The following is a 57,137-nucleotide window of genomic DNA, read 5'->3' on the forward strand; positions in this document are numbered from 1 at the left end:
AAAAGTTCGATTTATTCAACAAAGCCACGCAGTGGTTGAATCAATAAGCGCATTTTGCCGATATTGATGTGTCGACGCTAAAGCATCACGGAAAAAAGTCTGGCATACTTTACAGACAGGCACAGGGAGATCTCATTGAATTTTTTTGGCGAAAATCAGTAGATCATAAAACTCGATGCCTGTCTCCTTTTCTGGGGATTCGTCAGTCCTTAAGGCCGAGGCTCAGAGATGAGCCGAGTATTGCCAACGCACAAGCAGCTTGAAGTATGACGGGTATATCCGTATAGCGTCAGGATTGTTAACGAGCCATCCTTCATTGTCGTCAAAGCCTTCCTTCGTCCACATGACACGCGCTTACTACCATTTACTCAAAAAAATAGGTTTTCGTAACAGTCATTATCCCTCCTATAAAATAATTAGGCTAAATATAAATTTACCCTCCCATAAAAGACAGAATATATTCATTGAAAACCATAAACATTCAATATGATATTTTTCAATTTATCAAATTTGACATTTTATAAATTTATACTTTAATTTAATCATTGAATTAATTGCAAGAAATAGCAAGGTAAAAACTTACTTATAAAAGTAAATTAATATAAACTTAAAAATTAAGGCATAGAGAAGATATGGCATATAGAAAATTATTTCTCAGCGCGACTGTTTTTCTATTCAATTTTTATCTACCTAATGTAGATGCTCAAGAAGCAAAAAATGAGTCGCAAGTAAATACATTCATGAACCCTCCCATACTGACTGAATCGTCAATGATGCCGTCTGGAACACTTTATCTAAGGAAAACTGATAATCCAGTTCAGCCTCATGCAGGTCGAGAGCAAACTTTAGATCTTAAAGTGAAATATATAGAGGGATTAATTCGCAATCCCGCACAAGGACACCCCGATAAAGTACGCTTACGTAGTTATAGCGGCACAGGTGTCGATCCCTACCATCCTTTTATAGCCCCAACGATTGAAGCCATGCCGGGAGATACCGTCAGAATAAGACTCGATAACCAGTTACCTCCCGAACCTGATTGCAGCAAAAAAAGTGATAACATTAACGTCCCACATTGTTACAACTACACCAATCTACACGGCCACGGGCTTTGGGTTAGCCCAACTGGGAATAGCGATAATGTCCTGTTGTCAATTAACCCAGGTGTGAAGTTTGAATATGAATATAACATTCCCTCAGATCATCCTTCTGGAACATTTTGGTATCACCCGCATAAGCATGGTTCAACCGCAGTTCAGGTTGGCAGTGGTATGGCTGGTGCGCTTGTTATTCGTGGGGATCGCATGCCAACCGAAACGTCAAACGGCGATATCGATACACTGCTGAAGACCACGGATGGCAAACCATTCCCTGAACATTTGCTGGTTTTTGAGCAAATTCCCTATGCCTGCCTCAAGGATGGCGAGCTGAAGAAAAAACCGGATGGATCTATTGACTGGTCATGTAGCCCTGGCGAAGTTGGCGAAGTAGCCTCTTATAAGCAATTCGAGCCAGGATCATGGGATGATTCGGGTCGTTTTACTACAGTCAACGGCCGAGTAAGGCCTGTTTTTGCCAATACTAAAGCCGGTCAGGTTGAACGCTGGCGTCTGGTTCATGCTGGAGTGCGTGAGACTATTAAAGTAGAGTTTCGTAAACTCAATACCAATGATTTTCTCTCACGAGAAAAGGACCTTAGCGCAGCAGATGAGGATCGTTTTGTACGCGATCTCTGCACTGGCTCACCGATCCCTTATGCTGTCGTCGCAGCTGACGGACTGACTATGCCCCAGGGACTGGTACAAACTAATACTACCCTGCAACCCGGCTATCGTAATGATCTACTTGTTAATTTCCCTGAAGATGGCCTCTATTGTATTGTCAATCCACCGGTAAAAGCAGCGGATAACGCCTCGCGTGAAGACAAAGCACGATCGGTGCTGGGTTTCGTCAGAGTCAAAGGCGGGAACCCTACAAGCGACCCCATCGCGTCAACAACTCAGCAACTGATCGAGCGTGCGCAGAAGGCTTATCAACCCGAGCTGGCTAAAGAAATTGTCAGTAGTTTGAAAGAGGGCCTTAAGCTGACCAAATTTGTTCCCCATCCGCCTATTACTGACGAAGAGGTGAGCCATGTCCCAGCGCAGGAACTGGTGTTTTACATTGATACAACCAAGACGCCCCCGACGTTTGAAGTGGGTAACTCGTTTTCTGTAGTAAAAAATAGCGATGGAACCTATAGCCCTGCTGGCTCTCATTCCTATTCCCCTACCCAGATAGAGCGCCCATTGGTACTTGGAACCGCGCAGGAATGGCAATTACAATCCTATTTCGCTAGTCATCCTTTCCATATTCATGTAAACCCTTTCGAAATTATTCAGATTCTCGATCCAAATGGCAATGACGTGAGTATGCAGGGCGCGAAGGAAGCGGATGGTAGTATCTCACAGTACGCTGGTCTGAAAGGCGTCTGGAAGGATACATTATGGATAAAAAGTAACATAACCAAACCATTAAGCTCCATTAACGCTCCAACGGGTACATACAAAATTTCTATTCGTACACGTTATGAACGCTATATCGGTGAGTTTGTATTGCATTGCCATATTCTGGATCATGAGGATCAGGGAATGATGCAAAATGTAGTGATTGGGCTTCCTGACGGGGCGGGAGGGCTTGCGCAAGGTCATCATTGATATGTTTTTTTAGAATTTCAAATACGGTGTTAAAAGTAAAGGGTTCTCTGTCATCTTCTCTACTCATAACAGAGAACCCTGCTGCCTTCAGGCAGCAAAAAAATTACACACGAATCAGATCGTCGCCATAACCAATCCACTTATAGGTGGTCAGCGCTTCCAGCCCCATTGGGCCACGCGCATGCAGTTTCTGGGTACTGACGGCCACTTCCGCCCCCAGACCGAACTGACCGCCGTCGGTGAAACGCGTACTGGCGTTGACATACACCGCAGAGGAATCCACTTCACGCACGAAGCGTTCCGCATTACTCAAGGAGCGCGTCAGAATAGCATCAGAGTGCTGTGTACCATGTTCGCGAATATGGGCAACCGCCGCATCCAGATCGTCCACCAGCGTGACGTTCAGGTCGTTAGAGAGCCATTCATCGTTATAGTTGGCCTCTTCCACCACAACAACGCTTGCTGGGCCACTGATCAGATAAGGCATCGCTGAAGGGCTGGCGTGGAGCGTAACACCCACCGCCACCATTTTCTTGCTCAGTGCTGGCAGGAAACGGTCGGCAATATGTTGATTGACCAGCAGCGTTTCCAGACTGTTGCAGGCGCTAGGGCGCTGCACTTTGGCGCTTTCAATGACCGTCAACGCTTTGTCGAAATCAATACTGTCGTCAGCATAGATGTGACAAACGCCGATACCACCGGTGATAACCGGAATCGTCGATTGTTCGCGACACAGCTTATGCAGACCAGCACCACCGCGCGGAATCAGCATATCCACGTAGCGATCGAGCTTCAGCAGTTGATTGACCAGTTCACGGTCTGGGCTTTCAATCGCCTGCACCGCAGCAGCAGGCAGACCGCACTGCGACAGCGCCTGCTGAATCACTTTTACCGTCGCCGCGTTGGTGCGATACGTTTCTTTGCCACCGCGCAGAATCACCGCGTTACCGGTTTTCAGGCACAGGGACGCCACATCAATGGTGACGTTCGGGCGCGCTTCATAAATCACCCCGACCACGCCGAGCGGCACACGACGACGCTCCAGCTTAAGCCCGTTATCCAACATGCTGCCGTCAATCACCTGCCCTACCGGATCGGTCAGGCGACAGACCTGACGCACATCGCTGGCGATCGCACTCAGTCTTTCCTGCGTTAAGAGCAGGCGATCCTGTAACGCCTCACTCATGCCATTTTGGCGCGCATTGGCTACATCCAGCGCGTTAGCCGCGAGAATCGTCGCGCTCTCGGCTTCCAGCAAATCCGCAATCGTCAGCAACGCGCGATCTTTCTGAGCCGTGCTCAAAACCGCTAGCTGATAAGAGGCCGCTTTTGCCGCTTTACCCATTTGTTCAAGCATCGCGAACTCCTTAATTGATAATCATATCGTCGCGGTGGATAGCCACCGGACCATATTCGTAGCCAAGAATATCGGCAATCTGTTGAGAATGGTGTCCGGCAATCATACGCAGCGCATCACTGTTATAGCGCGTCACGGCATGCGCCACATCGCGGCCCGCCAGACTACGCACGCGGATCACTTCACCACGAGAGAAATTGCCTTCTACGGTGCGGATACCTTTAGGCAGCAGCGAACTGCCGCGTTCGAGGATCGCCGAGAGCGCGCCGTCATCAACGGTGATTTCCCCCGCCGGCGGTGCGCCAAAAATCCAGTGTTTACGGCTTTCCAGCGGCGCGTCAAGTGCATGAAAACGCGTTCCAACAGAAATATCGGCAATCACATCACCAATCACACCCAGTTTGTTGCCTGCGGCAATCACCACGTCGATACCGGCGCGGCAGGCCACATCGGCAGCCTGCAATTTGGTCGACATACCACCCGTTCCGAGACCAGACACGCTGTCGCCCGCAATGCTGCGCAGCGCATCGTTGATACCGGTGACTTCACGGATCAATTCAGCATCAGGATTATTGCGCGGATCGGCGGTAAACAGCCCAGCCTGATCGGTCAGCAGCAGCAGCTTATCCGCATCGGCCAGAATCGCCACCAGCGCAGACAGGTTGTCGTTGTCACCGACCTTGATTTCGGCGGTCGCAACGGCGTCGTTTTCATTAATGACAGGGACGATATTGTTATCCAGTAGCGCTCGCATGGTGTCGCGCGCGTTGAGGAAACGCTCACGATCTTCCATATCCGCACGCGTCAGCAGCATCTGCCCAACGTGGATACCGTAGATGGAAAACAGCTGTTCCCACAGTTGAATCAGGCGACTTTGACCCACGGCGGCCAGCAGTTGTTTGGTCGCAATCGTAGCCGGGAGTTCAGGGTAACCCAAATGTTCACGCCCAGCGGCAATCGCCCCAGACGTAACAATAACAATCCGATGCCCTGCCGCATGTTGCTGCGCACACTGGCGCACCAGTTCAACAATGTGGGCGCGGTTAAGACGGCGCGAACCGCCGGTTAGCACGCTGGTGCCCAGTTTCACAACCAAAGTTTGGCTGCCGCTCATAATTTTTCTGCCGTTGAATGTCAAAAAATAAGAATAAGGAAAACGTTGTAGCAGGACAGACGCGTTATGCCAACAGGCACAACGCGAAAACCTGCGAATAAATCGGGGATCGTCGGGGAAGTATCACGGTCGAGCGACGAGGGTACAGGCGGGTTCCAGCGCGTTAACTTGCTTCTCCAATCGAACATGGAAAGCCTTTCTGGCATTTTCCACCTGTTCCATCACGGCTTTGTCCTTGATTTTTTCCTCACGCCAGTGGCCTTGTTTATCAAACAGACCGTAATGATACTCATAGGCAAAACCTTTGCCTGTATCTTCCAAATTCAGCCACCAGCCCCAGAACTCCCGCTGTTCTGGCACGGGCTTGATGTTGACACAGACCGCCAGGCAATCAAAGAAGAACGCAGTATCCTCGCACTGCGCTTCACGGATATAAGGCCCCAACGACGTAAAATTTTTCATGAGTCGGCTTTTGGGGTGTCCACTCGGTAACATCATCTACGATCTCCTCTGGTTGAACATTCTTTTTAGCAGAGAATGGCAATTTATCAACCACCTGCATAACAACTTACGTATCCACTTTGTCCGCGCAGGCTTTCCTGAAAAAGCATTGCCGATCGACACAGGGTATTTAATACTCTGGTCTCTTCGTTTTCGTTAATTGAGAAGTGACGCTCATGCCCCATTGTATCGCCGAACATTCGTCAGACATTGATGTAAATGCCCTACTCCCTGCGATCTATCGCGGTGCGCTCGAATCTGGTTTGTTTGCCAGTGACGGCAGTGACATCAAAGCCAGATCCCTCGCTTACGATAACTACACGACAGGTGGCGAACGAGCCAGCTTTATTCATGTGGCAATCAAGGTGCTTTCTGGGCGGACGGAGGAACAGAAAAGCAGTCTCTCCAATCGGGTACTTCAGAAGATTGAAGCGCTGGGATTGAAGAATCTGTCAGTTACGGTTGAAGTGATTGATATGGACAGGCTTTGCTATGCCAAAAAGATCCTGTGATCGACGGTTATCGTCTAGCAGGAACAACGGTCCGTGTAGCGAGGATTCGCCTGCACAGACCGTGCGTTACGCCCGCTCTTCTACACTTTATCCTGCAACCATCTGCTGATTTGCTGTAGTGCGCGGTGGAAATTCTGGTACACCGGCGAGAAATTAACCGGCAGCAGTTTCCCTTGTGCAGATGAATTCACAATCAGGCTGGCCTCTTCTTTCGGGCAGAGCGGATCGTTATCCCAGTAGCCTGCCAGCATCGGCGTCGGGCAGCGGCGCCCTAACAGCCCCTGCGTTTTCAGCGAATAGCGCCCCAGCTCGGTTTTCAGTGACGCATCCGTCGAGAACGGCATGCCCAGCCGACTCGCCAGCACATCCATAAACATATCCGGCACCTGCTGCTGGCGATTCGGATCGCTTAACAGATGGTGTACTACTGGCCCGAGACAGGCCACGCCGCATAAGCGTTGCGATTCCAGATACGCCAGCCGAACGGCAATATTGGCGCCAAAGCGGAAGCCAAACGCCACAACGCGGGTGTGATCGACCCACGGGACATCCGGCAGCGCACGCAAGACCTGCTGATGCAGGAAACTGGAATCCTGAGTCAGCTTCCAGCGGGAAGAAAATCCAACGGAGGGGACATCAATCGTCAGCATTGCCATGCCCGCTGGCGCAAAATAGTCCTGAAATAGGCGGTGATAATCGCTCTGCAACATTTCCAGGCTACCGCACATGAGAACAGTAGGGAAAGGCGCTTTCGCCTGCGCTGGCATATGCAGAAAACCGGTCAGCGTACCGCCGCCAGCAATCGGGAAGGTCAGTTCTTTGAGTTCATAAGGCAGGTACTTGGCGGCCTCTTCATAGGCGCGGTTTGCCAGCGTTTGCGCCTGTTCCGCCAGCTCATCGCCTTTAATATGCGGATAAGCAGCAATGCTGTAGAGGTTGGCAGCATTCAACCAGAGTTGCCCAGTTTGCGCGTCATCTTCACTTTCCGCGGCCCGCTGCTGCCAGTCTGCGCCCTGCTTCGCCCATTCATAAATCCAGTTACCGCCTCGGTAGCCGATCACCGTATCGAGCAGTTGCTCGTTGCTTCTGTCGGCCTTACTGGCAGCAATGCGCGACAGCACGTCTTCGATTTCCCACGGATCGACACCACGCCAAATCCACATCAGTCGGTTAATCATCCGATACCAACTGCGGGTCTTCTCCCCTTCCAGCGTAGAATGCAGCCCCTGCACGTCCTGACTATTCCGCGCACGTCTGACCAACGTCGAGGTTTCTGGATGTTTAAAGGATGGTTTGAATAGCGTTTCAGACAGGTTAGCTTGCGCCACAGCAGCCTCCGTTAATGTAAACCGCTGTTAGCGGACATCAGACGACTTCTTCGTCACCCACTAAAGTGTAACGAACTCAGGCCAGAGAAGACAAATATCAACGGTAGAAACACACGATCGGATCAAATCCTGTGGCAAAAATGATGACAATTCAGAAACAACCGTCGCCATAAACAACAATGCCCGGCTAAACCGGGCATTGGGGGAAATCGCTGAGGCAATTAACGACCAGACAACGGCGGAACAAACACCACGCCCATATCCCACGGCTGTTCAATCCAGGTGTCCTGCGGGATATCAATCACATAGTCATCAACCAGCGGTTGACCAGCAGGTTTGGCGAAAATGGTCACAAAGTGCGCTTTCGGGTACATATCACGAATCGCCTTCGCCGTACCGCCAGTATCAACCAAATCGTCAACTACGATGAACCCTTCGCCATCTCCCTCGGCACGCTTGATTACTTTCATTTCGCGTTGGTTATCATGGTCATAGCTGGAGATGCAAACGGTATCAACGTGACGAATGCCCAGCTCACGCGCCAGCAGCGCGCCAGGAACCAGACCACCGCGACTGACGGCAATGATGCCTTTCCATTGATCGGCAGGCAGTAAACGCTGTGCCAGTTTGCGGGCATGAATTTGCAACATATCCCAAGTTACGACGTACTTTTCGCTCATAAAATATATCCCAGCCGAATAAAAAACGGCTTAAGTTGAGTCTGAGGGGGGGAAAAAGGTTGCGCGAGATTATAGATAGCCAACAACATAAAAACCAGTTTTTCTCAACGTGCGAATCGAGTTTTTCCTGACAACCTGCGCCCTGCCGAGCCCGTTGGTTCATATTGCAGCAGGAAAAGTAAGACGGGGCCGACGGCAATTCCCCTGCTTTGATGGAAAATGATATTCTGCGTTGACGCGCCATGTTCCGTGGCTAACTGCGATTAATTTTTAACCTGTAGCGCCTGCACGCCAGAGTGCGAAGATAGGCGGCTAAAAAGGAGACTCAAATAGTGTCTGAATTATCTCAACTTTCCCCCCAGCCTCTGTGGGATATTTTCGCCAAGATTTGTTCCATCCCGCACCCTTCTTATCATGAAGAAGCGCTGGCCGCGCACATTCTGGAATGGGCTAAAGAGAAAGGCATCTATACCGAGCGCGATCAGGTCGGCAATATTCTGCTGCGCAAAGCGGCAACCACAGGCATGGAAAATCGCAAACCTGTCGTGTTGCAGGCGCATCTGGACATGGTGCCGCAGAAAAACAACGACACCGTACACGATTTCACCACCGATCCGATCCAACCTTACGTTGACGGTGAGTGGCTGAAAGCACGCGGTACCACGCTGGGCGCGGATAACGGTATCGGTATGGCCTCTGCACTGGCGGTGCTGGCCGACCCAAGCGTCGAGCACGGTCCTCTGGAAGTGCTGCTGACCATGACAGAAGAAGCCGGTATGGATGGTGCGTTTGGCCTGCAACCTAACTGGCTTCAGGGCGAAATCCTGATCAATACTGATTCGGAAGAAGAAGGCGAGATCTACATGGGTTGCGCCGGCGGTATTGACTTCATCACCCGCCTGCCGCTGGTGCGCGAACTGCCACCTGCCGGTTATCACACGCTGAAGCTGACGATCAAAGGGCTGAAAGGCGGCCACTCAGGCGGTGACATCCATCTGGGGCTGGGCAACGCCAACAAACTGCTGGCACGTTTCCTGTTCGAGCAGGCGCAAGCGCTGGATATCCGCATTCTCGATCTGAACGGTGGGACGCTGCGTAACGCGATTCCGCGTGAAGCCTTCGCCACGCTGTCACTGCCTGCCGCTAACGTCGAACAGTTGAAAGCGCTGAGCCAAGACTATCTGGCCGTGCTGAAAAATGAACTGTCCGCCGTTGAGAAGAACGTGACCGTACTGGTGGAAGCCAGCGACAGCAACGAGCACCCGCTGACGCAGGACAGCCGCGATCGCCTGCTGGCACTGCTCAACGCCACGCCGAACGGCGTGATCCGCATGAGTGATGAAGTCAAAGGCGTGGTAGAAACGTCACTGAACCTCGGCGTTGTCACGATGGAAGACGATCACGCGGAAATTATCTGCCTGATTCGTTCACTGATCGACAGCGGTAAAGACGCCGTCGTCGGTACGCTGACGGCGCTGGGCCAGTTGGCTGGCGCGAAAACGTCACCGAAAGGCGGCTACCCTGGCTGGCAGCCGGATGCCCATTCGCCTGTCATGGCGCTGGTGCGTGAAACGTATCAGAAGCTGTTCAACAAAACGCCGAACATCATGGTGATTCATGCTGGTCTGGAATGTGGTCTGTTCAAGAAACCTTACCCAGACATGGATATGGTTTCCATCGGGCCGACCATCACTGGGCCACACTCGCCGGATGAGCAAGTGCATATCGGCAGCGTCGATCTGTACTGGAAATTGCTGACAGCGCTGCTGAAAGCGATTCCGCCACGCGCTTAATCGCGTAGTCGTAAAAATCAGGGCGGCGCATAGACGTCGCCCTTTTTTATCCTCAACTGAACAGCGTTATCCCCAATCAAACACCAGCTGTCGCTCAATTTGCGGGTCGAGCAGCGTCACATGTAGCCCAACCAGCCGGACGCCTCTGGATTTACGACGCTCCCGCCAGGTTTGCTGCGCAATCTTCAACAGATCCTGTTTATTCAATACTGGCCACACATGTTCCTGCGTGGTTTGCTGAAAATCATCAAACTTAAGTTTGACGCCCTGACGCGCAATATGCAGATCGGGCTTCACCCGTTTCAGGCGGACTTCCAGCTCCTCATAGAGCTGTTCGATCAGGTTTTCACATTGTTCCCAGTCGTGAATATCCTGCGCCAGCGTCTTCTCTACTCCGACCGACTTCCTCAGCCGATCGGGTGAAATCCGTCGCTCATCGATCCCCTGACAGCGTTCCCACAGCACACGGCCAAATTTACCGAATTCTTTAAGCAGATCCGCCAACGCATACACCCGTACATCGGCACAGGTATGCAGGCCACGTTCTTCCAGCCGCTTCGCCGTCACCTTCCCGACGCCGGGTATCTTCTCCAGCGGTAGCGTCAGCAGGAAATCATCCACCTGCTCCGGTGTAATCACATATTGTCCATTCGGCTTATTTAATTCAGACGCGATCTTCGCCAGAAACTTGATGGGTGCAATCCCCGCCGAGGCGGTCAGATTCAGTTCATCGGCGATGGTTCGACGGATTTCTTCGGCGATGCGCGTCGCCGAACCGTTGCAGTGCGGGCTATCGGTGACATCCAGATAGGCTTCATCCAGAGAAAGGGGTTCAATCAGCGACGTGTAGCGGGAGAAGATCTCACGGATTTGGCGCGAGGTGGACTTATACACCTCCATGCGACCCGGCAACAACGTGAGGTGTGGACATAGGCGCAAGGCGGTTGCCGTTGCCATCGCGCTGCGGACGCCGTAGCGTCGGGCAGGATAGTTCGCGGTGCTAATGACGCCACGGCGATCGGCGCTTCCACCAATCGCCAAAGGAATATCGCGCAGGCGCGGGTTATCACGCATCTCAATTGCTGCGTAGAAGCAGTCCATATCAACATGAATGATTTTGCGCATACTTGCCCTCCGACAATACTGTATAAATATACAGATCAAAGTCAGTATAGACAAGCTGCGCGATGCCTGCGGCGTTTACTGCGCGATCAGCATAACCAGCTTAAATTCGCTCTGCACGGCTGGATGGAAAGTCTGTTGATGATAGGCGATATCGCCAAGCAAAGGGTGGTGGAAACGTCGCTCGCCGCCTTCACGGGCGGTTACCGCCTGCTGCGACCACCAGAGATTGAACTCACGGCTTTCTTCACACAGCGACATCACGATGTGCCGAACGGCGTCAGTAGGCGCGTAATGACTTGATTCCGCGCGAAACTCCGCCACTACCCGCTTCGCTCGTTCCGGCCAATTGACCACCAGCAATTGAGCTAGCGGATTCAGAAACATGAAACGCAGCAGGTTTGGCTCGGGATCGTTCCCCAGCCATCCGGCAAACAGCTGTTCCGACGGCGCATTCCACGCCAGCATATTCCAACTGCCATCCAGAAGATACGCAGGACAAGTGATGTGATGCAGGCTGGCGGCAATCTGCGCATCCGGCGACGTTGCCCTATTCTGCTTCTGAGGATCCTCCACGCCAGCAAGACTAAAAAGATAGTCGTGCTCTGCGGGTTCCAGTTTTAACGCCTGCGACACACGGAGCAAAGCCGATGCCGAAGCGGACACATCACGCCCCTGCTCAAGCCAGGTATACCAGGTGGTGCTGATTCGGGCGATTTGCGCCAGCTCTTCGCGGCGTAACCCACTGGTGCGCCGCCGTCCAGACGCTGGCAACCCCACCATTTCCGGCGTAGTCCGCTCACGCAGCGCCCGTAAGAAAGCCCCCAGCGCTTTTGGGCCGCTCAGAGAATTGGCAGACATAAACGAATGTGCAGACATAGTCAGGTGTCCTTTTCATCCCGCTCGTCAAGGCGAGTTCGTGATGACAACAGCATGAGTGAAAGAGGTGTTAATCAAACAGGGAGTATTTTATACCCGTATAAATGCTCATATTGTACCCGTATTTTTCCCTCATTATAGTGTGTTCAGACCGACGTCTTCTTTAGTGGCTGGCGCGCCGCCGTTTACCCCATGATGAAACGAAAGCAATTCAGATAAAGCGAGAGCAATGATGGAAGAAAAACAGAACCATAATCATCGCGTCGAACATCAGTTCGGCTCACAGGCGCAGAACTACCTGACAAGTGCGGTGCATGCACAGGGCAAAGATTTAACCCGGCTGGCTGCTTTATTAGCACCCTTCCCGCAGGCGCGCGTGATCGACCTCGGCTGCGGTGCCGGCCATGCCAGCTTTGTCGCGGCACAGGCCGTCGCGGAGGTTGTCGCCTACGATTTATCTTCCCAAATGTTGGACGTGGTGAGTCAGGCTGCCGCAGAAAAAGGACTGCATAATATTCGCGTTCAGCAAGGTGTAGCCGAGTCTTTGCCGTTCGACGATAACAGCGCAGATATCATCATTAGCCGTTACTCTGCGCATCACTGGCATGATGTCGGACAGGCGTTACGGGAAATGCGGCGCGTTCTGAAACCGGGTGGGCGCGTTATCATGATGGATGTCGTTTCGCCCGGTCATCCGCTGCTGGACAGCTATTTGCAGACGGTAGAGAAGCTGCGCGATACCTCACACGTGCGCAATTACGCACCGGGCGAATGGCTGAGCCTGTTTACTGACGCTGGGTTTATCGTGCGTAACGTCACCAGCGACAGGCTGACGCTGGAGTTCAGCAGTTGGATCGCACGTATGCGCACGCCAGAACATTTCGCTGTTGCGATTCGTGAACTGCAAAAAACGTTGCCGGATGAGGTGGTACAGCATTTTGACGTACAGGCAGACGGTTCCTTTGTCACCGACATTATGATGATAGAAGCCAGCCGCGCCTGACGCACTTTCCCGCAATTAACGACCTCAAATTTGAGCGGCCCGCATCCTTTCGGGCCGTTTTTTGTAAATGTTATTTTTTAGCGCTTTTCAACGCTTGATTAATACGAAACCAATGATAATGTGATTTCGTTTTCGTCGCTGCCTATTCGCCGACGAAATAGATACCGATAACGGCAGTCGCGCGACGCGGATGCCGCATGTAGCAGGCAATTTTATTATCAGGAACCATAATGCAAAAAATCGCGCTGTCGTTTGCGATGTTGTTTTTTTTGCCTTCTCTTGTTGTTACCAGCGCAGCCAGCGAGACCGCACCACCGCTAGCGCCGATAGCAAAAGAATTAAAACAGCAATTATTAGGCTCTCCGATCTATATTCAGATCTTTAAAGAAGAGCGAATATTCGAACTTTATGCGAAAGTCGGTAGCGAATACCGTTTATTGGAACAATACCCCATCTGTAAATATTCAGGTGGATTAGGACCAAAACGCGTTGAGGGCGATTTAAAAAGCCCGGAAGGTTTCTATCAGGTTGACCTGCGCCAGCTCAAGCCAGACAGCCAATATTACCGCGCTATCAATATCGGCTTCCCCAATGACTATGATAAATCACAGGGATATTCTGGTCGCTATTTGATGATCCACGGTGAGTGTGTGTCGGTTGGCTGCTATGCCATGACCAACACCTATATGGATGAGATTTATCGCTATGCCGAAGCCGCGTTACGCAACGGGCAGGCGAAGATTGATATCGCCATCTATCCGTTCCGTATGACGGAACAGAACATGCAGCGCCACCGCAATTCCACCTACGCCAGCTTCTGGAAACAGCTTCAGCCTGGGTATGCCTATTTTAATCAGCACAATCAGCCACCGGCCGTCACCGTATTTAACGGGCAATACGTCGTTAACCCACCGTTGATGACCAGCCAGCCGACCTTAAAGTATGCGCTCGCCGAAACAAAATAGAACGAATTCACCTGGCATAATCTGATGCCAGGTTTCGTTGCCCGTTAGCGGCTGCGTTGCCAGCACGGTGACGACATCATTGGGTGTCGTCTGCTGCTGGAAATCAATCTCCACATCCTGATCCAACAGCGTCGCTTTACCAAACGGCGCGCGGCGAGTGATCCAGTAGAGTTTGGTTGAGCAATACCCCATCACAAAGCGCCCGTCCGACAGCAGCATGTTAAACACGCCTTTCTCCCGCAAGACATCTGCCTGTTTGGCAATATAGCGGAATACCGCTGGCCAGTTGCCCGGTGTACGCGGGTAGCGCTCAGCCAATTGGGACAGCAGCCAGCAGAAAGCAAATTCGCTGTCCGTCTGGCCAACAGGGCGAAACATGCCCGTTTTCAGGGAATGGTAGCCTTTCAGTTGCCCGTTGTGGGCGTACGTCCAGTTCCGCCCCCACAGCTCGCGCGTAAAGGGATGGGTATTTTCCAGCGACACCGCGCCGCGATTGGCTTGCCGGATGTGTGAAACCACTGCACACGATTTGATAGGGTAATCCTGTACCAATCGCGCAATCGGCGAGTTATAGCTTGGCAGCGGATCTTTGAACGTACGACAGCCGTTCCCTTCATAAAAGGTAATTCCCCAGCCATCCCGATGCGGTCCGGTTTTCCCACCGCGCTGTATCAGCCCGGTAAAGCTAAAGCAGATATCCGTCGGCACATTCGCGCTCATCCCCAGCAGTTCACACATCTGACTTCCTACCCTTCCCTTCTCGTCATATTTCAAGTTGCATGTGCGTTGGCTACGTTACTCAGCACACTTACGTGTACCTCGCCCCGTTGGGGCCGCTGCCAGCAGCGTTCAAATCTGCCTTTGGCAGAGTTGTCACTCACCCGAATCACTTACCTGAGTAAGCTCATCGGGATGCCTTCCCTTGCCGCCTTCCTGAAACTCGAACTATTTAGAGTCTATTATTAAGCGGCTTACTGATCCGCCATCTCTTTTTCAATCAGCTGAATCAGGATGTGAATCGCTTTGATATGGATTTCCTGAATACGGTCGGCATAACCGAAGTGCGGAACACGAATTTCCACGTCGGCCGAACCTGCCATTTTACCGCCGTCTTTTCCGGTCAGCGTAATGACCTTCATGCCTTTCGCTTTTGCCGCCGCAATGGCTTTAATAATGTTGCCGGAGTTACCCGAAGTGGAAATCCCCAGCAGCACATCGCCTTCACGCCCCAGCGATTCAACATAGCGAGAGAAAACAAAGTCATAGCCAAAATCGTTGCTGACGCAGGACAGGTGGCTCGGATCGGAAATCGCAATGGCCGGATAGCCCGGACGGTTCTCGCGGTAGCGACCCGTCAACTCTTCAGCAAAGTGCATGGCATCACAGTGTGAACCACCGTTACCGCAGGAGATCACTTTACCGCCCGCTTTAAACGCGTTAGCCAGCAGCACCGCAGCATTTTGAATCGACTGAATGTTCGCATCATCACTCAAGAAATTATTCAGTGTTTCTGCCGCTTCTTTCAGTTCACTACGGATTAAATCCTGATACATGGAATCCTCTCATTTTGTCTGGTGACAACATTCTTTTCTGTTCAGCAGTGTAGCGGATCGTGCCAACAGCGAGAAGCGCGTAATCACGGGATTGAGAGGATCGCTGATGCCCGTCAGAAAACGCACGACTGCCGCTCGGTTTGTGAAGTGAGTTGTAATTATGATGTAAACGAATTGATAAAAATAATCAGATAAACTACAACGAATATAAGCAACAGGTCAGACCTCTTATGACATTGACCTACTACGCCTTATTTCACTGATAACACGGTTCTCGCTTTCTACTGCCACACAACGCTCGGTGGAAAGCTGAAAACCCTCAATTCGATCACAATGCTGGAGACACGTTATGGTTGCTGTCAGTATCCTCCTCCTACTGATTATCATCGGAGCGATGTTTTATCATCGGCTCAGCCTGCTGCTTGGCAGCGCCATCCTGCTGGCCTACTTCGCAGCCATGTCCGCCATGTTGCTGTGGCACGTCTGGCTGATGATCCCGCTCGTGATTCTGCTGATTCCGATTACGGTTCCCTCTCTGCGTCAAAAGCTGGTTTCCGCTTCCGCGCTGCGCATGTTCCAGAAAGTGATGCCGCCGATGTCGAACACGGAGAAAGAAGCGATTGATGCTGGGACAACCTGGTGGGAAGGCGACCTGTTTCGCGGTGCGCCGGACTGGAAAAAGTTGCATAACTATCCACGTCCTCAGTTGACCGCCGAAGAGCAGGCGTTTATCGACGGGCCAGTTGCTGAAGCCTGCCGAATGGCAAACGACTTTGAAATCACCCACGAACGTGCCGATATCCCGCCAGAACTGTGGGAATATTTAAAAGAACACCGCTTCTTTGCCATGATCATCAAGAAGCAGTACGGCGGGCTGGAATTCTCGGCCTATGCACAGGCACAGGTGCTGCAAAAACTGGCGGGCGTTTCCAGCATTGTCGCAATCACCGTCGGCGTGCCTAACTCACTCGGCCCCGGTGAACTGCTGCAACATTACGGTACGGAAGCGCAAAAAGATCACTACCTGCCACGTCTGGCACGCGGTCAGGAAGTCCCCTGTTTTGCGCTGACCAGCCCGGAAGCGGGTTCGGATGCAGGTTCGATTCCCGATACCGGCATTGTCTGCTACGGCAACTGGCACGGCGAACAGGTCGTGGGCATGCGCCTGACCTGGAATAAACGCTATATCACTCTCGCCCCCGTCGCTACCGTGCTGGGGCTGGCCTTTAAGCTGTACGATCCCGACCATCTGTTAGGCGATCAAGACGATGTAGGCATTACCTGTGCGTTGATTCCGACGGACACCGACGGCGTTAAAATCGGCCGCCGCCATTTCCCACTGAACGTGCCGTTCCAGAACGGCCCGACGCAGGGTGAGAATATTTTTGTTCCGCTGGATTACATCATCGGCGGCGCGAAGATGGCGGGTCAGGGCTGGCGTATGCTGATGGAGTGTCTGTCGGTTGGACGCGGTATTACGCTGCCGTCTAACTCTACCGGCGGACTGAAGTCAATTGCCCTCGGCATCGGTGCTTACGCGCACATTCGCCGCCAGTTCAAAATCTCCATCGGTAAGATGGAAGGCATCGAAGAACCGCTGGCACGCATCGCGGGTAACGCTTACGTGATGGACGCCGCCGCGACGCTGATTACCAGCGGCATCATGCAGGGAGAAAAACCGGCGGTGCTCTCCGCTATCGTCAAATATCACTGTACCCACCGCGGTCAGCGCAGCGTGATGGATGCGATGGATATCGCCGGCGGTAAAGGCATCTGTCTTGGCCCGTCCAACTTCCTTGCGCGCAGCTATCAGGGCGCACCGATCGCGATCACCGTTGAAGGGGCGAATATTCTGACGCGCAGTATGATCATCTTCGGGCAAGGTGCCATCCGCTGTCACCCCTATGTGCTGGAAGAGATGGCAGCCGCGCAGGAGAACGACGTATCACGCTTTGACCGTTCGCTGGTTGGTCATATCGGCCACGTCGGCAGCAACAAAGTGCGCAGCTTCTGGCTTGGGTTGACCAACGGCCGCCTGAGCAGTGCACCAGTCAATGACAAAACACGTCGCTACTATCAGCAGCTCAACCGACTCAGCGCGAACCTGGCGCTGCTGGCGGATGTGTCGATGGCGGTATTGGGCGGTAGCCTGAAACGTCGCGAGCGTATCTCCGCGCGTCTCGGGGATATTCTCAGCCAGCTCTATTTAGCTTCCGCGACGCTGAAACGCTATGAGGACGAAGGGCGTCAGAAAGCAGATTTACCGCTGGTGCACTGGGGCGTTCAGGACAGTCTGCATCAAGCCGAGCAGGCGCTGGACGATCTGCTGCGTAACTTCCCGAATCGTGCCGTGGCAGGACTGCTGACCTTTATTATCTTCCCGCTGGGTCTGCGCTGCGCTGCGCCGTCTGACCGCCTCGACCATGAGGTCGCGAAGATTCTGCAAACGCCGTCAGAAACGCGCAGCCGTTTGGGACGCGGCCAATATCTGGTTGCCAGCGAACACAACCCTATTGGGCTGCTGGAAGAGGCACTGCTGGATATCATGGCCGCCGAGCCGATTTACCAACGCCTGTCGAAGGCCAGCGACAAACCGCTGCCGTTCATGCGATTGGATCAGTTGGCAGAACAGGCGCTGATCGAAGGTCAGATTACCGCAGAAGAAGCGGACATTCTGACCAAAGCGGAAGCCAGTCGCTTACGCTCAATCAACGTCGATGACTTTGCATTCGATGCACTGGCCGCCAACAAGCCCGCGCCCGTACCGCAGCCGGAAAGAAAAACCGAAGCAGCATAAACATAAACAGGCCGCCAATATGGCGGCCTGTTCTTTCCTTTAAAGCCACATCAGTTGTAAAATCCACGCCATCTTTCCTTCTGAATGAAACCTGACACATGGCTTACATCCCCAAGAACTATGCCAGACTTGAAAGCGGCTACCGCGAAAAAGCGCTCAAGCTTTTCCCGTGGGTATGTGGTCGCTGTTCACGCGAATTCGTCTATTCCAACCTGCGTGAATTAACCGTTCACCACATCGATCACGATCACAGCAATAACCCAGAAGATGGCAGTAATTGGGAAATGCTGTGCCTCTACTGCCACGACCATGAGCATTCGAAATATACCGATGCGGATATGTACGGTTCGACCGTCGTTGCAGGTGAAGATGCGCAGAAGGATGTCGGGGTTGCCACCCATAATCCTTTCGCGAATTTGCAGGCCATGATGAATAAAGGGAAGAAATAATCGGTTTGCCGCTCCCACCGATTCGTTGGCGGGAGCGGTTATCGCATACGTGATTAACGAGTCAGGCGCCGCTCTGTCGCACACGCGCCAGCAGCGCATCCACATCAGCAATATGCGGAGCCGCCAGCACTAACGTTCTGCCCAGCGAAATAGCATGCCGCTGGCACGCTAAACGCGCTTCCGTCTCCTGAATGCTGTCCAGATCGGCGACGTGCGCCAGCCCAATCGTGCGGCGAATCAATTCGGTGCCACAGTAGCCAACGGCATCCAGCCACACCTGCTGTAAAAACAGCGCGGCATAACCCGATTCCGCCAGCGCAGGATCGCGACTTTCGCTTTCGCTCAATGCCAGAAAACGGGCGGAAAAGGTCTGCCACAGCGTACGGATATCTTCCAGACGTCGTTCGCGTCCAGCCGCCGCCTCGCGCGGTGCTAACAGCCCCGGTAGACCGCAATAATTCAGCAGCAGGTTGCCGACTGCGGTGCCGACATCAAAGCCGATCGGCCCGTAGAAACCGAATTCAGCATCAATCGCTTTTAAGCGCCCTTCTGCCACAAAGATCGATCCACTGTGGATGTCACCGTGCAGCAGCGCCTCCGCTTTGCTCAGGAAGCCATGCTTCAGTCCGGCAACCGCCAGCTTCAGCGCCCGATCGTCACGCAAGGCCAGCACATCCGGCGTCAGCGCAGCGTCAAATTGGTTTCTTTCGTGATCGATATAGGGGTCAGTAAAGAAAAGATCTTCGGTAATCTGACACAGTTCAGGGTTAGTGAACTGGCTTACCGCCGCTTTCTTCTCGTGCGGGTGCTGATAGAAATCAGAGGTATGGAATAACGTCTGCGCCAGATATTTCCCCAGCTGTGCCGCCGCCTGAGGATAATCCGCGCCGTTAACCAGCTCGCTGCGCCAGATACGATGATCGGAGAGATCTTCCTGCACCATCACTGCCAGTTCGGGATCGTGATATAACACGGTCACGGTATGCTGCGGACAAAAACGCGCGTGCGTCAGCAACGTTTCGGCTTCAATGCGTGCGCGGTCAAGCGTCAGCGGCCAGGACTCCCCGACGCAGCGCACGTAGGGCAGCGCCTGTTTAACGATTACCTGACTGACGCCCGCTTCATCTTTAATTTTAAACACCAGATTCAGATTGCCATCGCCGATCTCTTCTGCGGCTACCAGCGTTTGCGGCTGACTGACACCACCGTACTGGCGGGCATATTCAACAGCGTCATCCGCCGTAAAAGTGCGGTAAAGTGACATTCCAACTCCTCGCTATTCTGAAATCAAAACTGTTCTTAAATTAAAACTATTTTTGAAATAAATATATGGACATAAAAACGTTCGGACGTCTATACATCTATTAGGCATCTTGGCAGAATAAGAATATCGATGCAACATGGATTTAACGACCTATGCAGACACTTAACACAACCAGCCTGAAAATTGTTGATAACCAACTGTGGATCCTCGACCAGCAGGCGCTACCGCAAGAAAAACGCTGGAGCCCGTGTCCAGATGTCGCGTCACTGGTTGAGCATATCCAGACGCTACGAGTACGCGGCGCACCGCTAATCGGCCTGTCCGCCAGCCTGCTGCTCGCGCTGCTAGCCGAGAAAGGATTATCGCAGACCGAACTGGCGCAGGCGCTGGAGACGCTGCGAGAATCGCGCCCTACCGCCGTGAACCTAATGAACAATCTGGATCGCATGAAGCTGGCGTTGGCAAAGCCGCAGTTTGTCGATGCGCTGGTGCAGGAAGCCCTGCGCCTGGTAGAAGAAGATCGCGCCCTGTGTGAACGCATTGCCGATCACGGCGCTGCGCTGGTAGAACCCAACAGCCGCTTGCTGACCCACTGCAACACCGGCGGGCTGGCAACGGCAGGCATCGGCACCGCTATCGGCGTGCTGCTGCGCGCACATCAGCAGGGGAAAGTCGCGCAGGTGTGGGTCGATGAAACACGTCCACTTTTGCAGGGCGGACGCCTCACGGCCTGGGAGCTGGGCGAGCTGAGCATCCCTTATCAACTGATTTGTGATTCGATGGCCGCCAGCCTGATGGCGCAGGGTCAGGTCGATGCAATTTGGGTCGGTGCAGACCGCATTGCGGCTAATGGCGACGTCGCCAATAAGATCGGCACTTACAGCCTCGCGGTGCTGGCGCACTATCACCAGATTCCGTTTTACGTCGCGGCACCGCACACCACGCACGATCCCGCGTGCCCAGACGGTCGAGCCATCCCTATCGAACAGCGTGCCGCCGCCGAAGTCACTGGTGTCTCCGGCAGCTTCGGCCACTGCCAGTGGGCACCGCAGAACGCCGCCGTCTACAACCCGGCATTCGACGTCACTCCCGCAGCCTTAATCAGCGGCTGGGTACTCGACACCGGCGTGGTCACGCCACAGGACGTCAAAGAAGGGATATTTCAGAAGGCGTTGAATTTATAACAAACCCAAAAATTTCCAAGAGCCTCAGGATACGCCGCACGGACGCGGCGAAGCCATCACCCAATGGTGACCGTTCCTCCACCAATCAACACGCCACCGCAGCTCACTGCATCACCCGTTCGCGCCGCGGGTTTACCATCAACGAGTACGCTGGATGAACCGCTGCTAATGCTCCGGTCATGGCCGTGAGAAGCCAGCGGATCGCCTTGTCGGGCCAACGGTAGGCCGTCAACCTTAACCGTTGATGAGCCTGAAGCGACGGGCGTAGACGGATGGCTACCGTGCCCCGTGTCGCTATCACCTAATTTAACGGCATTACCCATTTTTAGTCCTTTTAGCTGATTAGTCCCTGTCGCTGAATAGCCAGACTTGTTGCAATACTCATGCTGCGGCCTCGTCATCAGCAGTTAATACCTCTATTCCACGTGGGACGAAGAAATTATTGTTCCTCAACATCGTACCCGCCTGATCGTTCAGCGTAGCGAACTTGAGTTCCTCTGATGCGAAGTCGTGCATAAAATAATTGAAGAAAATATCTGCCTCACGCGGCACTCGCTTAGTTTCATCAAAAAACTTCACCAAATTGGCTCCCTGATACATCTGCCGACGCAGCCCCCTGCTTCTCCGCACATTATCTGCATCGTACTCGACCTGCTTCAGCCAGCCCCACTGCGCGTTGAGTTTATCCCGTTCGCTTCCTGTCGCGTTTTTGAAAAGTATCTTGTAATCATGCAGTTTTTCCCCCAGCCAAACGCAATAGTGGATCATGTGCAGTTCAAACGCTTCCGGGGTCGGGTTCATTTTCCCCACCCATTTGCTGTAAAACTCGCTGTATACCTTCGCCGAGTAGCCCAGACGGCTATCCTGCATGATGAAATATTGGGCTACTCGTGGGTTTTTAGCATCAAGAGTGAGAAAATTGGGGAAAGGCACCTGTGCCCTGCGCGCCGTTTCGAACATCTGTCGCAACGGCACCCGACACAGCTCGGCGCTGGGGCGCTGTTCGTTGGGTAGCAGTCCTCCCGTCACGTCTTCACTGATACCGGGGCAGAGCACTTCACGCCAGCCTGATTTGAGCGGCCCCAGAGGTAACAGAGGACGGGATTCTCGTCGTTCATGTGCCGCTATCAGGTGCAAGGCACTTTTTACCGCGGGATGAAGGGGTTTATCGAATGCAATCACTTTCGCGCCAAAAGCCGTGGTGATCATGCCAACAACAGGGTGCCGGGCAACCAGTCCGGCCCCGTCAGAGACGGTTGCCACGGTATCCCCCATGTCCAGCGAGCTGCGGCGCGTGCAGTCGAACAGCCCAGCAAAAATGACCTCGACTTTACTGTCTTCGTAGCGATACTCGTTCCCTACTTTGGTGCAGACCGACTCCAGTAACTCGTCGATAAAACGCCGAGCCAACGCGGCACCTAGATCGGCACCAAAAACGGAAACCTGGATCAGTTTGATGGGCAGTTGATTTGCTTTTTTGATATCCGCCAGGTTTTTTTTGAACTTGTTTTTGGCCAAATCTACCCGCGCATCGACCCCAGTCATGAGCAATTCAGCCACTATCGGGTTATCACGAATAGGTTCGGCGGCTTCGAGCAGAGCACGGGTCACCGCCGTTTTGGCAGCGGACGCGGCAGCATCGATACCACTCTTCATGGTCCGCAGGTCGTCCAGTTTATTGGAGATCACCTGACTCCAGTCGCCTTTGAAAGCCCCCTTGACCGTATCTACTGCCGTTTCTTTCCCCTGTTCAACCAGCGCATCGGCATAATCCTCTGGCAGCGCCTTCTGCCTAGCGTCCAGAATGCTGTCCAGTCTCTCGGATGGCGTATCGTCAAGGGGGGTAGCTAAACCAGGAATATAAACTTTGGCATACGAATATGAAGAGGTGAGTTCAGCCAAAATTATTTCAGGATGGGCACGAAACAAACGCCCTACATTAGTCAAACGCTGACTCTCTTCATCTACATTGATATTTCGTTTCAGACCATCAAAGAAGAAACCTATCTGTAACGCCAGTGAACAAGTTCCTATCCCCGCCTGATGACGGCTCTCTTCACGCGCAACGCGACACTCTAGATCATCCCAGTCGATCATCGTCCTCTCCTTGTGCGATAAGGGTCAATAACATCATCCATATCAAGGTAGCAACTTCGAACCCAGCGCACTATCGGCTTGTTATCTGGCAAGAACAGTACACAAAAATCATTCTGGCCTTTCTCTCGTTTAGGCATCGGCAATTCTATAGTATGGAGCTCTGGACGATATCCAAGTTCATCATATTGTTTGCGAGTCATCGCCAGTTCCCATTTGATCTTGACAGTATCACCGTTTATTCGATAGGGACCAGCTGTACCGCCGCTGGTATTAAGCCCGTCAAATGCGTCGGTATTCCCCCCCATATTACCGTTGACATAAACGTAGCTAATCGGGCGATTGATCACTGAATGCACGACGATTGACGCCCCGCCATGACGCTCCTGTATCAGGAACGTCCAGCCCAGCAAAAGCACCAGCAGAATACTCGCCACCCACCGCCCCCAGCGCGGCAAGATCTGCCATATCGCCGTGATAAGCCCTGAAATCACCCTCGTTAAACCGTTTGCCGCGCTCATGCTTGTCCCTTTTGTTCTTTCTGGTTCAATGTCCTTATCGCTTTCTGGGTCGCTATCGTGCCCGCCTGATAGCGGCTCTCTTCACGCGCAACGCGACACTCCATATCATCCCAATCAACCATCCTTATTTCCTCGTCCGATAAGTATTAATAACGTCATTCATTCCTACGACTGAGTTATCTGACCAGCGCACCATGACTTTGTTATGAGGTAAAAACAGCACATAGAAATAGTTCTGCCCTTCATTCCTTTTTGGCATAGGCAGAGTGATAGTTTGCTTTTCAGGCTGAATTCCATGTTTTTCTTGTTGCTTTAGAGTAGCGCTCAACAGCCAATCTATCTTGACCGTATCCCCGTCTATCCGATAAGGGCCAGCCATTCCGCCTCCAGCATTAAATCCATCAAAAGCAAAAGTATTACTCCCCATATTTCCATTAACATAGACATAGCTTATAGGGCGTTCGACTACAGATTTGACAACGATTACCGCCCCGCCATGCCGCTCCTGTATCAGGAATGTCCAGCCCAGCCAGAGCGCCAGCAGAATGCTTGCCACCCACCGCCCCCAGCGCGGCAATATCTGCCATATCGCAGTGATCAGCCCCGAGATGGCTCTCGTCAAACCGCTTGCTGCGCTCATACTGTGGCCTTGTCATCAGCAGTTAATACCTCGATTCCACGTGGGACGAAGAAATTATTGTTCCTCAACATCGTACCCGCCTGATCGTTCAGCGTAGCGAACTTGAGTTCCTCTGATGCGAAGTCGTGCATAAAATAATTGAAGAAAATATCCGCCTCATGAGGCACCCGCTTAGTTTCATCAAAAAACTTCACCAAATTGGCTCCCTGATACATCTGCCAACGCAGCCCCCTGCTTCTCAACACGTTCTCCGCATCGCGCCCGACCTGTATCAACCAGCCCCACTGCGCGTTCAGCTTATCCCGCTCACTGCCTGTCGCGTTTTGGCGGAGTATCTTGTAGTCATGCAGTTTTTCCCCCAGCCAAACGCAATAGTGGATCATGTGCAGTTCAAATGCTTCCTGTGTCGGGTTCATTTTCCCCACCCATTTGCTGTAGAACTCACTGTATGCCTTCGCCGAGTAGCCCAGCCGGCTATCCTGCATGATGAAGTAGCTGGAGACTCTACGTGATGTTTTTTGCAAAGTGCGGAAATTGGGAAAAGGCACCTGCGCCCTACGGGCGGTTTCAAACATTTGTCGCAACGGCACCCGGCACAGCTCGGCACTGGGGCGCTGTTCGTTGGGGAGCAGTCCTCCCGTCACGTCTTCACTGATGCCGGGGCAGAGCACCTCACGCCAGCCTGATTTGAGCGGCCCCAAAGGCAACAGAGGACGGTATTCTCGCCGCTCGTGTGCCGCTATCAGGTGCAAGGCGCTTTTTACTGCCGGATGAAGGGGTTTATCAAACGCAATCACTTTCGCACCAAAGGCCGTGGTGATCATGCCAACAACAGGGTGCCGGGCAACCAGTCCGGCCCCATCAGAGACGGTTGCCACGGTATCCCCCATGTCCAGCGAGCTGCGGCGCGTGCAGTCGAACAGGCCAGCAAAAATGACCTCGGCTTTACTGTCTTCGTAGCGATACTCGTTCCCTACTTTGGTGCAGACCGACTCCAATAACTCGTCGATAAAACGCCGGGCCAACGCGGCTCCCAGATCGGCACCGAACACCGAAATCTGGATCAATTTGATGGGCAGTTGATTAATTTTTTTTACATCAGCCACGTTTAGCTTGAATTGGTTCTTTGCTGAATCCACCCGCGCATCGACGCCGGTCATGAGCAACTCAGCCACGATCGGATTATCACGAATAGGTTCGGCAGCTTCGAGCAGAGCACGGGTCGCCGCCTTTTTGGCAGCGGACGCGGCAGCGTCGAGGCCACTCTTCATGGTGCGCAGGTCGTCCAGTTTATTGGAAAGCACCTGACTCCAGTCGCCCTTAAAAGCCCCCTTAACGGTATCAACCGCCGCTTCTTTACCCTGTTCAACCAGCGCATCGGCATAATCCTCTGGCATCGCCTTCTGTCTGGCGTCCATAATGCTATGTAAGCGCTCAGTGGCTGTATCATCAAGCGTGGTACCTAATCCTGGAACGTAGACCGCAGAATAAACATATGACGAACCAATCTCCGACGTTCTTCTTTCTGGATGAGCACGAAACAAGCGCCCTACATTAGTCAGACGCTGGCTATCTTCATCCACATTGATATTTCGCTTCAGACCATCAAAGAAGAAACCTACCTGTAACGCCAGTGAACAAGTGCCTATACCTGCCTGATAACGGCTTTCCTCACGCGCAACGCGACATTCCATATCATCCCAATCCACCATCACAATTTCCTCGTCCGATAAGTGTCTATTACATCCTGCATATCAAGGTGACAGCGATAGGTCCAACGTATCATCGGCTTGTTATCTGGCAAGAACAGTACGCAGAAATCATCTTGTCCCTTCTCACGCTTTGGCATCGGCAAAGTGGTCGTATGTTTTTCGAATTGAAACCCTGCTTTTTCCTGTTCCTCGGTCATATCCAACTCCCAATCAATTTTGACCGTATCCCCAGTTATCCGATAGGGGCCTGCGGTTTTCCCTCCCGCATTCCGTCCGTCAAATGCATCTGTGTTTCCCCCCATATTGCCGTTGACATAGGCATAGCTAATGGGTCGATCCATTACTGACATCACAACCAATGACGCCCCGCCATGCCGATCCTGTATCAGGAACGTCCAGCCTAGCCAGAGCACCAGCAGAATGCTTGCCACCCACCGCCCCCAGCGCGGCAATATCTGCCATATCGCCGTGATTAACCCCGAGATTGCCCTCGTTAAACCGCTTGCCGCACTCATGTTCGTCCCTTTTGTTCTTCTAAAGCCTGACGACCACCTTCCAGATAGGCTAATGCCCACAACCGTCTTTGAGCCTCTATCGCGCCGGCCTGATCGGCTTTTCTTAGCGCCTTGCGAACCATACTCATCCTTTCACAGGCAGGGAAATGCCCACAGCGTTCCCCCCCTTGCCAAAGGGCCAGTACGCGATGTTCATCAGGTGAACCTTGCAACGCCCGATATAACTCAGGTGTCAGTTTCACCGGAACAGGGTCATCTGGGGGGAGTGATAGGCTCAGTTCGCGCCAGTTGCCGTCGCATTCTCGCAACCACCAGCGCTCGATTCCCCCGAAAAGCCCACCGAACCACGGGGCATCGTGTTGATCGACAAGCAGAGGCAGCGCGTGGGGGGTATAGAATCGCAGCAGTTGGCTAAATTGCCCTTCGGGCTCAATCACCCTCACCCCCAAAGCCAACTGCTTTTGCAAGGCGCTAAGAGGTTGGCTGCTCTCAAGCAGGCCAACCACATGCCCTTGCTGAACGAGCGTAGCCAGTAATCTTTCTTCCTCTTGCGGACACTGCCAGAGCCAGGGGCCGAGATTAATCAGTTCAAACAAATCATCATGAAAATAGAGCGGCAAAAATGGCCTTTCACTCAACCGTTCACGCTGTTCGGCGGTGAGGTAAGCCCCTTCCAGTAGTACGATACAGGCACCCCGTTGCCAGATTGATTCGGGTAGCATCTTATTCTCCCAGTATCAATGCATCGCCCTGCGCCATGGCACGCAGCAGACAGGGAACACAGACCGGTTTTTCAAGAGGCGGTATTTTGGGCAATTTGGGTGGAGCAATAATCTCAACGTCTCCCGGTAAGGTGGGCATGTGGCCCGCCCAGCCAGAGCCAAAGCCCGGGCTGCCACCTGAATTCATCTTGATGCTGGGGCCGGCCAGCGTCACACCGCTGGGGTCAATCTTCACGAAGCTGCCACCCACCTTGAGCGTCAGTTCAGCCCCGGCTTCCAGCACTATCTTGTTGCCGGATTTCAGATGAATCTCTTGCCCGGCCTCAACCAGTAATGCCTGACCCAGTTTCTGGTGCATTGAGGCATCAACGTTCAGTGAGTGCTCCCCTTTAACATGGTCACGTTTCTCGTTCTCGACCGTCAGGTGATCGTTAGCTTTAATGCGGGTGACTCGCTCATTATCAATATCCGTATGCGCGTCGTGCCTGATGTGCCAGACAACGTCATTCTCAACGAGCGCGTTGAGATCTTTCTGCCCGTGAATATAAATCTCTTCCTGACCGGCCTGATCCTCAAAGCGCAGCTCGTTGAAGCCTTCTCCCTGATGCGTCTTCGTACGCAGTACGGTACGCGTCTTGTTAGCAGGCAGCGGATAGGGGGACGGATTAGTCGCATGGAAAGTACGTCCGGTGACAATTGGCTGATCCGGATCGCCTTCGAGGAAACTCACTATCACTTCATGGCCGATACGCGGGATGGCGATCATCCCGTACTGGCCGCCTGCCCAGCCTTGGCTGACACGCACCCAGCAGGAGCTCTGGTCATTGCTAACACCGTAGCGATCCCACGGGAATTGCAGTTTTACCCGACCATACTGGTCACAGTAGATTTCTTCCCCCGTCGGGCCGACGACGGTGGCAATTTGCGGGCCGTCCACCCTCGGTTTGTACGGCATAGCTGCACGCCACGTCGTCGTCCCTTTCACCACCGCAAAGCTGTTGCTCATGGTGGTCGGTTCGCCGCCGCTTTCCTCTTCCAGCGCCTGCGGCTGTTGCCCCACGTGCGTCACGCTCACCGTCTGCCACACCGCATTCAGCGTCGCATTCGGGTGCTCCGTCAGGGTGAAGGTATTGCCCGGCATCAGCCCGGCACAGTTGGATTCCCCTTCACTCGTTACCGCCCCTGAGCGCAGCGCATCCAGTCGGTAACCACTGAACGCCTTGCCGCTCGGGTCTTGCTTATAGCGGCCCGGATAGTCGTAATGCTGATAGCTTTCGCGCTGGTGTTCTAGTTCGCCGCTTATCTTCTTGTGCGACAGCCCGTAAGCCGGTGTTTTGAAACTGTAGTCTTTCAGCTCGACATCCGATGTGCTTACCCGCTCCGCGTAGTGGAAGCGCCGGACGTATTCGCCCTCGCTCAGCCCTTGTGTCGCCAGATTGAAAAACAGCTCGGGGCCTTTGGTCAGTGCACCCGCATCGTCAGCAAACACTAATCGATGTTTGCCCTCTTCGTATTCGTGGAAGAAATACATCCCTTCCTCGGCGGCCAGTCGGGTGACAAACGCCAAATCGCTTTCCCGATACTGCACGCAGTATTCCCGCACCGCGTGCTCGTTACGCAGCGCAAAGGCGTAGTCAGTGATACCGGCGTCTTCCAGCAGTGCACCGATAATCGCTTCCGGCTTCTGCGCCTGAAAGATGCGGGCGTTGGTGCGTAATCCCAGCCGCCACAGCGCCGGACGGACTTCCATCTGATAGCGCGTGCGCCGGAATCCGGTGTCGCCCTGCGTGAAGCCACTGACAATCCCGCTGACCCGACGCTTTAGCTCACCCTCATACCAAATCATCAGCTCGCACGGTTGGTCCAGCACCGCGCCGAAATCCACATCCGGCAACGCGCTCGCCAGACTCAGCGACAGGCTGAAAGGCCGGTTCAGCCCTTCATCCAGCCTGAAATCTACCACCGCAAAGGTGCCTGCCTCCAGGGCGCCGACCTTTACGGTGAACTGTAATCCTGTACTGTTTGCCATCGGCTTTCTCCTTATTTTTATGTTTGTACTACTGCCACGGCTACCGCATGCACGCCATTCTGGCTAAACGCCATATGAGCAAAAACGCCACGCAGGTGAAAAGCGCAGAGCATTTAAATCGAGCAGAGATGCAGTGTGTTCACGTCGTGGGAGACAAGAAAATCGCAGGGTTGAAGCGGTATGAGTAATGAAAACGTTCCATGTGGCATCCTTGACGCTATTCCTTTTAAAAAAATACGCGTAAAGAATAACAAGATGTTCGCAGAGCCAATAGCACAAAAAAAGGACTAAAACGAAGCAAGCCCATTGATTAATATTAAAATAATATCATTAAGAATAAATTAGATAACTAACTAAAAAACTCAATCATCATCTAAGAACAGGGCATCCACCCTGTTCTTAGACTATTGATAAACCATTTTCGTCCGTGGAATAAAGGCATAAAGCCCTACGCGCTAGCGCTCCAATTTCGGATACGCATCCGCGATCTTATCGCTGGTGAAATGCGCTATCCACCCTTCCGGATTATCGAACAGGCGGATGGCGGTGAAGTGCGGCTCTGGCCCCATATCAAACCAGTGCGCCGTGCCTGCGGGTACGGACAGCAGATCGTTTTTCTCACACAGAATCTGGTAAATTTTGCCGTTCAGGTGCAGACAGAACAGCCCCGCACCTTCCACGAAAAAGCGCACTTCGTCTTCATGGTGAACATGCTCGGATAAAAACTTGGTGCGTAGTTCCGCACGCTGCGGATTATCGGAACGCATGCTGATGACGTCCCAGCTCTGATAGCCTTTCTCTGCCACCAGCTTATCGATTTCATGCTGATAAACCGCAAGCACTTCTTCAGACGACGGCGCATCGCTCAGCTTCTGGCTGGCTTCCCAGCGTTCAAAACGCACGCCGATGTCGTTCAGCTGTTTCTGAATCGCCTCGGCATCCTGACTTTGCCAAATCGGCTGGCTCGCATCGCTGTCGCTAAAAATGGTTAATCCACTCATTGGGCGTACTCCGGTAAGTCGATCTGGTCAAAACGTGCCACCTGACGGTGACGGCTTACGCTATCCGCATCATCACGGATAAGCTGACAGGTGTGCCAACCGGCCTCCTGAGCGGCATCCAGTTCCTGACGAATGTCCGACAGGAACAACAGTTGTTCAGCAGGTATCCCGATGGCTTGCGCAATCGTGCGATAAGAATCGGTCTCCCGCTTCGCGCCGACGCGAGTATCAAAATAATCGCTGAACAGCGGGCGCAGATCACCCGCGTTGCTGTAACCGAATAGCAACTGCTGTGCTTCTACTGAACCTGATGAATACACATACAGGCGCAGGCCCTGCTGCTGCCATGCGGCGAGCTGCGCGGCCACTTCGAGGTACAGGTGCCCCTGAAAATCACCGTTACGGTAGCCCGCGCGCCAGATAATGCCTTGCAGCTGTTTCAGCGCGGTGGATTTACGATCTTCATCCATAAACTGATTCAGCGCGGTAATCAGTGCATCATTATCCGCATCGGGCTGACCCAGCTCCTGGCGCAACGCGTCCAGCGCCTGCGCGATCTCAGGATCGCTACCATGCTGCCGCACCGTGTCGGCCAGTCGTTCACGGGCATAAGGGAACAACACAGTGTGAACAAAACGGATGTCACTGGTGGTGCCTTCAATATCGGTCACGATCGCGTTAATCATGCTTTCGCCTCCAGCAGTCGACGCTGCAATTCGCATTGGAACAGGAACTCTAGTCCTTCCAGATGACGACGTGCTTCTTTCACCGTCGCGCCCCAGCAGTAAAGGCCGTGGCCGCGCACCAGAAAGCCATAGCGTAGCGGCGTGTGGCTGGCGTACTCGGTCACCCGCTGCGCCAGCGCCGGAATATCCTGATCGTTATCGAAAATCGGGATCGCCACGCGATCTAAATGAGTACTCTGCCCGGCCAGCGACTTTTGCATTTCGTAGCCGTGCAGTACCAGTTCAGCACCCTTCTCTACCCGAGACAGTACCGTCGCGTTCACCGAGTGCGTGTGCAGCACCGCACCGATAGTCGGCTCACAGCGATACAGCAGCGTATGCAGCCCCGTTTCAGCCGACGGCGTACGGCCGCTCGGTACATGGTTAGTGGCAATCTCCACCAGCAGGAAATCCTCTGCCTGAAGACTGCCTTTATCTTTACCCGATTCGGTAATCAGGCACTGCGCTTCATCAAGGCGCACGGACATATTGCCGCCCGTCGCCGGACACCAGCCCTTCTCACCTATCCAGTGGCAGGTCGCAAGCAGCGCCGTCAATTGTTGATTTTCAGTCATGAGGCTTCCCGTTTTTGGTCTCTCTGTTTCAAAGCATGCAGTTGCAGGTTTAGATTTTTTCATTATGTCTTAGCACGCAAAGGCATTTAGCCGTTTAAACGTCCAAGCGTCTTGATTGCCAAATACTAACAGCATGTTATATTACCAAGCAATACAGGCTTGCAGGAGTTCCACCCCGCTATGAGCGCCGCTCTGATCCCCGACAGTAAACTGCCTTCGCTGGGCACCACCATCTTTACCCAGATGAGTGCACTGGCCCAACAGCATCAGGCCATCAATCTATCACAAGGTTTCCCTGATTTTGACGGCCCGGATTATTTACAACAGCGGCTGGCGTATCATGTCAGTCAGGGCGCAAACCAATATGCGCCGATGACCGGTGTTGCGCCGCTGCGTCAGGTGATTGCTGAAAAAACCTCAGAGCTGTACGGCTGGCGACCGGATGCCGATAGCGAAGTGACCGTCACCGCGGGGGCGACCGAAGCGCTGTTTGCCGCCATTGCGGCACTGGTGCGTCCCGGCGACGAAGTGATTTGTTTCGATCCCAGCTATGACAGCTATGCACCTGCCGTCACACTGGCTGGCGGCGTACTCAAACGCATCGCCTTGCAGCCGCCTGCATTTCGCGTGGACTGGTCGCATTTTGCCGGTTTGCTGAGCGACCGTACTCGTTTGGTCATCCTGAATACACCGCACAACCCGTCCGCTACCGTCTGGCAGAAGGCTGATTTTGAGCAACTGTGGCAGGCAATTGCCACACGCGACATCTTCGTACTGAGCGATGAAGTCTACGAACACATCTGCTTCGACAGTGAAGGACACGCTAGCGTGCTGGCACACCCGTCGCTGCGTCAACGCGCTATCGCCGTTTCATCGTTTGGCAAAACGTTCCACATGACCGGTTGGAAAGTCGGCTACTGCGTCGCGCCAGCCGCATTGAGTGCGGAAGTCCGTAAGGTTCACCAGTATCTGACGTTCTCCGTGAACACGCCTGCGCAGTTCGCCATCGCCGATATGCTGCGCGAACAGCCGCAACACTGGCGCGAACTACCCGATTTTTACCGTGCCAAGCGCGATCGTTTCATCAAGGCGCTGGCGGGCAGCCGTTTTGAAATTCTGCCCTGCGAAGGCACCTACTTCCTGCTGGCGGACTATCGGGCGATTTCCGCTCTGGACGATGTCAGCTTCTGCCGCTGGCTGACCGAGCACGTTGGCGTCGCGGCCATTCCGCTGTCCGTCTTTTGTGCCGAGCCGTTCCCACATACGTTGATTCGACTATGCTTTGCTAAACAGGAAGCAACGTTGGATGCCGCTGCGGAGCGTTTATGTCGACTTTAAAGATTTCATTGCTGCAACAGCCGCTGGTCTGGCGCGATGGGGAGGCCAATCTCCGCCACTTCGATACCTTACTAGCGGAGATGACAGGGCGTGATGTCATTGTCCTGCCGGAGATGTTCACCACCGGCTTTGCGATGGAGGCCGCCAAAGGCAGTCTGGATCAGTCGGTCGTAGAGACGTGGCTGCATCAGTGGGCGCGGAAGACCAATGCGCTGATCGGTGGCAGCGTCGCCGTGAACACGCCAAAAGGCGCGGTGAACCGGTTCCTACTGGTCGATCCGCACGGCGAGGTGTATCACTACGATAAACGTCACCTGTTCCGCATGGCGGATGAACACCACCACTATCAGGCAGGAACAGAGCGAGTGACCATTGAATGGCGCGGCTGGCGCATCTGCCCGATGATCTGCTACGACCTGCGTTTCCCTGTATGGTCACGCAATCGACAGGATTACGATCTGGCGCTGTATGTCGCCAACTGGCCTGCGCCTCGCGCGGCACACTGGCAGACGCTGCTAGCAGCGCGCGCCATTGAGAATCAGGCCTACGTTGCAGGCTGTAACCGCGTCGGTACCGACGGCAACGGCCACAGCTACCGTGGCGATAGCCTGATTATTAATGCTCAAGGGGAAATTCTGGCCTCTGCCGCCCCCAATCAGCCTGCCCGTCTGGACGCCGAACTGTCGCTGGAAGCGCTGCAAAGCTACCGGGAATCCTTCCCCGCCTGGCGCGATGCCGATCGCTTTACGCTGTAGTGGTTGTGCTGTAGCTGTCGTTACTGTGCAGAGGCGTGGTAGAACACCGCCTGATAGAACGCCTGTAGCGCCAGCGCCACATCTGCCGTGGTAACAGATTCGTCAGGATGGTGGCTGATGCCGCCGCGGCAGCGGACAAACAACATCGCTACTGGCCAGCGTTCGGCGATGGCGATGGCGTCGTGTCCCGCACCGCTTGGTAGCATCAGCGTTTTCCCCTGAACCTGCGTCACCGCCTCATTTAATACCGACTGCAACGCGGGATCGCAGCGAGTTGCCGCAATACGATAATACTCTTCGGCGCTGAACTGGCAGCCGCGCTGGTGCGCGATAGCCTGTCCCAGTGTCAGGAGTCTTTCCAGCAACGCATCCAGCGGCGCATCCTCCGGCCCGCGAATATCCAGCGTCATCTTCACCTCGCCGGGGATGACGTTCGCCGCGCCCGGTAAACACTGCAACGTACCAAACGTAGCGACCAGATGAGGATCGCTTTCTCGCGTTACCCGTTCTGCCTGCGCCATCCAGTCAGCCGCCGCCGCCAGCGCATCCTGCCGCTGCGTCATCGGTACCGTGCCCGCATGCCCTGCCAGACCGAGGAACGTGCAGTTGAGCCGCCGCGCCCCGTTAATCGCGGTGACCACGCCCAACGCCAGATCCTGCTGTTCCAGACACGGCCCTTGTTCGATGTGCAATTCCAGATAGGCGACGATGTCGCTGACCGGACGCGCCGCCAGCGCCACCTCAAGCGGATCCAGCCCCGCAATGGTCAACGCCTGCGCCACGCTGGTGCCTTCTGCATCATGACAATCCAGCCAGTTCTCCGGCCAGGTACCCGTTAGCCCTCGGCTGCCCAGCAGCGTAATGCCAAAACGCGTACCTTCCTCATCGCCGAAGCCGATGATTTCCAGCGCCACGGGCAAACGCGTTCCCTGCTGATGGAAGGCACGCACGACTTCAATCGCCGTCAATACGCCCAGCATGCCGTCATACCGTCCGGCATTGCGCACCGTATCCAGATGCGAACCGAGCAGCAGCGCTGGCGCATCCGGTGTTAATCCTTCATAGCGACCACAAATGTTGCCAACGCTATCCTGCCAGACATTCATGCCCGCTTCGCGCATCCATTCCCCCACCTGCGCATTGGCACGCAGGTGTTCCAGCGACAGATAAACGCGGGTCAACTGGCCGGGCGTTTCGCTAATTTCAGCCAGCGCATCGCAGCGCGACATAATCTGCTCAGCGGCGGCCTGTGCGGCAGCGGGCAACATCAACATTTCACTCATGCACGTCCCTCATCCGCCGCGTAGCAATTCCAGGCGGCCTGCAAGGCTTCACCCTGCACGGTACGGAAGCCAAGTCGATTCAGCACCGCCTCCAGCGCCGTCAGCGTTTGCATCACGCAGTCTTTACGCGCGTTGTAGCCCATCGTGCCAATGCGCCAGATCTTGCCCTGAAGCGGGCCAAACGAGGTGCCGATCTCAATGGCGAAATCTTCCAGCAGCAGCTTACGCACCTGCTCGCCGTGAACGCCGTCAGGAATCACCACGCCCAGCACGTTATTCATTTTGTGGGTCAGCGAACCAAAGGTGTCCAGCCCCATTCCCTGAATCCCCGCCACCAGTGCACTACCGTGCAGCGCATGGCGAGCAATACTGCGATCCAGCCCTTCTTCGAGGATCGTTCGGGCACATTCGCGTGCGGCGAACAGCATGCTCGTCGCCTCGGTATGGTGGTTCAGGCGCTCCGGCCCCCAGTAATCCATCACCATGCCCAGATCGAAATAGTTGGAATAGATCATCTCGTCGTCGCCGTCCTGATGCGCGTCCGTTCGGATCCCCTGTTCGACGCATTTACGCCGGCGGATCACCGCTTCCATCTGCGGGCTGAGCGTGATCGGTGAACTGCCGGACGGCCCGCCGAGGCATTTCTGCAACCCTGCGGAAACCGCATCCAGTCCCCATTTATCCGTTTCCAGCGGGTTACCGCCAAAAGAGGCGGTAGCATCGGTATAGAACAATACGCCGTGACGGCGGCAAATCTCGCCCAGCTCCTCCAGCGGTTGCAGCATGGTGGTCGATGTATCTCCCTGCACCGTCAGCAGTAAACGCGGGCGTACCGCTTTGATCGCATCTTCGATCTGGTCTGGCGAGAACACCTCACCCCACGGCACTTCGATGGTATGAACATCAGCACGGCAGCGGCGGGCAATCTCGCACAGCAGATGACCAAAACGGCCAAACACCGGCACCAGCACCTTGTCACCGGGGCGGATCGCCGACAGCAGAATCGCTTCGATCCCCGCTCGCGAGGTGCCGTCTACCAGCATCGTCCAGCGGTTTTCCGTGCGGAAAAGTTGACGATAGAGCTCCATGACCTGATTCATGTAGTTCGTCATCGCGGGGTCATACTGCCCCACCAGCTGGCTGGCCATTGCCCGTAATACGCGCGGATCGGCATTGATCGGCCCCGGCCCCATCAGCAGGCGATGAGGGGGATTAATTTGCGCGTACAGTTCGCTGTTCATGGTTATGTGCTCCAGATTCTTTACGTTACTGGTCTGCTAATCGAATGATTTTATGCGCGTTTCCGTGCGTGATTAGCTCAAAAGAGAGAAGCCTTACGCTTCCGATAGTCCCCGGACGGAGGCGATAAACTGTTTCAGTTCGCGGGTCTGCGGGTTAGCAAACAGCGTTTTGCTGTCGCCCTGCTCCCAGACGGTGCCCTGATGCATAAACACCACGCGGTCGCCCACTTCACGGGCAAAATTCATTTCATGCGTCACCAGAATCAGCGTCATGCCTTCGGCGGCCAGCTGTTCCAGTACCTTCAGCACTTCACCGACTAATTCAGGATCGAGTGCCGAGGTAATCTCGTCGCACAGCAGGACTTTTGGGCTCATCGCCAATGCGCGGGCAATCGCGACACGCTGCTGCTGACCACCCGACAGATTGCCAGGATAGTAGTGAAGACGCTCGCCCAGCCCGACCTTATTGAGCATCTGTTCACCCAGTTCATGGCATTCCGCCGCGCTTTTTCCCAGCACGCGGCGCGGTGCCAGCATCACGTTTTCCAGCGCCGTCATATGCGGGAACAGATTGAAGTTCTGGAACACCATTCCGACCGAGCGGCTGATTTCCCGCGCCTGCGAATCCCTGTCGGTAACGGTCATCCCGCCCAGCTTGATGCTGCCGTCCTGATAGCCTTCCAGACCGTTCATGCAACGCAATAACGTGCTCTTACCGGAGCCGCTGCGCCCGATGATCGAAATGACTTCGCCCATTTCGATATCCAAATCCACGCCTTTCAGGACATGGTTCTGGCCGTAATATTTTTGAACCTGATTAATGGTGATGAGCGGCATTGAATTTCTTCTCCAGATAGCGGCTGTAGTAAGAGAGCGGATAGCACATCAAGAAATAGCCCAGCGCCACCAATCCGAACACTTTAAACGGCTGATAGGTCACGTTATTCAACATGGTTCCCGCCTTCGTCAGTTCGATGAATCCGATGATCGACGCCAGCGCGGTGCCTTTAATCACCTGCACGGAAAACCCAACGGTAGGTGCGATGGCGATACGCATCGCCTGCGGCGCAATCACCCGATAGAGCGTCTGGCCGAAATCCAGTCCGAGACAGCGCGACGCTTCCCACTGCCCTTTCGGCAAAGCTTCCACGCTGCCACACCAGATATCCACCAAAAAGGCGCTGGTAAAGAGCGTCAGCGCTAGGGCTGCCGCCGTCCACGGGCTCACATCAATGCCGAACAGCGCCAGTCCGAAAAAGGCGAGAAATAGCTGCATCAGCAGCGGTGTCCCCTGAAACAGCTCGGAGTACAGGTGGACAAGGCGCGTCGGCCATTTGCGTTTAGTCAACCGCAGCAGCATCAGCGGAAAGGTCACTATCGCGCCGCCGATGAAAGCCGTCAGCGACAGCAGTAGCGTCCAACGTGCCGCCAGCAGCAGGTTGCGAACAATATCCCAGTCGGTAAATGTCATCATGACTGATTCCCCAGAAAGCGCCGACCCGCCAGCAGTAAGAGTTGTCGCATCAGAACAGACAGCATCAGGTAACACAGTGTGGTTGCCAGATACACTTCAAAGCTCAAAAACGTACGGGATTGAATCAGGTTGGCAGCAAAAGTCAGTTCTTCGTAAGACACCTGCGACACCACCGACGATCCCAGCATGACGATGATGCATTGGCTGACCAGCGCCGGATAAATCCGCTGGAGCGCAGGCGGCAGAATCACACGCAGGAAGGTCTGCATCCGCGTCAACCCCAACACGCGGGCGGCTTCCCACTGGCCTTTCGGCGTTACCTGAATCCCCGCGCGGATAATCTCGGTGCTGTATGCTCCCAGATTAATCAGCATCGCCAACAGCGCGGCCTGTCCGGCGGTGAGCTTCAAGCCCAGACTCGGCAAGCCGAAAACGATGAAGAACAGCTGAACCACAAACGGCGTATTGCGGATCAGCTCGACGTAGACTCCCCATAGCCGACTCAGCAGGGTAGGCTTGCCGCTGCGCAAAGCCGCACCGAAGATGCCGATGGCAATGCCGCCGAGGGTTGCCATGACCGTCAGCTCAATGGTGACCCACAACCCCTCCAGCAACTCAGGCCAGAACGGAAACAGCGCGGAAAAATTAAGCTGATAGGTCATGGCGTGCTCCCGTTAAGCCTTGATGCTGGCTGGCAGCGGCGCTTTCAGCCATTTTTCCGACAGGGTATTGAGCGTGTTGTCTTTCAGTGCTTGCTCAATCAACGCATCGACTTTCGCTTTCAGTGCGGGTTCATCTTTCTTCAGCCCGATGTAGCACGGCGAATCTTTCAGCATAAACTTCGCTACTGGTGCTTTCGTAGGATTCTGCTCGGCGATAGCGGCTACAACCAGGTTACCCGTTGCAACATATTCCACCTGCCCGGATAGGTACGCCGACAGCGTGGTGTTGTTATCTTCGTAGCGCTTAATCTGTGCGGCCTTCGGCGCGATATCCGTCAGCACCATGTCTTCTACTGCACCGCGCGTGACGCCAATACTCTTGCCTTCCAGCGCGTCTGACGATGTCAGCGTGCTGTCTTTCGGCCCAAATACGCCAAGGAAAAATGGTGCATAGGCGCGGCTGAAATCGATCACTTTTTCACGCTCGGCGTTTTTGCCCAGACTGGAGATCACCAGGTCAACTTTGTTGGTTTGCAGATACGGTACGCGGTTAGCACTGGTTACCGGAACCAACTGCAACTTTAGTTTCATCTCTTTCGCCAGGTAGTGGGCGATATCGATGTCATACCCCTGCGGTTGCAGATCCGTCCCCACCGATCCAAACGGCGGGAAATCCTGCGGGACAGCGACACGCAGCACGCCGCGCTTCTCGATATCCTGCAACTGATCGGCCATCGCGCTACCGGCCTGAACCAGTAACATTGCCGCGCCCATCACCGCCAGTAACCCTTTTTTGATGCCCAGTTTATTGATCAACATCGTCTCTGCCCCCGGTTAGTATAATTGAAACGAAAGATTCTTTAAAAACAAAAATTGAAACCATCGTTGCAGATATTAAGCAAGGAGCATGCCAGATCGCATGAGTACTCTTGGCAATGAGGAACAGCGTAGAAGGTCAGAGAATCGTGCTGGAATATGGATATGGAGTATCGGTGGAATGTTTCGGGCGTGATTACAGAGAGATAATTTATGCAACTCATGCACCACGCCCGACGTAGGGCTGCTCAGTCGCCGCAGCCCTACGAACCCTGGCTTTCGGCGTGAATTATGCCGCTACGCGGTACATTCGAAACGCGTGTCATCCTGTCGAACCGCCTGTGACGCGCTCCCGACGCGGCACAGGCTTTCGCAGCGTCCATGCTGCTCATTCGGGATGACCCGCATTTCTCATCATAATTTTTTACGCCTATGAACAGATAACAACGAGAAACAATCCACAGCGCTGCGTCACAAAAATAATCCGGTGCTATCACGCCCGAAACGATCTGCATGACTATATGACAGATCCACATGACGGCATGACACATAAGGGCATCAGAATAGCACCAAACATCAACCATACCGCACTACATTAGTGCAATAGCACCATCCCAACGCCCCATTAGCGTTGCTCTAGCTCATCCAATTCACCATAAAGATCCACGATCTGGTGGATGCGCTGGCGTCCGTCACGCAGCATTTCATGTAATAGCGCGTTACTGATCACATTCACCAAACTCATCGCGGAGGAATAACTGTCAAACGCCGAGACGCTGTCCAGCGGGACGCACAGCGACCAGGTTGCCAGCGACATTAGCGTACTGGCCTGTGGTTCGCACAGCAGCAGCACGGGTACGCCGCGCTTTTGCAACTGTGCCAACAGTGGCTGAATCAGACGCGGACGACGGCGAAACGCCACCACTATCACGACATCCTGCGCAGTGAGATCCACCAGCTCTTCGGATAACGTCTGCCCCGGCTGCGTCAGCAGCGTGACCTGTTGGCGGATCTGGAGCAGCTGTTGGCGCAGGTGCAGCGCCACCGGATAGCTATTGCGCAGCCCAATCAAACACAGGCGCTGCGCCTGCATCAGCGCCTGAATCACCGCGCCAAACTGCACGGGGTCAATCTGGTTTATCCACTGCGTCAGATTCGCCATTTCCTGCTTGTAATGCCGCGCCAGCAGCGTATTCCCCTGCACGGCATCTCGGTTATCCGCCAGCGGTATCCCGCTTTGGCGCAGCGTTCTGAGCTCATCGCGCATGTCACGGTAGCTGGGGTAGCCCAGCCGTTTGAACAACCGACTGACGGTCGCTTTGGAAACACCGCTCAGCCGCGCCAGCTCGGCGCTGTTGTAGCTGATTAAATCGTCAAAGTGATCGAAGATGAAATCCGCGACGCGCTGTTCCTGCGGTGAAAGCTCGCTGTAGCGATCCCGTAATCGTTCATCTATTTGCATCATCGTCTCTCATCCGTTGCGCTTGCTGTAACGTTTGTTTCATGTCGCAGAACATAGCATAGGATTGTCAGGATGATATAGATACCTCCTCCAGCACCGAATACGGACTTTCTACCGCACCGAAAAACTGGAACGCCATTTGCTTATAGCTAAGGTTAATAACTCTTACCCTACATAATATTTAAACAAGGAATCCTGAGATGATGCAAAGCAACACCGCCCCGCTGGGTATGGCGGTAGCACCTCATCATTTAGCCAGTGCCAGCGCGTTGGCCGTTCTGCGTGAAGGTGGAAACGCCATTGAAGCCATGGTCGCGGCGGCGGCAACGATTGCCGTGGTGTACCCACATATGAACGGGATCGGCGGCGACGGCTTCTGGCTGATTCTGCCCCCACACGGCGACCCCGTTGCTATTGATGCCAGCGGGGCAGCGGGGTCGCTGGCCTGCCGTGAGTGGTATCAAGGTGAAAGTCGCATTCCACACCGAGGCCCCAAAGCGGCGCTGACGGTCGCGGGCACCGTCGGCGGCTGGCAGGAGGCGCTGACCTATTCACAAGAACTGGCCTATTCACAAGAAATAGACGGCACACCGATGCCGCTGGCTCGTCTGCTATCTGACGCGATTCGCTATGCGGCCGACGGCATTCCCGTCACGCAGTCTCAGGAGGATGCGCTCACCCAGCGCTACCACGAGCTGAGCGATTTTCCAGCCTTTAGCCAGCTGTTTATGCCGCAGGGGAATATCCCGCGCGCGGGCAGCCGTTTCACGCAGCCGGATTTAGCCGATACCCTGACAACGCTGAGCCTTGAAGGGCTGGATAGCTTTTATCGCGGATCCGTCGCCGCCCGGCTGTCGGCACAGATGGCGCAGCTCGGTATGCCGCTGACGGCGGACGATCTGGCAAATTACCGCGCCAAACGAACCACGCCGCTGGTGCTGAAGCACAGTAAAGGCGATATCTATAACCTCGCGCCGCCGACGCAGGGACTGGTGTCGCTCGCCATTCTCGGCCTGACCGATCATTTAGACATGGAAGATCTGAACGATAGCCAGACAATCCATCGCATTGTCGAATCGACCAAACTGGCGTTTGGCCTGCGTGACCGCTTCATTACCGATCCTAAGCAAATGACGCAGGACGTGCAGGCGTTGCTGGAAAACGATGCGCTCGGCGTGCTGGCTCGGCAGGTCGATACCCGCAAAGCCGCGCCGTGGGGAGAAGGCAAAGGCCCCGGCGACACCGTCTGGATGGGCGTCTGCGACAGCAGCGGCCTGTGTGTGTCTTTCATTCAAAGCATTTACCATGAATTTGGCAGCGGCGTGGTCTTGCCGGGAACGGGCGTGCTTTGGCAGAACCGTGGTGCCTCGTTTAGCCTCGATCCGGCACACTTACTGGCGTTAGAGCCCGGTAAACAGCCGTTTCATACCTTAAATCCTGCCGCTGCACGCCTGTCCGACGGTCGAACCATGGTCTACGGCTCGATGGGCGGAGACGGACAACCTCAGACGCAGGCGGCCATCTTTATCCGTCACGTCCAGCAAGGGCTGCCGCTACAACAGGCGATTACCGCCCCTCGCTGGCTGCTGGGCCGTACCTGGGGACAAGCTTCCGATACGCTGAAAATCGAAGATCGCTTTAAACCCGCGACCGTGGATGCCCTACGTCAGCTAGGTCACGACATCGAGCTGTTGAGCAGCTTTAGCGAAACGGTCGGCCACGCCGGTGCCATCGTACGCCACACCAACGGCATGCTGGAAGGTGCCTTCGATCCGCGCAGCAACGGCAGCGCGGCTGGCTTCTAATCATGAATCAACCGGGAGAATATGTATGACGACCCACTCAATCGATAGCGACACGTTGGCCGCTTATCTTCAACACATGGAAACGCTGCTAGCGCTGCAACTGAGTCAGGAGCGGCGTCAGGAGCTGTTAGTTCAGTTCAGCCGCATTCACGCCATGGCGCAGCCGTTAATGGAATTCCCTCTTGATGAGCATCAGGAAATTGCTGGGGTTTATACGCTAGGAGCTTATACGCTATGAGTCTACCTGCTATGAATAGACCTTCAGCGTTATCTATCCGGCAGATTCAGCAAGGTTTGCAGGCTGGCACGTTCTCCGCCAAGGAGCTTGCACAGCAGGCATTGGGCGCCATTGAGCAGACCAACCCCACGATTAATGCCTATACCCACGTTACCGGTACTCGCATGTTGGCAGAAGCAGAGCGCATCGACTCAAGCCGTCAACGCGGGGAAGCCTTGCCCACGCTGGCCGGCGTGCCTTACGCCGTCAAGAACCTGTTTGACGTCAGCGGAGAAACCACGTTGGCAGGTGCCGAACTTTTCAGCCAGCGACCACCCGCGGCACAGGACGCCTTTGCCATCCGTCAGCTTGCCAGTCAGGGCGCACTGCTGTCCGGCATGTTGAATATGGATGCCTATGCTTACGGCTTTACCACCGAAAACAGCCATTACGGCCCCACGCGCAACCCGCTCGATACACAGCGCATCGCGGGTGGATCGTCTGGCGGATCGGCCGCCGCCGTCGCAGCAGGCTTAGTTAACTTCACGCTGGGTAGCGACACCAATGGCTCGATCCGCGTGCCGTCGTCGCTATGCGGCATTTTCGGGCTAAAGCCGACGTTTGGCCGTTTATCACGCCACGGCAGCCACCCGTTTGTCGCCAGCCTCGACCATATCGGTCCGCTGGCGCGTAGCGCAGACGATCTGGCACTGGTGTTCGACGCCTTACAAGGTCGTGATGAACACGATCGTTTTCAGGCCAAACGGGAAACGCAGCATACCGCTGCACAGTTGGAAGCGGGCAGCGACGGATTACGCTACGCAGTGCTCGATGGCTATTTCTCCTCCTGGGCCAGCGAGGAAGCCAACACCGCCGTCCGCCAAGTCGCACAGGCGCTGGGCGCGCAGGACAGCCTGACGCTAACCGATGCCGCACTGGCACGTAGCGCCGCCTTTATTCTGTCGGCCAGCGAAGGGGGCAACCAGTATTTGCCAGCCTTACGTTCGCAGCCTGAGCGCTTCGAGCCCCTGTCACGCGAGCGCCTGCTGGCTGGCACCATGATCCCCGCCGCTTGGTATGTGCAGGCTCAGCGCTTCCGTAATTATTTTCGTCAACAGACGCTGGCGCTATTTGAGCACACCGACCTGCTGATCGCCCCGGCAACGCCCTGCTCCGCCACGCTTATCGGGCAGGAAACTATGCGCATTAATGATACCGACCTGCCCGTCCGCGCCAGTATGGGCATGCTAACGCAGCCGATCTCTTTTGTCGGGCTACCCGTCGTGACGGTACCGATGGCGACCGCGAGCGGCCTGCCGATAGGTGTGCAGATTATTGCCGCACCGTGGCGCGAGGATCTTTGCCTGCGGACGGCATGGGCGCTGGAGCAGCAGGGCATCACTTATACCCGTCATACTTCAAGTTGCATGTGCGTTGGCTGCGCTCAGTTACCCGAATCACTTACCAGTGTAAGCTCATCGGGATGCCTTCCCTTGCCGCCTGCCTGAAACTCGAATTATTTAGGGTAGTTATTTTATGAGGAAAGAAAATATGTTGCCTGACGATATCAATCAGCCGGATGTACTGGCAGACGTGACTGACGCGTTCTATCGCTATGAGAAAGCCTTAACGGGTAATGACATTGCGGTGCTGGATGAACTGTTCTGGCACGATGAAAAAACAGTGCGCTACGGTGCGGGAGAAAATCTGTACGGGATAGAGGAAATCCGAGCCTTTCGCCTCGCTCGCCCTTCTGCCGGTCTGGACAGAACGCTGCGTAATACCGTGATCACCGCTTATGGTCATGATATGGCCGTCGCCAGCACGGAATTTACCCGCACAGGCAGCGCGAAGATCGGCCGCCAAATGCAAACCTGGGTAAGAATGCCAGAAGGCTGGCGCATTGTCGCCGCCCACGTCAGCCTGATGAGTGAATGACAACGGGGAATTTTTCCCCCGATTACTCCATCTAACCGCTCCGAACGTTAAAGCTGGCGGTGATACACCGCTTCAATGTTGTACCCATCGGGGTCGTGCACAAATGCAGCGTAATAATCCTGATGGTAATTCGGGCGCAGCCCCGGAGCACCATTATCTTCGCCCCCCGCTGCAATAGCAGCAGAAAAAAAAGCATCAACACGCTCTCGCGAGGCGGTGCTGAAGGCAAAATGCACAGCCGAGCAGGGCTCGCCCTTTGACTGATAAATCCAGAATTCACCACCGGGATCGCTTGACTGCCCATAGCCTTCCGGCACAGCAAAACTGACGGCAAATGACATGTCCTTAATCAGGCTGTAACCCAACGGCTTGAGTGCCGCTTCATAGAATTGTCGGCTACGGGCAATATCCCGTACTGGGATGCTCAGGTGATCTAACACGATGGCCTCTTTCGAACGTCACTATGGATGATGTTTGACCATATATAGCCCTATATTTTATCAGGATAATGCGATCGCGATCGGCAAAATAGAAATGCACGATCGTGTACGAAGCCTCTCACCACATTGGTACAGCCCCTCACTTTTATTACTCTGCAAAAATGACAAATATATTATTCAGAACACTCTCATTTATTGGTAAGAATTAACGCAATCATTTTGCCCATTATATCTTTGCTATACTGTATAAAATACCGACAGATATCATAAGTAAAAAATGTACTTACGTCGGCCTATTCGGGTGTCTATAAGACAAAAATCGTGATTTATTTACCCTATTATTCGATTAGTGAAATTCACTATAAATGGTGATGTATTCACAATCAGAAAAGGTTATATCGCCTGCGAATTCAACACGTAGAAATCAACAGGTAACACACTGTTATAAAAAGAATTACCCTTCCAATGAAAAATCATAAAAATCACGTAAATCATGAAGATAAGGCAGTAACAATAGCGTTACTGTTATCGCGAATATTATCCTTACAGGAAACACCTTGAGGCAATCAAGGGTTGTCTCAGAATCTGAGTATGGTAGGGTAGATTATGTTTAATCATTATCAGGGTTACGTTATAGAATTATAAACGACACAGGAAAACAATAATTTCATGGCAATTAAACTTGAAGTAAAGAATCTTTATAAGATATTTGGCGAGCACCCAGACAGAGCATTTAAACTGATTGATAAAGGCCTGAGCAAAGATCAGGTATTTGAAAAAACAGGGCTTACTGTCGGGGTAAAAGATGCCAGTCTGGCCATTGAAGAAGGCGAGATATTTGTCATCATGGGATTATCCGGTTCCGGCAAATCAACCATGGTACGCCTTCTCAATCGTCTGATAGAACCCACTCGGGGTCAGGTACTGATCGATGGCGAGGATATCTCCAGGATATCCGATACCGCGCTGCGCGACGTGCGCCGCAAGAAGATCAGTATGGTGTTCCAATCCTTTGCGCTCATGCCGCATCTGAACATCCTCAACAATACCGCGTTTGGTATGGAACTGGCTGGCGTACCGAAAGCGGAACGTGAGCAAAAAGCGCTGGATGCCTTGCAACAGGTAGGGCTTGACGCCTACGCGGCGTCTTACCCGGATGAGCTGTCCGGCGGGATGCGACAGCGTGTCGGTCTGGCGCGTGCGTTGGCAAACGACCCCGATATCCTGCTGATGGATGAGGCGTTCTCCGCGCTTGATCCGCTGATCCGTACTGAAATGCAGGATGAGTTGATCAAGCTCCAGTCTCGTCATCAACGCACTATCGTCTTTATCTCGCACGATCTGGATGAAGCGATGCGCATCGGTGACCGGATTGCCATCATGCACGGCGGTGAAGTGATTCAGGTCGGTACACCCGATGAAATCCTGAATAACCCCGCCAATGACTATGTGCGCACCTTTTTCCGCGGTGTCGATATCAGCCACGTGTTTAGCGCCAAAGATATCGCCCGTCGTCGCCCGGTCACCTTGATTCGTAAAACCCCCGGCGTGGGGCCGCGTTCCGCGCTGAAGATCCTTCAGGATGAAGACCGTGATTACGGCTACGTGCTGGAAGGTGGGAAACGTTTCATTGGCATCGTGTCTATTGATTCACTGAAACAGGCGCTGAAAGAACAGCAGCCGCTGGAACAGGCGTTACTGCCCGAACCTGTTCCCGTGCCCGCAGATATGTCACTCAACGAGCTGATTTCTCAGGTCGCACAGGCTCCCTGTGCCGTCCCTGTCGTTGGCGAGAACAATGAGTACATAGGCATCATTTCCAAAGGAATGCTGCTACAGGCACTGGATAAGGAAGGAGTGACCAATGAGTAAATCAACATCGAATCCGTGGGATGCGACCACTGCACAAAACCAGACGGCCGATCAAGGTACAACCCCTGAGCAGGCCAATGGCGCACAGCAAAACGATCCGTGGGCGGCCAGCTCGCAAAACGCTCCAGCCGATTCTGCACCAGCGAGTGAAGCACAGAGCGATCCTTGGTCCACCGGCGCGCCTGCTCAGGATGCCCCCGCCAACGGCGGCGACGCATGGAGCAGTGCTCCGGCACCCGATGGTTCTGTCGATGCCGCGCATCAGGCTACGCAATCCGGCAGTGACTGGTTAAACAGCGCTGCCCCGGCGACGCCCGAGCATTTCAACCTGCTCGATCCGTTTAAAGACACGTTGATCCCGCTGGACAGTTGGGTGACCCACGGCATCGACTGGGTTGTACTGCACTTCAGACCGATCTTTCAGGGCGTTCGCGTCCCAGTTGACTTTATTCTGGGCGGCTTTCAACAATTCCTGCTGGGTATGCCAGCGCCGATCGCCATTCTGGTGTTTTCGCTGATTGCCTGGCAGATGTCCAGCCTCGGCATGGGCGTGGCTACCCTGTTGTCTCTCATCGTGATTGGCGCGATTGGTGCCTGGTCGCAGGCTATGATCACGTTAGCGCTGGTACTGACTGCGCTGTTCTTCTGCGTGCTCATCGGGCTCCCCGTCGGGATCTGGCTGGCACGTAGCGAACGGGCTGCGAAGTTCATCCGGCCGCTGTTGGATGCCATGCAGACGACGCCCGCGTTCGTTTATTTGGTGCCTATCGTCATGCTGTTCGGTATCGGTAACGTGCCGGGTGTGGTGGTGACCATTATCTTTGCCCTGCCGCCGATTATTCGCTTAACGATTCTGGGTATTCGTCAGGTACCAGCCGATCTGATTGAAGCCGCCGAGTCATTCGGTGCCAGCCCGCGCCAGATGCTGTTTAAGGTTCAGCTCCCGCTGGCCATGCCGACCATCATGGCAGGCGTTAACCAGACGCTGATGCTGGCGCTGTCGATGGTCGTTATCGCCTCGATGATCGCCGTAGGCGGTCTGGGTCAGATGGTACTGCGCGGCATTGGCCGTCTGGATATGGGTCTGGCTGCCGTCGGTGGTGTCGGGATCGTCATTCTGGCCATTATTCTTGACCGCCTTACCCAGTCTCTGGGACGCGATCGCCGCAGCAAAGGCAACAAAAGCTGGTACGCCAGCGGCCCGATTGGCCTGCTGACCCGTCCTTTCATCAAGCAATAACGCTCGTCCCGCTTGTCTGGCACACGTCAGACAAGCGGCGACATTCACTATTCGTTTTATTAGCGACGCAACAATATACCCTAAATAATTCGAGTTTCAGGCAGGCGGCAAGGGAAGGAGTCCCGATGAGCTTACATAGGTAAGTGATTCGGGTGACTGACAACTCTGCCAAAGGCAGATTTGAACGCTGCTGGCAGCGGCCCCAACGGGGCGAGGTACACGTAAGTGTGCCGAGTAACGCAGCCAACGCACATGCAACTTGAAGTATGACGGGTATAAAAACAGAGGGAATCATGATGCGTAACACCAAACTTTGGGCCGCCGCCCTGACCACCGCCCTGTTGAGTACACAGGTTTACGCCGCCGATACCGCACAACCCGGCAAAGGCATTTCCGTTATTCCAGTGCAAAGCACCATCTCCGAGGAAACGTTCCAGACGCTGCTGGTCAGCCGCGCGTTGGAAAAGCTGGGCTATGACGTGCAGTCCCCCCGTGAAGTGGACTACAACGTGGCCTACACCTCGATCGCCTCCGGCGATGCAACGTTTATCGCGGTTAACTGGGACCCGCTGCACGCCGATCAGTACAAAGCCGCTGGCGGGGATGCGAAATTCTACCGTCAGGGTGAATATGTCTCCGGTGCCGCTCAGGGTTACCTGATCGACAAGAAAACGGCTGAAAAATATAAAATCACTAATATTGCGCAGCTAAAAGATCCGAAAATCGCCAAGCTGTTTGATACCAACGGCAACGGTAAAGCCGACCTGACGGGCTGTACGCCGGGCTGGGGATGTGAAGCCGCCATCAACCACCACCTTCCTGCCTATGGCTTAACCGACACGGTAGAACATAATCAGGGGAACTATGCGGCGATGATCGCCGATACCATCACCCGCTACAAAGAAGGCAAGCCGATTCTGTACTACACCTGGACGCCGTACTGGGTAAGTGACGTGCTGGTTCCGGGACGTGATGTGGTCTGGTTGCAGGTACCTTTCTCTTCTCAACCGGGAGAAATGAAAGATGTCAGCACCAAGCTGCCAAACGGTGCCGACTATGGCTTCCCCGTCAACACGATGAAGATTGCCGCGAATAAAGCGTGGGCCGAGAAAAACCCAGCAGCGGCGAAGCTGTTCGCCATCATGAAGTTGCCAATTGCAGATGTGAATGCACAGAACCTGCGCATGCATGAAGGGCAAGGTTCACAGAAGGATATCGAACGTCATGTTGATGGCTGGATCAAAGCCCACCAGCAACTGTTTGACGGCTGGGTGAAAACCGCTGCCGATGCCGCGAAATAATCACCGGTAAGCGAACGCCCCTTTCCAACGAAAGGGGCGTTCGTTTTCTCATTTCTCGCAACAACAGTTCACAACCCTGACGCCTCACCAAGCCCAATCAGAAAATCATTTTATATTTTCGTCCAAGAATGCATGGATGACGGGGATGATTTCACTTCCATGTGTTTCTAAAGCAAAGTGTCCAGTATCGTAGAAACGGATATCGGCATGGGGAATATCCCTCTTCCACGCTTCAGCGCCGGCTGGCAAAAAGTAAGGGTCATGGCGGCCCCAGACAGCAAGCAGCGGCGGTTGCTTCTCACGGAAGTAAGCCTGGAATTCAGGATAACGCTGAACATTGGAGGCGTAATCCAGCACCAGATCCAATTGAATATCAGCATTACCTGGGCGGGACACATGCAGCCCTTCAAGGGTATATCCATCAGGGGAGACAAGACTGGTATCACTCACGCCTTCTAAATATTGCCATTTAACGGAAGCGGCTGTCGGAAAATCATGAAGGGCCGCACGATTCTCTGCCGTCGGTGATTGCCAATATCGTCTGATTCCATCCCATCCTTGCGCCAAACCTTCTTCGTAAGCATTACCGTTCTGCGAAATAATTGCCGTGATGCGATCAGGATGAGCCGTAGCGAGACGCCATCCAACCGGTGCGCCATAGTCATGAACCATGATCGCATAACGCTCAAGCTTCAGGTGTTCAGTGAAGCGTTCGATCGTTTTCGCCAGATTGTCAAACGTATAGTCATACTCATCGCTTCCCGGCGATTCAGTGAAGCCGAAGGACGGCAGATCGGGAGCAATCACGTGATAATTCTCAGCAAGTACGGGAATCAGTTCTCGAAACATGTACGAGGATGCAGCGAATCCATGCAGTAGCAAAATGCTGGGCGAGGATGGTTTTCCTGCTTCGCGATAGAAAATGTTTACGTTACCCACCTGCTCATAGCGGTAATGGACTTGGGTCTCGGATGTCGTTGCTATATCAGTATTCACAGTCTTTTTTCCTTTGTAACCCTTAAAGTGATAATTTGAAGGTTACTCAAATCTAGTGTAACCTGTCAATATCATTTTAAGGGTTACACCAATGAACACATCACCGACAACTCAGCCTCACTTTCTCGCGAACAATCTAGCGTTGGACCTCATCAACAGTGCATTTGGAACAGGAAACGAATACCACGACTGTTTGACCGATGACGAAAGTGTCATCGCCTGGCTTAAAGCGGCTAAGCAACTACCTGAAAATTTTACAGACACGCCGACAGGCCTGATTAATGAAGCTCTGGCATTGCGTCAGGCAATGGTCCAGACAATAGATGCCATCCGATCGGGTAAGGAATATAACCCCGAACGAATAAACCAAATCCTTGATAGTGGACGGCCAGTAAGAATGCTGGAGTGGAATAGCCAGCAGGCTGGTTTTAGCGTAGTTGAATGCAGGAGGGATAATAGCAGTGCCAGCTTACTTGAACCGGTAGCAATGGCTCTCACTGCACTGGTCTCAGGGCCTGAGATAAAATATCTTCGCCAGTGTGAGGCGCACGACTGTACTCTGTTCTTTCTGGATACCACTAAATCACATCGTCGGCGATGGTGCAGCATGGCACTCTGTGGCAATAGGATGAAAGTCGCGGCATTCCGCTCGCGTAAGCAGGAAGCAGACTGACGGCGGGAACAATGAACGTTAACGCTGGCCATGAGAAAACGTCAAAAGTACGCCGTTATAGATCAGTTAGAGGCGTCCCCTTTTTGTACTACGCCCCTTTTTTCAGAAAGGGGCGTTCTTTATTGCTGACGGATATTAAGGCAGTTTGACGATTTCGACCCAGTTCGCCCCTTTTCCGGTCGGGAATTGCCCTACTCGCACTAAATCCCCGTTATCCTGATTGATGCGATACACCGACAGCGACGTCGATTTTTCACCGCTGGCGATCAGGAATTTCCCGCTTGGATCGATCTGAATGCCGCGCGGCTGCGTTTCCGTCGGGTAGCGCGTGATGTATTGCAGCTGTCCGGTTTTCGGTTCTACCCGCAGCAGCGTAATCGTGCTTTTAGTACGTTCCGATACGTACAGGAATTGTCCATTTGGCGTCAGACGTAAATCAGCGCTCCATATCTGTGGACGGCTGTCGGTGCTATTTTTATCCGGCGTAATCGTTCCCGCTCGCATTCCTGCATCGGCTGGCACGGTGTCCGTGTAGTCCAACAGCGTGAGCTGCCCTGTATTTTCATTCAGCGCCAAACGCGCGACTTTGCCAGACAGTTCATTGCTCACATAGAGCGTTTTATTATCTGGTGATAACACCAGATGGCGCGGCCCGTTTCCTTTAGGCAGCGTAATTTCTGCCGGTTCATTTGGCGTCAGCGTGCCGGTTTTCGCATCAAACCGGAACTGTACGATTTGGTCGCTGCCCAGGTTGCTGGCAAAAACGAACTTATTTTTGCGATCGGCAATAATACTGTGTGCCTTCTCACCTGTCGGCACCACGGTGACGACACTCGCGTTCACTTTGCCGTCTTTATCAATGCCATTAACGGCGACTTTATTACCGCCGTACGAGGCGCTGAACAGCCACTTTCCAGTTCGATCCGTCGAGATGTAGGCCATGCTGTCCGGCAATTCCGCTTTGCCTAACGGGCTCAGCACGCCGCTTTTAGGATCGATTTTATAGCTAACCGCCGAGTAAGGAATGCCGCGCGTCGCGGCATAGAGGAAGGATTTATCTAGGCTAATAGCCATCGGCATCACTTTCGCGCCAGCGGCTGCTTTCCCAATAGCGGTTAATTCGCCGCTTTGCGTGTTGAGTGTGTAGGCATCGATTGCACCGTCAGTGGCAGCAGAGACGTAGACGGCCGTGACCGCCTGCGCGCCCATCGACCACAGCGCTGCTGCGGGCAGTAGTGCACATCCCATTAACACTGCAACGCTTTTTTTCTTAAATATCTGATAATGCTTAAACATAATGTCCCCTGTCGATAATGTTATGACGCTGGCGATAAGCTAAATCAATCTCAGGAAAAACAAAACAAACTTAAGAAGCGTAAAGATATTCTGGTATCTCATTAGGCTCTGCCGGATACTATACCTTCTGCTTTTAACATCATATTAACGTTCACACTATGTCTCTTCAGCAACAATCTGTATCACCCCAGCCGCAACCGGGGCTTAGCCTGTCTTTGACCCTGATTATGTCTGTCGCGACCGGCCTTGCCGTCGCCAGTAACTATTATGCCCAACCGCTGCTGGAGACCATTGCCAGAGTCTTTGCGCTTTCCGTTAATCAGGCAGGGTTCATTGTCACCGCCGCACAGCTGGGTTATGCCGTCGGCCTGCTATTTTTGGTTCCGCTGGGGGATATGTTTGAACGCCGAACGCTGATTGTCGGCATGACGCTACTCGCCGCAGGTGGGATGCTGATCACCGCCTCTGCCCCCACGCTCTGGATCATGATTGCCGGTACAGCATTAACCGGGCTGTTCTCCGTTGTCGCACAGCTCTTGGTGCCTCTCGCCGCGACGCTGGCGACGCCGGAAACGCGCGGTAAAGTCGTCGGCACGATTATGAGTGGCCTGCTGCTGGGGATTCTGCTGGCGCGTACCGTCGCGGGTGCACTTGCTTCACTCGGCGACTGGCGCACTGTGTACTGGGTTGCCAGCACGCTAATGGTCATCATGGCGCTGGTTCTGTGGCGGGCATTGCCGCGCATTCCTCAGCAAAACACGCTGAACTATCCGCAGTTACTCGTCTCAATCTTCCGCCTGTTCTCTGCCACTCCGCTGCTGCGCACCCGTGCCATCCTGGGCTGTCTGTCCTTTGCCAATTTCAGCATTCTGTGGACATCAATGGCCTTCCTGCTGGCCTCTCCGCCCTACGATTATTCCGAAGGCGTTATCGGCCTGTTTGGACTGGTCGGTGCCGCCGGAGCCTTAGCAGCATCACGCGCTGGGCGTTTAGTCGATCAGGGCAAGGCCAAGCCGACCACCAGCGTGGGGATTATCCTGCTTTTGCTGTCATGGGGCTTTATCGCGCTCGGTATTCATTCCGTAGCAGCGCTGCTCATTGGTATTATCGTGCTGGATCTGGCAGTTCAGGGTGTACACGTGACCAACCAGAGTGTGATCTACCGTATGATGCCCGAAGCACGTAATCGCCTGACGGCAGGCTATATGACCAGCTATTTTATTGGCGGCGCACTGGGATCGCTCCTTTCAGCCTCGACTTACCAGCAGTGGGGCTGGCTGGGCGTCTGTGCCGCAGGCGGCATTATCAGTCTGTTGAACCTGCTGGTGTGGTGGCGAAGCCATCATCATGAAACGCAGGAAGCGATGGCGGCACTATAGTGCCTTCATAGACTTTCGTATTTGTAACACGCTCGCTTGAGATCGTCTCATTTGAGACAATTTCTCGCGAGAAAATTACACCCGATACCATTTCGTCAAAAACCATCACGCCAGTTACGCAATAACGTGAAATCCCAGTAACGCTTTGCTAGTGTTATCGGTTAATTCCATTTAAGTACAAAAAACATCAAGCCAGTGAAGACATTAACCACACCCACATCACCTGCACCGACAAAATCTGCGTCTTTTAGTGAAGGCGTGTTTGACAGTCTGCCGATTGTTATCGGCTACATGCCCGTGGCATTCGCGTTTGGCATGAACGCCGTCAAGCTCGGGTTTACCCCGCTGGAAGGCATTTTCCTTTCCTGCATCATTTATGCTGGGGCCAGCCAGTTCGTCATCACTGCCTTGCTCAGCGCGGGCATGTCCATCTGGGTGGCGGCGTTGACCGTCATGGCGATGGATGTCCGCCATGTGTTGTATGGACCCGCGTTACGGCATCGCATTGCACAACGACTGCCGACGCGAAAAACCGCACTGTGGGCGTTCGGCCTGACGGATGAAGTCTTTGCTGCGGCAGCTACCCGACTGGCGAAAGATAACCGGCGCTGGTCAGAAGACTGGATGATGGGCGTGTCACTGCTGGCGTGGCTTTCATGGGTGCTCGGCACGGTGATCGGAGCCGTGTTCGGTAACGGCCCGCTGAATGATTACCCTGCCGTCGAAGCAGCGCTGTCTTTCATGCTGCCTGCACTTTTCCTGAGCTTTTTACTCGCATCCTTCAGGCAGAAACAGAGTCTGGTCGTCGCCTGCGCACTCGGCGGCGCGCTGCTTGGTCTGCTGCTTTCCTCCATCCCAGCCGCAATACTGTTCGGCATTCTCAGCGGCTGTCTGGCTTCGCTGGTTAACCCTGCCACGCCACAGGTGAACGCATGAGTACAGAAGTCATTCTTATCGGGCTGATTGTCGGGCTGGTGAATTACCTCTTCCGCTATCTGCCTCTGCGGCTGAGCGCCTCACGCACTTCCGGTTCGCTGCAACGCGGCAAAAAAGCGCTGTTGCTTGATAGCATTGGCATTGCTTCTATCTGTGCGCTGCTGATTGTTTCCAGCGTGCCGGATATCCTCGCGCATCACGAAAAACTGCTGCCAACACTGGGCGGCTTTATTACGCTGACTGCCTGTTTTTATAAAACCCGCAGCATCGTCTTGTCGACGTTACTGGGCGCACTCTGCTACGGAGTAGTCTTTAAACTGCTTTGAATCTGTGGTGAGAGTTATCAAATAACATTTTGATTTAAATAAAGTAAATGGCTAATAATCTTCATTTTCAGCGATTCTCTGCTTACTTTCTGTCACAGAAATAAGCACAATTTCCCACCTGAATGCCGTTTACCCACTTAGTAACATTAGTTACTATGCACACCGTGATTAATGAGGTTTATATAAGAAATGGACAGTTCATTCACACCTATAGAACAAATGCTCGATCTACGGGCTTCACGCAAACCCGACTTCCCGCGTCAGGAAGTATTATTGCTGCGTTTGTTCATGCATGTACAGGGCAAAATCCTGGAACACAGAAACAGAATGCTGAAAGAACAGGGCATCAATGAAACCCTCTTCATGGCATTGCTGACGCTGGAATCTCAAGAGTCTTATAGCATTCAGCCCTCAGAGCTCAGTGCAGCACTGGGATCGTCACGCACTAATGCGACGCGCATTGCCGACGATCTGGAGAAAAGGGGCTGGATTGAACGACGCGAGAGCAGTAGTGACAGACGTTGCCTGCATCTGCATCTGACGGAAGAAGGCAAAGCGTTTCTTGGCCAACTGCTTCCACCACAGCACCATAGCCTCCATGTGCTTTGCTCAGTGCTTGAATCTGGTGAGCAAAAGCAGCTCGAAAGCCTGATGAGAAAGATGCTGGTCCGACTGGATGAGATGGACGAGTCAGTCAACGAATAACAGAAAAAACAACAACAAAAAACAATAGTCAGCACCTTTCCACCCGGAATGACCCGATGCTTATGTATCGGGCGGAGGTGTTTTGCTGCAAAAAATAGGTATGGCCTCTCCGCAACCGCGGTATGCGGCTTAGCAAAACGGCAATTTCACGCGCCGGGCGGGCGACCTTAAGCCCCCCGGGCCGCACAGCAAAATGAATTCATTGCGACTATCACCAGACGGCTCTGTCTGGTGCGATAGCCGATACAAAGAAAATAAAAAGAGAGAACAGCATGAGTGAAAGTGTGGAAAATCAAGTGCCGCAGACGCCACAGAAAAACAAAAAACAGCAGCGCAAACGCGTGTTATCACTGCTGACGTTTATTTTCGTCGTGCTGGGTTGTGCCTGGCTGGTTTACTGGTTCCTGGTGCTCAAACACCACCAAAGCACCGACGACGCCTACGTCGCAGGCAATCAGATTCAGATCATGGCGCAGGTCAGCGGCAGCGTCACTCATGTTAACGTCGACAATACCGATTTTGTTAAGCAGGGACAGGTGCTGGTGGAGTTAGATCCGACCGATGCCCAGCAGACGTTTGAGCGTGCGAAAACCGGGCTGGCCAACAGCGTCCGCCAGACGCACCAGTTGATCATCAACAGTAAGCAGTATCAGGCCAATATTGAGTTGCGCCAGACTGAGCTGAACAAGGCACAAAGTGACTTGAGCCGCCGGGAAGCGCTGGGCAGCGCCAATGCTATCGGGCGTGAAGAAGTGCAGCATGCTCGCGATGCCGTCGCGACCGCCAAAGCCGCGCTGGAAGTCGCCAGACAGCAATATCAGGCGAATCAGGCAATGATTCTGGATACGCCGCTTGAGAAGCAACCCGCCATACAGCAAGCCTCCGTAGAAATGCGCGATGCCTGGCTGGCGCTACAGCGCACCAAAATCGTCAGCCCGATTGATGGCTATGTCTCACGCCGTAGCGTGCAAATTGGCGCACGTATCTCTTCGACGTCAGCACTGATGGCCGTGGTTCCTACCAATCACCTGTGGGTCGATGCGAACTTCAAAGAGACGCAGTTAGCCAATATGCGCATCGGCCAACCAGCTACCGTGATCGCGGATATCTACGGTGACGATGTCGTGTACCAAGGAAAAGTGGTCGGTCTGGATATGGGTACCGGTAGCGCGTTCTCTCTGCTGCCTGCCCAGAACGCGACTGGCAACTGGATCAAAGTCGTTCAGCGCCTGCCCGTGCGTATTGAGATCG

54 protein-coding genes and 2 pseudogenes (1 of these 56 running past the window's edge) are annotated in these 57,137 nt (G+C 53.9%); 23 read left to right on the forward strand and 33 right to left on the reverse strand.

The window, feature by feature from the left end; genetic code table 11:
- Nucleotides 1-27: 27 nt before the first annotated feature.
- Nucleotides 28-123: pseudogene (locus K7X24_RS18210) on the reverse strand (hypothetical protein); the annotation flags it as partial.
- A gap of 509 nt (nt 124-632) precedes the next feature.
- On the opposite strand from K7X24_RS18210, the gene K7X24_RS18215 reads away from it, so the two are divergent.
- The gene (locus K7X24_RS18215; RefSeq protein WP_224556729.1) at nt 633-2,696 is read left to right on the forward strand and encodes a multicopper oxidase family protein; all 2,064 of its coding nucleotides are present in this window, start codon (nt 633-635) and stop codon (nt 2,694-2,696) included.
- 103 nt (nt 2,697-2,799) lie between these two features.
- Here the strand turns inward: K7X24_RS18215 and proA are convergent, their stop codons facing one another.
- From proA to crl, 3 genes are all read right to left on the reverse strand, one after another.
- Nucleotides 2,800-4,053, reverse strand: coding sequence for a glutamate-5-semialdehyde dehydrogenase (proA, locus tag K7X24_RS18220; protein ID WP_224556732.1), 1,254 nt, complete (start codon nt 4,051-4,053; stop codon nt 2,800-2,802).
- Nucleotides 4,054-4,063: 10 nt separating this feature from the next.
- Entirely contained in the window at nt 4,064-5,167 is a 1,104-nt protein-coding gene (proB, locus tag K7X24_RS18225; protein ID WP_224556741.1) for a glutamate 5-kinase, read from the reverse strand.
- A gap of 123 nt (nt 5,168-5,290) precedes the next feature.
- Nucleotides 5,291-5,665 (reverse strand): sigma factor-binding protein Crl, encoded by a 375-nt coding sequence (gene crl, locus K7X24_RS18230; protein WP_224556742.1) that lies wholly within the window; start codon nt 5,663-5,665, stop codon nt 5,291-5,293.
- Between the two features lie 179 nt (nt 5,666-5,844).
- On the opposite strand from crl, the gene K7X24_RS18235 reads away from it, so the two are divergent.
- Nucleotides 5,845-6,180 (forward strand): 5-carboxymethyl-2-hydroxymuconate Delta-isomerase, encoded by a 336-nt coding sequence (locus K7X24_RS18235; RefSeq protein WP_103862924.1) that lies wholly within the window; start codon nt 5,845-5,847, stop codon nt 6,178-6,180.
- Nucleotides 6,181-6,260: 80 nt separating this feature from the next.
- Here the strand turns inward: K7X24_RS18235 and frsA are convergent, their stop codons facing one another.
- Together frsA and gpt are read right to left on the reverse strand one after the other, a co-directional pair.
- Nucleotides 6,261-7,508: an esterase FrsA gene (gene frsA, locus K7X24_RS18240; protein WP_211045935.1), complete on the reverse strand. Its 1,248-nt coding sequence runs from the start codon at nt 7,506-7,508 to the stop codon at nt 6,261-6,263.
- Between the two features lie 221 nt (nt 7,509-7,729).
- Nucleotides 7,730-8,188 carry a xanthine phosphoribosyltransferase gene (gpt, locus tag K7X24_RS18245; protein ID WP_005975741.1) on the reverse strand — a complete coding sequence of 153 codons (459 nt, stop codon included), beginning with the start codon at nt 8,186-8,188 and terminating at the stop codon, nt 7,730-7,732.
- A 332-nt stretch (nt 8,189-8,520) separates the two neighbouring features.
- Here gpt and pepD point away from each other — a divergent pair, with 332 nt between their 5' ends.
- The gene (gene pepD / locus K7X24_RS18250) at nt 8,521-9,981 is read left to right on the forward strand and encodes a beta-Ala-His dipeptidase (RefSeq protein ID WP_039495127.1); all 1,461 of its coding nucleotides are present in this window, start codon (nt 8,521-8,523) and stop codon (nt 9,979-9,981) included.
- A 66-nt stretch (nt 9,982-10,047) separates the two neighbouring features.
- On the opposite strand, the gene dinB is transcribed toward pepD, so the two are convergent.
- Together dinB and K7X24_RS18260 are read right to left on the reverse strand one after the other, a co-directional pair.
- Nucleotides 10,048-11,106 (reverse strand): DNA polymerase IV, encoded by a 1,059-nt coding sequence (gene dinB / locus K7X24_RS18255; protein WP_224556745.1) that lies wholly within the window; start codon nt 11,104-11,106, stop codon nt 10,048-10,050.
- Nucleotides 11,107-11,181: 75 nt separating this feature from the next.
- A complete protein-coding gene (locus K7X24_RS18260; protein WP_224556759.1) occupies nt 11,182-11,982 on the reverse strand; it encodes a helix-turn-helix transcriptional regulator in 801 nt (266 codons plus the stop codon).
- A 220-nt stretch (nt 11,983-12,202) separates the two neighbouring features.
- Between K7X24_RS18260 and K7X24_RS18265 the strand changes: the two are divergent.
- Nucleotides 12,203-12,985 (forward strand): annotated as a pseudogene (locus tag K7X24_RS18265) (class I SAM-dependent methyltransferase); the annotation flags it as partial.
- A gap of 230 nt (nt 12,986-13,215) precedes the next feature.
- Complete coding sequence (gene dpaA, locus K7X24_RS18270; protein WP_201880173.1) at nt 13,216-13,950, forward strand: peptidoglycan meso-diaminopimelic acid protein amidase; 735 nt, start codon at nt 13,216-13,218, stop codon at nt 13,948-13,950.
- Here the strand turns inward: dpaA and K7X24_RS18275 are convergent.
- Entirely contained in the window at nt 13,921-14,688 is a 768-nt protein-coding gene (locus K7X24_RS18275) for a class II glutamine amidotransferase (protein ID WP_211026361.1), read from the reverse strand. The genes dpaA and K7X24_RS18275 overlap by 30 nt on opposite strands.
- Before the next feature lie 233 nt (nt 14,689-14,921).
- On the reverse strand, nt 14,922-15,503 hold the full coding sequence (lpcA, locus tag K7X24_RS18280) for a D-sedoheptulose 7-phosphate isomerase (RefSeq protein WP_005975726.1): 582 nt from the start codon (nt 15,501-15,503) through the stop codon (nt 14,922-14,924).
- A 349-nt stretch (nt 15,504-15,852) separates the two neighbouring features.
- Here lpcA and fadE point away from each other — a divergent pair, with 349 nt between their 5' ends.
- Both fadE and yajD read left to right on the forward strand, forming a co-directional pair.
- Nucleotides 15,853-18,300, forward strand: coding sequence for an acyl-CoA dehydrogenase FadE (fadE, locus tag K7X24_RS18285; RefSeq protein ID WP_224556798.1), 2,448 nt, complete (start codon nt 15,853-15,855; stop codon nt 18,298-18,300).
- A gap of 98 nt (nt 18,301-18,398) precedes the next feature.
- The gene (yajD, locus tag K7X24_RS18290; RefSeq protein ID WP_010282592.1) at nt 18,399-18,749 is read left to right on the forward strand and encodes an HNH nuclease YajD; all 351 of its coding nucleotides are present in this window, start codon (nt 18,399-18,401) and stop codon (nt 18,747-18,749) included.
- Between the two features lie 61 nt (nt 18,750-18,810).
- On the opposite strand, the gene mtnK is transcribed toward yajD, so the two are convergent.
- Entirely contained in the window at nt 18,811-20,013 is a 1,203-nt protein-coding gene (gene mtnK / locus K7X24_RS18295) for an S-methyl-5-thioribose kinase (protein ID WP_224556801.1), read from the reverse strand.
- A gap of 152 nt (nt 20,014-20,165) precedes the next feature.
- On the opposite strand from mtnK, the gene mtnA reads away from it, so the two are divergent.
- The gene (gene mtnA / locus K7X24_RS18300) at nt 20,166-21,197 is read left to right on the forward strand and encodes an S-methyl-5-thioribose-1-phosphate isomerase (RefSeq protein WP_224556821.1); all 1,032 of its coding nucleotides are present in this window, start codon (nt 20,166-20,168) and stop codon (nt 21,195-21,197) included.
- A 56-nt stretch (nt 21,198-21,253) separates the two neighbouring features.
- Here the strand turns inward: mtnA and K7X24_RS18305 are convergent, their stop codons facing one another.
- The 12 genes from K7X24_RS18305 to K7X24_RS18355 form a co-directional block, all read right to left on the reverse strand.
- The gene (locus K7X24_RS18305) at nt 21,254-21,520 is read right to left on the reverse strand and encodes a type VI secretion system PAAR protein (RefSeq protein WP_224556851.1); all 267 of its coding nucleotides are present in this window, start codon (nt 21,518-21,520) and stop codon (nt 21,254-21,256) included.
- A gap of 58 nt (nt 21,521-21,578) precedes the next feature.
- On the reverse strand, nt 21,579-23,294 hold the full coding sequence (locus tag K7X24_RS18310) for a DUF2235 domain-containing protein (RefSeq protein WP_224556855.1): 1,716 nt from the start codon (nt 23,292-23,294) through the stop codon (nt 21,579-21,581).
- Complete coding sequence (locus tag K7X24_RS18315; protein WP_224556858.1) at nt 23,291-23,812, reverse strand: hypothetical protein; 522 nt, start codon at nt 23,810-23,812, stop codon at nt 23,291-23,293. Before K7X24_RS18315 ends, K7X24_RS18310 begins: the two co-directional genes overlap by 4 nt.
- Nucleotides 23,809-23,934, reverse strand: coding sequence for a hypothetical protein (locus tag K7X24_RS22040; RefSeq protein WP_261855875.1), 126 nt, complete (start codon nt 23,932-23,934; stop codon nt 23,809-23,811). The genes K7X24_RS18315 and K7X24_RS22040 overlap by 4 nt, the downstream gene beginning before the upstream one ends.
- A gap of 2 nt (nt 23,935-23,936) precedes the next feature.
- Nucleotides 23,937-24,452 carry a hypothetical protein gene (locus K7X24_RS18320; RefSeq protein WP_224556862.1) on the reverse strand — a complete coding sequence of 172 codons (516 nt, stop codon included), beginning with the start codon at nt 24,450-24,452 and terminating at the stop codon, nt 23,937-23,939.
- Complete coding sequence (locus tag K7X24_RS18325; RefSeq protein ID WP_224556864.1) at nt 24,449-26,164, reverse strand: DUF2235 domain-containing protein; 1,716 nt, start codon at nt 26,162-26,164, stop codon at nt 24,449-24,451. The genes K7X24_RS18320 and K7X24_RS18325 overlap by 4 nt, the downstream gene beginning before the upstream one ends.
- Entirely contained in the window at nt 26,164-26,679 is a 516-nt protein-coding gene (locus K7X24_RS18330) for a hypothetical protein (protein WP_211026367.1), read from the reverse strand. Before K7X24_RS18330 ends, K7X24_RS18325 begins: the two co-directional genes overlap by 1 nt.
- Entirely contained in the window at nt 26,676-27,401 is a 726-nt protein-coding gene (locus K7X24_RS18335; protein ID WP_224556867.1) for a DUF4123 domain-containing protein, read from the reverse strand. The genes K7X24_RS18330 and K7X24_RS18335 overlap by 4 nt, the downstream gene beginning before the upstream one ends.
- A gap of 1 nt (nt 27,402) precedes the next feature.
- Entirely contained in the window at nt 27,403-29,430 is a 2,028-nt protein-coding gene (gene tssI, locus K7X24_RS18340) for a type VI secretion system tip protein VgrG (RefSeq protein ID WP_224556868.1), read from the reverse strand.
- 455 nt (nt 29,431-29,885) lie between these two features.
- Nucleotides 29,886-30,431, reverse strand: a complete 546-nt coding sequence (locus K7X24_RS18345) for a 1,2-dihydroxy-3-keto-5-methylthiopentene dioxygenase (RefSeq protein ID WP_224556873.1) — start codon at nt 30,429-30,431, stop codon at nt 29,886-29,888.
- Nucleotides 30,428-31,117, reverse strand: coding sequence for an acireductone synthase (gene mtnC / locus K7X24_RS18350; RefSeq protein ID WP_224556877.1), 690 nt, complete (start codon nt 31,115-31,117; stop codon nt 30,428-30,430). Before mtnC ends, K7X24_RS18345 begins: the two co-directional genes overlap by 4 nt.
- Nucleotides 31,114-31,731, reverse strand: a complete 618-nt coding sequence (locus tag K7X24_RS18355; RefSeq protein ID WP_224556881.1) for a methylthioribulose 1-phosphate dehydratase — start codon at nt 31,729-31,731, stop codon at nt 31,114-31,116. Before K7X24_RS18355 ends, mtnC begins: the two co-directional genes overlap by 4 nt.
- A gap of 180 nt (nt 31,732-31,911) precedes the next feature.
- Between K7X24_RS18355 and K7X24_RS18360 the strand changes: the two genes are divergently transcribed.
- Together K7X24_RS18360 and K7X24_RS18365 are read left to right on the forward strand one after the other, a co-directional pair.
- Nucleotides 31,912-33,069, forward strand: a complete 1,158-nt coding sequence (locus K7X24_RS18360) for a pyridoxal phosphate-dependent aminotransferase (protein ID WP_224556884.1) — start codon at nt 31,912-31,914, stop codon at nt 33,067-33,069.
- A complete protein-coding gene (locus tag K7X24_RS18365) occupies nt 33,057-33,824 on the forward strand; it encodes an amidohydrolase (protein WP_224556888.1) in 768 nt (255 codons plus the stop codon). The genes K7X24_RS18360 and K7X24_RS18365 overlap by 13 nt, the downstream gene beginning before the upstream one ends.
- 20 nt (nt 33,825-33,844) lie before the next feature.
- On the opposite strand, the gene hpxK is transcribed toward K7X24_RS18365, so the two are convergent.
- The 7 genes from hpxK to K7X24_RS18400 all read right to left on the reverse strand — a co-directional run bounded on the left by hpxK (nt 33,845) and on the right by K7X24_RS18400 (nt 40,765).
- Nucleotides 33,845-35,107, reverse strand: coding sequence for an allantoate amidohydrolase (gene hpxK, locus K7X24_RS18370; RefSeq protein ID WP_224556907.1), 1,263 nt, complete (start codon nt 35,105-35,107; stop codon nt 33,845-33,847).
- Nucleotides 35,104-36,348 (reverse strand): pyridoxal-phosphate-dependent aminotransferase family protein, encoded by a 1,245-nt coding sequence (locus tag K7X24_RS18375; protein ID WP_107333369.1) that lies wholly within the window; start codon nt 36,346-36,348, stop codon nt 35,104-35,106. The genes hpxK and K7X24_RS18375 overlap by 4 nt, the downstream gene beginning before the upstream one ends.
- A gap of 93 nt (nt 36,349-36,441) precedes the next feature.
- A complete protein-coding gene (locus K7X24_RS18380) occupies nt 36,442-37,185 on the reverse strand; it encodes an amino acid ABC transporter ATP-binding protein (protein ID WP_103862946.1) in 744 nt (247 codons plus the stop codon).
- Nucleotides 37,166-37,819 carry an amino acid ABC transporter permease gene (locus K7X24_RS18385; protein WP_029368898.1) on the reverse strand — a complete coding sequence of 218 codons (654 nt, stop codon included), beginning with the start codon at nt 37,817-37,819 and terminating at the stop codon, nt 37,166-37,168. Before K7X24_RS18385 ends, K7X24_RS18380 begins: the two co-directional genes overlap by 20 nt.
- On the reverse strand, nt 37,819-38,484 hold the full coding sequence (locus tag K7X24_RS18390) for an amino acid ABC transporter permease (RefSeq protein WP_010306971.1): 666 nt from the start codon (nt 38,482-38,484) through the stop codon (nt 37,819-37,821). The genes K7X24_RS18385 and K7X24_RS18390 overlap by 1 nt, the downstream gene beginning before the upstream one ends.
- Nucleotides 38,485-38,496: 12 nt before the next feature.
- A complete protein-coding gene (locus K7X24_RS18395) occupies nt 38,497-39,303 on the reverse strand; it encodes a transporter substrate-binding domain-containing protein (protein WP_044209159.1) in 807 nt (268 codons plus the stop codon).
- 622 nt (nt 39,304-39,925) lie between these two features.
- Nucleotides 39,926-40,765, reverse strand: coding sequence for a MurR/RpiR family transcriptional regulator (locus K7X24_RS18400; protein ID WP_224556910.1), 840 nt, complete (start codon nt 40,763-40,765; stop codon nt 39,926-39,928).
- 197 nt (nt 40,766-40,962) lie between these two features.
- Here K7X24_RS18400 and K7X24_RS18405 point away from each other — a divergent pair, with 197 nt between their 5' ends.
- From K7X24_RS18405 to hpxZ, 4 genes are read left to right on the forward strand one after another with little or no spacing between them, the layout of a single operon-like run.
- A complete protein-coding gene (locus K7X24_RS18405) occupies nt 40,963-42,567 on the forward strand; it encodes a gamma-glutamyltransferase family protein (RefSeq protein ID WP_224556914.1) in 1,605 nt (534 codons plus the stop codon).
- A gap of 25 nt (nt 42,568-42,592) precedes the next feature.
- Nucleotides 42,593-42,805, forward strand: a complete 213-nt coding sequence (gene hpxX, locus K7X24_RS18410) for an oxalurate catabolism protein HpxX (protein ID WP_102119131.1) — start codon at nt 42,593-42,595, stop codon at nt 42,803-42,805.
- Between the two features lie 11 nt (nt 42,806-42,816).
- Complete coding sequence (locus K7X24_RS18415) at nt 42,817-44,292, forward strand: AtzE family amidohydrolase (RefSeq protein ID WP_224556917.1); 1,476 nt, start codon at nt 42,817-42,819, stop codon at nt 44,290-44,292.
- 43 nt (nt 44,293-44,335) lie between these two features.
- Nucleotides 44,336-44,722, forward strand: a complete 387-nt coding sequence (gene hpxZ / locus K7X24_RS18420) for an oxalurate catabolism protein HpxZ (RefSeq protein ID WP_224556964.1) — start codon at nt 44,336-44,338, stop codon at nt 44,720-44,722.
- Between the two features lie 47 nt (nt 44,723-44,769).
- Here hpxZ and K7X24_RS18425 read toward each other — a convergent pair whose 3' ends face one another.
- The gene (locus tag K7X24_RS18425) at nt 44,770-45,162 is read right to left on the reverse strand and encodes a VOC family protein (protein WP_224556919.1); all 393 of its coding nucleotides are present in this window, start codon (nt 45,160-45,162) and stop codon (nt 44,770-44,772) included.
- Nucleotides 45,163-45,831: 669 nt separating this feature from the next.
- Between K7X24_RS18425 and proV the strand changes: the two genes are divergently transcribed.
- From proV to proX, 3 genes are all read left to right on the forward strand, one after another.
- The gene (gene proV, locus K7X24_RS18430; protein WP_224556922.1) at nt 45,832-47,034 is read left to right on the forward strand and encodes a glycine betaine/L-proline ABC transporter ATP-binding protein ProV; all 1,203 of its coding nucleotides are present in this window, start codon (nt 45,832-45,834) and stop codon (nt 47,032-47,034) included.
- Nucleotides 47,027-48,274, forward strand: a complete 1,248-nt coding sequence (gene proW, locus K7X24_RS18435; RefSeq protein WP_224556925.1) for a glycine betaine/L-proline ABC transporter permease ProW — start codon at nt 47,027-47,029, stop codon at nt 48,272-48,274. The genes proV and proW overlap by 8 nt, the downstream gene beginning before the upstream one ends.
- A gap of 296 nt (nt 48,275-48,570) precedes the next feature.
- On the forward strand, nt 48,571-49,575 hold the full coding sequence (gene proX / locus K7X24_RS18440; protein WP_103972247.1) for a glycine betaine/L-proline ABC transporter substrate-binding protein ProX: 1,005 nt from the start codon (nt 48,571-48,573) through the stop codon (nt 49,573-49,575).
- 105 nt (nt 49,576-49,680) lie between these two features.
- Here proX and K7X24_RS18445 read toward each other — a convergent pair whose 3' ends face one another.
- Complete coding sequence (locus tag K7X24_RS18445) at nt 49,681-50,571, reverse strand: alpha/beta fold hydrolase (RefSeq protein WP_224556928.1); 891 nt, start codon at nt 50,569-50,571, stop codon at nt 49,681-49,683.
- A gap of 91 nt (nt 50,572-50,662) precedes the next feature.
- Here K7X24_RS18445 and K7X24_RS18450 point away from each other — a divergent pair, with 91 nt between their 5' ends.
- Nucleotides 50,663-51,244, forward strand: a complete 582-nt coding sequence (locus K7X24_RS18450) for a CGNR zinc finger domain-containing protein (protein WP_211026193.1) — start codon at nt 50,663-50,665, stop codon at nt 51,242-51,244.
- A gap of 135 nt (nt 51,245-51,379) precedes the next feature.
- Here K7X24_RS18450 and K7X24_RS18455 read toward each other — a convergent pair whose 3' ends face one another.
- Nucleotides 51,380-52,540 carry a lactonase family protein gene (locus tag K7X24_RS18455; RefSeq protein ID WP_103862957.1) on the reverse strand — a complete coding sequence of 387 codons (1,161 nt, stop codon included), beginning with the start codon at nt 52,538-52,540 and terminating at the stop codon, nt 51,380-51,382.
- Nucleotides 52,541-52,698: 158 nt separating this feature from the next.
- On the opposite strand from K7X24_RS18455, the gene K7X24_RS18460 reads away from it, so the two are divergent.
- From K7X24_RS18460 to emrA, 5 genes are all read left to right on the forward strand, one after another.
- A complete protein-coding gene (locus K7X24_RS18460) occupies nt 52,699-53,919 on the forward strand; it encodes an MFS transporter (RefSeq protein ID WP_224556931.1) in 1,221 nt (406 codons plus the stop codon).
- Between the two features lie 291 nt (nt 53,920-54,210).
- Nucleotides 54,211-54,855: an AzlC family ABC transporter permease gene (locus K7X24_RS18465; RefSeq protein WP_411961355.1), complete on the forward strand. Its 645-nt coding sequence runs from the start codon at nt 54,211-54,213 to the stop codon at nt 54,853-54,855.
- Nucleotides 54,852-55,181: an L-valine transporter subunit YgaH gene (gene ygaH, locus K7X24_RS18470; RefSeq protein ID WP_224556936.1), complete on the forward strand. Its 330-nt coding sequence runs from the start codon at nt 54,852-54,854 to the stop codon at nt 55,179-55,181. The genes K7X24_RS18465 and ygaH overlap by 4 nt, the downstream gene beginning before the upstream one ends.
- 189 nt (nt 55,182-55,370) lie before the next feature.
- Nucleotides 55,371-55,886 carry a transcriptional repressor MprA gene (mprA, locus tag K7X24_RS18475; RefSeq protein WP_224556939.1) on the forward strand — a complete coding sequence of 172 codons (516 nt, stop codon included), beginning with the start codon at nt 55,371-55,373 and terminating at the stop codon, nt 55,884-55,886.
- A gap of 272 nt (nt 55,887-56,158) precedes the next feature.
- On the forward strand, nt 56,159-57,137 hold the 5' portion of the coding sequence (emrA, locus tag K7X24_RS18480) for a multidrug efflux MFS transporter periplasmic adaptor subunit EmrA (protein ID WP_224556943.1). Its footprint extends 197 nt past the window's final position; 979 of the gene's 1,176 nt are visible here — the first part of the coding sequence; its start codon is at nt 56,159-56,161; the stop codon falls past the right edge of the window.

The organism is Pectobacterium versatile (assembly GCF_020166435.1).
GTDB classification, from domain to species: domain Bacteria; phylum Pseudomonadota; class Gammaproteobacteria; order Enterobacterales; family Enterobacteriaceae; genus Pectobacterium; species Pectobacterium versatile.

What these genes read in the sequence shown, in the direction of transcription:
- K7X24_RS18215 (WP_224556729.1), top strand. Translation starts at nt 633, where the DNA reads ATGGCATATAGAAAATTATTTCTCAGCGCGACTGTTTTTCTATTCAAT.
- proA (WP_224556732.1), bottom strand. Translation starts at nt 4,053, where the DNA reads ATGCTTGAACAAATGGGTAAAGCGGCAAAAGCGGCCTCTTATCAGCTA.
- proB (WP_224556741.1), bottom strand. Translation starts at nt 5,167, where the DNA reads ATGAGCGGCAGCCAAACTTTGGTTGTGAAACTGGGCACCAGCGTGCTA.
- crl (WP_224556742.1), bottom strand. Translation starts at nt 5,665, where the DNA reads ATGATGTTACCGAGTGGACACCCCAAAAGCCGACTCATGAAAAATTTT.
- K7X24_RS18235 (WP_103862924.1), top strand. Translation starts at nt 5,845, where the DNA reads ATGCCCCATTGTATCGCCGAACATTCGTCAGACATTGATGTAAATGCC.
- gpt (WP_005975741.1), bottom strand. Translation starts at nt 8,188, where the DNA reads ATGAGCGAAAAGTACGTCGTAACTTGGGATATGTTGCAAATTCATGCC.
- dinB (WP_224556745.1), bottom strand. Translation starts at nt 11,106, where the DNA reads ATGCGCAAAATCATTCATGTTGATATGGACTGCTTCTACGCAGCAATT.
- K7X24_RS18260 (WP_224556759.1), bottom strand. Translation starts at nt 11,982, where the DNA reads ATGTCTGCACATTCGTTTATGTCTGCCAATTCTCTGAGCGGCCCAAAA.
- dpaA (WP_201880173.1), top strand. Translation starts at nt 13,216, where the DNA reads ATGCAAAAAATCGCGCTGTCGTTTGCGATGTTGTTTTTTTTGCCTTCT.
- K7X24_RS18275 (WP_211026361.1), bottom strand. Translation starts at nt 14,688, where the DNA reads ATGTGTGAACTGCTGGGGATGAGCGCGAATGTGCCGACGGATATCTGC.
- lpcA (WP_005975726.1), bottom strand. Translation starts at nt 15,503, where the DNA reads ATGTATCAGGATTTAATCCGTAGTGAACTGAAAGAAGCGGCAGAAACA.
- fadE (WP_224556798.1), top strand. Translation starts at nt 15,853, where the DNA reads ATGGTTGCTGTCAGTATCCTCCTCCTACTGATTATCATCGGAGCGATG.
- yajD (WP_010282592.1), top strand. Translation starts at nt 18,399, where the DNA reads ATGGCTTACATCCCCAAGAACTATGCCAGACTTGAAAGCGGCTACCGC.
- mtnK (WP_224556801.1), bottom strand. Translation starts at nt 20,013, where the DNA reads ATGTCACTTTACCGCACTTTTACGGCGGATGACGCTGTTGAATATGCC.
- mtnA (WP_224556821.1), top strand. Translation starts at nt 20,166, where the DNA reads ATGCAGACACTTAACACAACCAGCCTGAAAATTGTTGATAACCAACTG.
- K7X24_RS18305 (WP_224556851.1), bottom strand. Translation starts at nt 21,520, where the DNA reads ATGGGTAATGCCGTTAAATTAGGTGATAGCGACACGGGGCACGGTAGC.
- K7X24_RS18310 (WP_224556855.1), bottom strand. Translation starts at nt 23,294, where the DNA reads ATGATCGACTGGGATGATCTAGAGTGTCGCGTTGCGCGTGAAGAGAGC.
- K7X24_RS18315 (WP_224556858.1), bottom strand. Translation starts at nt 23,812, where the DNA reads ATGAGCGCGGCAAACGGTTTAACGAGGGTGATTTCAGGGCTTATCACG.
- K7X24_RS22040 (WP_261855875.1), bottom strand. Translation starts at nt 23,934, where the DNA reads ATGGTTGATTGGGATGATATGGAGTGTCGCGTTGCGCGTGAAGAGAGC.
- K7X24_RS18320 (WP_224556862.1), bottom strand. Translation starts at nt 24,452, where the DNA reads ATGAGCGCAGCAAGCGGTTTGACGAGAGCCATCTCGGGGCTGATCACT.
- K7X24_RS18325 (WP_224556864.1), bottom strand. Translation starts at nt 26,164, where the DNA reads ATGGTGGATTGGGATGATATGGAATGTCGCGTTGCGCGTGAGGAAAGC.
- K7X24_RS18330 (WP_211026367.1), bottom strand. Translation starts at nt 26,679, where the DNA reads ATGAGTGCGGCAAGCGGTTTAACGAGGGCAATCTCGGGGTTAATCACG.
- K7X24_RS18335 (WP_224556867.1), bottom strand. Translation starts at nt 27,401, where the DNA reads ATGCTACCCGAATCAATCTGGCAACGGGGTGCCTGTATCGTACTACTG.
- tssI (WP_224556868.1), bottom strand. Translation starts at nt 29,430, where the DNA reads ATGGCAAACAGTACAGGATTACAGTTCACCGTAAAGGTCGGCGCCCTG.
- K7X24_RS18345 (WP_224556873.1), bottom strand. Translation starts at nt 30,431, where the DNA reads ATGAGTGGATTAACCATTTTTAGCGACAGCGATGCGAGCCAGCCGATT.
- mtnC (WP_224556877.1), bottom strand. Translation starts at nt 31,117, where the DNA reads ATGATTAACGCGATCGTGACCGATATTGAAGGCACCACCAGTGACATC.
- K7X24_RS18355 (WP_224556881.1), bottom strand. Translation starts at nt 31,731, where the DNA reads ATGACTGAAAATCAACAATTGACGGCGCTGCTTGCGACCTGCCACTGG.
- K7X24_RS18360 (WP_224556884.1), top strand. Translation starts at nt 31,912, where the DNA reads ATGAGCGCCGCTCTGATCCCCGACAGTAAACTGCCTTCGCTGGGCACC.
- K7X24_RS18365 (WP_224556888.1), top strand. Translation starts at nt 33,057, where the DNA reads ATGTCGACTTTAAAGATTTCATTGCTGCAACAGCCGCTGGTCTGGCGC.
- hpxK (WP_224556907.1), bottom strand. Translation starts at nt 35,107, where the DNA reads ATGAGTGAAATGTTGATGTTGCCCGCTGCCGCACAGGCCGCCGCTGAG.
- K7X24_RS18375 (WP_107333369.1), bottom strand. Translation starts at nt 36,348, where the DNA reads ATGAACAGCGAACTGTACGCGCAAATTAATCCCCCTCATCGCCTGCTG.
- K7X24_RS18380 (WP_103862946.1), bottom strand. Translation starts at nt 37,185, where the DNA reads ATGCCGCTCATCACCATTAATCAGGTTCAAAAATATTACGGCCAGAAC.
- K7X24_RS18385 (WP_029368898.1), bottom strand. Translation starts at nt 37,819, where the DNA reads ATGACATTTACCGACTGGGATATTGTTCGCAACCTGCTGCTGGCGGCA.
- K7X24_RS18390 (WP_010306971.1), bottom strand. Translation starts at nt 38,484, where the DNA reads ATGACCTATCAGCTTAATTTTTCCGCGCTGTTTCCGTTCTGGCCTGAG.
- K7X24_RS18395 (WP_044209159.1), bottom strand. Translation starts at nt 39,303, where the DNA reads ATGTTGATCAATAAACTGGGCATCAAAAAAGGGTTACTGGCGGTGATG.
- K7X24_RS18400 (WP_224556910.1), bottom strand. Translation starts at nt 40,765, where the DNA reads ATGATGCAAATAGATGAACGATTACGGGATCGCTACAGCGAGCTTTCA.
- K7X24_RS18405 (WP_224556914.1), top strand. Translation starts at nt 40,963, where the DNA reads ATGATGCAAAGCAACACCGCCCCGCTGGGTATGGCGGTAGCACCTCAT.
- hpxX (WP_102119131.1), top strand. Translation starts at nt 42,593, where the DNA reads ATGACGACCCACTCAATCGATAGCGACACGTTGGCCGCTTATCTTCAA.
- K7X24_RS18415 (WP_224556917.1), top strand. Translation starts at nt 42,817, where the DNA reads ATGAATAGACCTTCAGCGTTATCTATCCGGCAGATTCAGCAAGGTTTG.
- hpxZ (WP_224556964.1), top strand. Translation starts at nt 44,336, where the DNA reads ATGTTGCCTGACGATATCAATCAGCCGGATGTACTGGCAGACGTGACT.
- proV (WP_224556922.1), top strand. Translation starts at nt 45,832, where the DNA reads ATGGCAATTAAACTTGAAGTAAAGAATCTTTATAAGATATTTGGCGAG.
- proW (WP_224556925.1), top strand. Translation starts at nt 47,027, where the DNA reads ATGAGTAAATCAACATCGAATCCGTGGGATGCGACCACTGCACAAAAC.
- proX (WP_103972247.1), top strand. Translation starts at nt 48,571, where the DNA reads ATGCGTAACACCAAACTTTGGGCCGCCGCCCTGACCACCGCCCTGTTG.
- K7X24_RS18450 (WP_211026193.1), top strand. Translation starts at nt 50,663, where the DNA reads ATGAACACATCACCGACAACTCAGCCTCACTTTCTCGCGAACAATCTA.
- K7X24_RS18455 (WP_103862957.1), bottom strand. Translation starts at nt 52,540, where the DNA reads ATGTTTAAGCATTATCAGATATTTAAGAAAAAAAGCGTTGCAGTGTTA.
- K7X24_RS18460 (WP_224556931.1), top strand. Translation starts at nt 52,699, where the DNA reads ATGTCTCTTCAGCAACAATCTGTATCACCCCAGCCGCAACCGGGGCTT.
- K7X24_RS18465 (WP_411961355.1), top strand. Translation starts at nt 54,211, where the DNA reads ATGCCCGTGGCATTCGCGTTTGGCATGAACGCCGTCAAGCTCGGGTTT.
- ygaH (WP_224556936.1), top strand. Translation starts at nt 54,852, where the DNA reads ATGAGTACAGAAGTCATTCTTATCGGGCTGATTGTCGGGCTGGTGAAT.
- mprA (WP_224556939.1), top strand. Translation starts at nt 55,371, where the DNA reads ATGGACAGTTCATTCACACCTATAGAACAAATGCTCGATCTACGGGCT.